Here is a 57,671-nt window from a genome sequence, read left to right on the forward strand (position 1 = left end):
GCCAATCCAGATATTGAAAAACTTGATGTTTACTTAAACTTAAGTCGTTATATGGATTTAGAAACCGCTAAAAGTTTAGGTTACAAAGTAGCACATAAAAGTATATTAGGTTTCTCCGCAACAAAGCATCAGAAAATCGCTAAAAATTAATTGTAAAAACTAATATCATCATGGTTACTAAAATAGACAAATTCATTTTTCAAGGCTTCAAAAGCAGCAATAGGGAACTTGTAATTAAAGCAATCGTAATATTTGCATTAATTAATATACTAACAGTATTACCAGATTTATTTCATATTTATAGCGAACAAGGTATTATAAAAAGTGAAGTTAACCAGCGATACAACTTTTGGTATCAACCAGTATTAGCATGGTTTTTTAAAAGCTTTTCTTATATCGGTTTAAGTGCTAACACAACATTAATTGTATTTGTTTTTGCTTATATAAGTAGTTTAATAGCAATGCTGTTGAATGTTAATAAAGCTGTATTTGCATTTACTGCCTGGTTTATACATTTTATGTTGATTAATTCTGCATATTTATTTTCCTACGGAGCAGATTATTTTATGTCGTTCACTCTGATTCTTAATTTAGCTATATGTACAAGTTGTTTATTCAATAAAAACACACAAAACATATTGTATTCATTTACGATCCGATTTTTACAAATTCATTTATGCTTAGTATATTTCTTTGCTGGGTTAGGTAAAGCTTTAGGAACTGATTGGTTAGACGGAAATGCTATATGGTTAGTTATTAACACGTATTCATCAAGTACTGTTATTGAAAATTCATTACCATTGGTTGAACATCCGATACTGTTTAAGATTTTAGCTTTAGGGACTGTAATTATAGAATTGTTTTATGTAGCACTAATGTTTACCAAGTATACACGAAAAATAACATTATCGCTAGTAATTCTAATGCATTTAGGAATAGCAATATTTATGGATTTCTATACATTCGGAGCTATAATGATACTATTAAACTTAATAGCATTCGGTCAACACATTAACTTAAAACCTATTATAAAAATTAGGAATAAAAGCAATTTAAATTCCTTGGAAACACAAACGATCTAATATTTTTAACACAATACATAGTATTACAATGTATTTTTAGTATATTTGAATCATGAATTCAGAATTTGTTCTAAAGTGGCAATCACAAGTAAAGAAAGGTACATTAGCCTTTATCCTCTTAAACGTACTAAGAGACAACGAGTTTTACGGCTACGAGTTAATTGAACAAGTAAAGAAATATACAACCATAGAAATCGCAGAGGGAACGTTGTATCCTTTAATGAATCGATTAAAAAAAGAAGGACTAGTAACTTCTAAATGGGTTGAACAAGAATCAGGAATACCAAGAAAATACTATCAGCTTACTACTATTGGAACTGAAACATTAGACGAAATGATTAGCTATTGGCAATCACTTGAAACATCAATTAAAAAGCTAGCAAAATGAAAAGCATAGAGTTTAACGACAAATCAGCTCAACAGATTTACGATAACTACATTCGAAGAATTCGTAGAACAGCTGCTGTATTATCTGACGACGACAAGAAAGATGTTTTAATGGAGTTTAATAGCCATATTTATGAAGGTATACTTAACGATAGTAACACTAATGAAGTGGAAAAATTATTAAAAATAACACAAGACTTAGGAGATCCTGAAATAGTTTTAAAACCATTAGTTGCTGAGAAAAAATTAAAACAAGCAACAAGAACTTTTAATCCGAAACATATATTTCAAGCTATATTCTTAAATATTAAAAACGGATTTGTTTACAGCATTTTTGCTATTCTTTACATTCTTTTATTAGGTTTTGGATTTTTAATGTACTTAAAAATTAGATATCCAGACAATACTGGATTGTTTTTAAAAGATGGAGAATTTGTAGCCTTAGGGATGTTAAAAACAAATGAAAATGTTACTGAAGTTTTAGGTAACTGGTTTATTCCATCTGTATTTTTTAGTGCTTTAGTATTATACATCTTACTGACTATATTATTAAGAGTTACACGAAAAAAGAAATAAAAATTTTTGACCTAATACATAGCTTAACAATGTATATGGTTTTATAAACAACATTGTATAACTGATTTCAACATGAACTTACATCGCAAACATATATTATTACTAATTTTCTCTTTACAAGTGCTGTTTTGTTTTGCTCAGAAAAAAGTAATCTCAGGTAAAATAACAGATCTTACTGAGACTCCTATCGAAGGTGCAGCTGTAATTCTTTATGATACAAGTAAAAAAATAATAGAATATACAGTTACAAACGATAAAGGTTACTATGAAATAAATTCGACAATAAGTTCTGGTTACACAATGGAAGTTTCTCACATTGCTTTCTTAAAAAAGCAATATAGCTTCACTAACGAAGATTTAAATAAGAGTTCACTTACAATTAATTTTACTTTAGAAGAAAATCTTACTTCTTTAGACGAAGTAATATTAGTGTCAAGTAAAAAAGCTAAAGACACCGTAAAATTAGATCTAGACAAATTAAATCTTTATGATAACGATAATCTTAAAGACATCTTAAATAAGATTCCAAATTTTAGATTATCAGATGACGGTACAATTATCTACAAAGGAAAAAATATCGATAAGATATTAGTAAACAAAAAGCCATCTTTCGAAAATCAAAATAGTATTGCTTTAGAGAACATTGAAAATAAAATTATTGAAGGAATAAGTGTTATCAACAATTATAACGATGATTTTTCTCTAGACTTCGACGAAGAAGAAGAAAGTGTTTTAAACATCGATACTAAAAACGAAAATCAAACCATAGTAAACGGTTCTTTAGAAGCTAAATATGGATATGATAATAAATATGAGATTAGAGCAAAAGGATTTCTATTTTCTTCATCATTAAATGCTTTCTTAACTCAGAACACAAATAACATTGGAAAAGCAACAATAAAATCTAATGAAATAAAGAAATTATTTAGCGAAGGACAACCTTTTTCACCGTATCAAGCACAAAGCTTAGGAATGTTATTCGCTACAAATGAAAATTTACAGAAAGATTTTTTCTCAAGTACAAACTTAACTTTAAGAAACCAAACACAACGTTTTAAAACTTCTGGAATCTTTTATCACTTTGCTCCAGATAGAATAAACAGCGTATTACAAAACACTAGTACTTTAGAAAATGAAAATCTACTGAACACAACCGATAATACAAGAACAAAAACACAATCTTTTTTAGCTGCTTTAGGTTTAGCTTATAAAGTTTCAGACAAAACAATTCTTAGTTATAACTTAAATGCAAACTATATAGATGATACTAATAAAAGTACTGTAGAAAATGAACTTTTCAATAATGGTACTCCTAGTGGAAACAACACTACTTTTTCTAACAATTTAAATGAAGTTTTCTCTGGGTTTCATCAATTAAATTTAAAAAGTAAAATCAGACAGAATTTAATCTTAGAAGCTAAGGCTGGATTATATCACGAAGGAACAAATTTCTTTAACGATTACACAGCTACTAGCAATACAAATTCAATTAGTGAAATTCAAGATTATAAATTTGATAAAAACGAATTTTCAGGTGGATTAGGATTACGTTTAAAAGTTTCTGAAGCTTTTATTCCTTTACTAACTGTAGATTATTACAACACTCAAGAAAAGATTTTTGACAAAGATGTTAGTCAGAATATTATTGATAGAGATCGTAACAATTATGTTTTCAATTTAAAAATTAGAGGTAACGATGTTATTAAAAAAGGATTAGGTTACCAGGCATCATTTGGTGTAGATAGTTTTACGAATATTTTAAATAATAACAGTGAACTGAATGATACATTTATTCCAATGTCGCTTTGGATCGATTATGATCGTAAAATGCACAGATACTTTATTGGATACGATAGAGAACGTAGATTCAATGAACTAGAATCAGGTATCAACACATTACAACCTTTTAATAGTATTTGGAATGGAAACCTTGCTTTTCCTTTAGGATTCAATTTTTCAGATGAATTGTATGCAAGTTACAACTACGATAATCTTTTCGATGCAGAAATCTTTTCATTATCTGTTTCTTATAAAACACAAAATAATTCGTTACAAAGAGCTTTTGTACAACAACAAAACGGAATTACAGAATATGAATTATTTATAGCAGACAAGTCTCGCGATTATTCTGTGGAAACATTTTACTCTAAAACGGTAGCTCAGATAAAATTTCCTACGAAAGTAGATCTATCATTATCGTATACACAATCTAAGTTTCCATCAAAAATAGCGCAGCAAGATGTTACTATTCAAGCTCAGAATATTGCTCCAAGAATTAATATTGAAACGATTACAGATAACTTTATCAACTTTAGTTTATCTACAAGATTATCATTCATTACTGATGAAGTAGAAAATCTTTCATACGATTCTAGATATTCTAGTAGTGCTTTTTCTCTACTATTTAAAGATAAATCTTACAAAGGAAACATCAGTTTTTTATACGATAACAACTTAATAAACAACACTACATTTTCAAGAAAAAACATCAACCTAGGTTTTGAATATACTCGTGGAAAAATAACCTACAGTATTGAAGGAAGACATATTGGAGAGTTACTTGGCTTCTTTGAAAACGATGCTTACAATTCGCAATTCATTATTAGAAACGGTATTACCACTACCCTAGTTAACAATCAATCATTAAACTATATCATCGCAGGAATTAAATTCAATTTTTAAAAAATAAAAAACTTATAACCTATTAAAACTTAATATCATGAAAACAATTAAAATCTTAGCCTTAATCATTTGTGTAAACTTATCATTAAACATCAACGCTCAATCAAATAAAAAAGAAGTATTAAAAGTAAAATATACTAGTGGATGTGTATCTGAATTTATGGTAGGAATGATGAAAAAACAAATTCAAGATCCTCAAAAATTATCTAGTTTTTTAAAGATGATGGGAGATTACAAAGTGCACAGTACATACTACATTAACACTAAAACTAAAGAATCTTTATTTGTGTTAGACTCTGTTTCTGAAGTAAAAAACTTAAGCACAACAGGATATACTTTTTACGTACTTAAAAACAAAAACGGAGAAATTAAAGGAAAAGAAAACTTTATGGGTAAAGACATCTTTTTCGAAGAAAAGAGTAATAACATTAAATGGGAATTTACTGCTGATCAAAAAGAAATTAACGGATACCAATGTAAAAAAGCACACTTAAAAGGAAATCCTGAAATCTACGCTTGGTTTACTCCACAAATTCCAGTAAACGGTGGACCATATACATTCTTCGGATTACCAGGATTAGTATTAGAAACTAACAGTCCGTTTGAATCAATCAACACAAATACAATCTCTTACTGTACAGCTGATGAATTTAACAACAAGTATAAAGAAGTAGATGCAAGAGATAAAAAAGCTAAATCTATTCCTTTATCTAAAGTACATGTAAAGAAAGAAAACTTTCAAAGAATGATCAGCAAAGGATAATAATCAACCTCAACTATATCAATAGAATATTCACCCCTTAAAAAATTAAAAGCAATGCAGTTAACGATAAAAAATTTAACCAAGAAATATAATTCAAAAAAAATAGGATTAAGTGATTATTCTATTGATATATCATCAGGAATATTAGGTGTTTTAGGTCCGAATGGCGCAGGAAAATCAACTTTAATGAAAATGATTTCTACCATTACAAAGCCAACACAAGGAACAATTTTCTTAAACGAAAACGACATTGTAAAACACCCGAACTACATGCGTCAAACATTAGGATATTTACCTCAAGATTTTGGAGTGTATCCAAATTTAAACGCATATGAATTTTTAGCCTACATGGCTGCAATGAAAGGTGTAGGTGGAAAAAACTTACACCACAGAATTGAAACTTTATTAGAAGAAGTAAACTTAACAGACGCTGCTAGAAATCAACTTAAAACATATTCTGGTGGAATGATTCAAAGAATTGGAATAGCGCAAGCTTTATTAAACGATCCTAAAGTTTTAATTTTTGATGAGCCAACAGTTGGGTTAGACCCTGAAGAACGTTTACGTTTTCGCGATTTAATCTCAGATTTAGCAACCAACAGGATTGTAATTCTTTCTTCTCATATCGTTTCTGATATCGAATCTATTGCAGATGAAGTTGCAATAATGAAAAAAGGAAATCTTATTGTAAAAGATAAACAAGATGCAATCGTAAAACTCGCTGAAGGAAAGGTTTACGAAACAATGATTAGTAAATCGAACATTATCAACTTTAAAAGTAATTTTAATGTAGTGAGTTCGTACCGTGTAAACGATCAATTTAAAGTTCGTTATACTTCAAATGCAGTAAATCAAATAGGAGAAATGGTTACTCCTACTCTAGAAGATGCTTATATCTATTTAACTAAAAACTAAATCCATTATGTTACCATATTTCAATATTATTAAAGGAAACTTTTTACAATACATAAGAAGCTATTCTTTCTTATTAACTATAGCATTTAGTTTATTTATAGCTTTTAACTTTGTACCATCTCCAGATGCTAATTATGTAACTGTTAGTTTTAGCGGATATACTGGAGCTTACAATTCAGAATGGATTGGTTTTGTCACAGCAATAATGGCTAGTACTTTTTTATCTCTTTGTGGTTTTTTCTTAGTAAACGGAAGTATCAGAAAAGATATAGAAACTAGAATTGGTCATATCATAGGAACAACAAGAATTTCTAATATTAATTATTTATTTGCTAAAATATTGAGTAATTTCTTGGTTCTACTTAGCATTTTAGCGATTATATTTTTAACCGGAATTTTCTTATTCTTCCTATACGGAAACGAATATGCTTTCAATTTACTAAGTTTTATAAAACCTTATTTATTTATTGCAATACCTTCTTTATTTGTTGTGGCTAGTCTTTCTGTAATCTTAGAAGTTATTTTTCCTAAAAAAAGAATGTTGCAATATGGAGTATTTTTATTCTTATTCTTTGCTATTTTATTTTCTTCATCAATAGAAAATAATGCGATTTTGTCTACCGATGTTTTCGGAATTCAACATACAACAAGCAGTGTATCAAATCAAGTTCAAGAAACCTTCAATAGAGAAAATGTAAGTTTATCTATTGGTTTTGTATCTGGTAATAGAAATCCACAAAAAATATTCGAGATGAATGCTTTATCTTTTCCTAATTGGTATATCATAAGTCGATTACTTTGGGTATTATTAGGAGTTTTAGGTGCTTTGATAATTTCGTTTTTCTTTCAACGATTTAATTTTAAAGAATCTCCAAAGAAGACAATTAGTTTTCATGAAGAATCTAAATACAAAAGTGCAGACTTTAAATTAGGTAATTTAGATGACGCTAATGTTGAGTTTTCATATAGTTTAGCTCCTTTAATTAATGCGGAAATATTGATGCTAATTAGGAAAAATCCGTCGTATTTATGGATACTGACTTTATGTGGTTTTATTAGCATGATTTTTATTCCTTTACATATAGCACATTTATATGTACTACCAATATTATGGTTTTTACAAGTAGCTGTTTGGTCTGATTTAGTTACGAAAGACAAAACATTTAGAACTCATTTCTTTACAAACTCATCTTATCACCCACTTAAGAGATTAACAATATCTAGAATCATAGCTGGTTTATCATTATCTATATGTATTGCGATACCTGTTTTAATTCGATATGTATTACAATTAGATATTACAAGTTTTATCAATATAATTTTAGGTGCAACTTTTATCGTAGTAACTGCAGTCTTTTTAGGTGCTTTCACCAAATCAAAAAAGACTTTCGAAATCGCCTTCTTCTTTCTAGTATACTGTAACATCAATCAAATAGAAGCATTAGATTACTTCGGAGGTTTGCATAACTCTTATAGTTACATTTTAGTAATGGTATTATTAACTACCTTATTATTTACAGCTTCTTATTTATTACTATACAAAAACAAGAATTATGGAAATTAAAACACTACTGAATAAATACGTATTAGTATTATATGATGGTGATTGTGGTTTTTGTAATCAATCAATTTTATTTCTATTACAAAAAAACCCTTCAGACAAACTTAGATTCATCGCACAGCAATCGGATACAGGAAAAGAACTACGAACTCTTTTCAATATAAATGCAAGCTTAGATTCTATTCTTTTAATAGAAGAAAACATTGTGTATACAAAATCGAATGGATTCTTAAGAATTTTAAACCATTTGAATTCTAAATGGAAGTATCTTTCTTACCTAAAATACACTCCTTCATTCATTAGTAATACGATTTACGATCTTATTGCCAAGTATCGTCATCAATTTTTACGAAAAAAGTGTAAAATGCTCACTCCTAAAGAACGTGAATATTTTATTTAAAATATTTTTTAACGTACAATAACTCAAGAACTTTTCGAAGTTCTTAAATATTAAACAGTTTTTTTTATCAAAATCACAAAAATTCAACTTTCGTAAATCATTTATTTGTTTTTATCATTTTAATATATAGATTTGTTTCAGACATTTAAGTTAAGAGTTATGTTACAAAATGTATGGCAAGGTTTCTATTTTTACTTTTACTATTTTAGTAAGAGGAGAGGCTTTGTATCATGTATTTAAGATAACATTAAATTATATAAATTATAAAGCCTCGATATATCGAGGCTTTTTTTATGGATTAAAATGAAAAAAATAGCCATCCAAGGAATAGAAGGAAGCAACCATCATATTGTTGCCGACAAGTTTTATCAAGAAGATATAAGCTTAGAAAAATGCTTGTCTTTTGATGCTCTTGTAGAAAGTTTAACTAGCAAAAAATCTGAGCAAGCTGTAATGGCGATCGAGAATACTATTGCTGGTTCAATTATACCTAACTACGCATTAATAGATAAATACAACTTACATATTTCAGGTGAATATTACTTACCTATTCATCACCATTTAATGGCATTACCGAATCAATCTATTGAAGAAATCAAAGAGGTTTGTTCACATCCGATGGCATTATTACAGTGTAAAGAATTCTTTAAACAACACCGTCATATAAAATTAGTTGAAGATGTAGATACTTCTGCAATTGCTCAACGAATTGCAGATAAACAATTAAAAGGCGTGGCTGCAATTGCTCCAAAAATGGCTGCAGATATTTTTAACCTAGAAGTTTTAGAAGATGAAATTCAAACGATTAAAAACAATGCTACTCGCTTTGTAATTCTTCAAACTTCTAATCCAGAAAACGGAAAAGAAGACATTAACAAAGCGTCTTTAAAGTTTGAACTCGATCATAAACGAGGAAGTTTAGCTGCGATATTAAATGTAATGAGCGATTGTAAACTGAATTTAACTAAAATTCAGTCGTTACCAAAAATCGAAACACCTTGGAAATATGCTTTTTTCGTTGATGTTACTTTCGATACGTATGAAGATTACGCTAAAGCCAAAGCAATTATAGAGATAATGGCTACAGATTTTAAAATATTAGGAGAATATAAAAACGGAAGATCATGATACAATTTGCAGATCGTTTAAATACCGTACAAGAATACTACTTCTCAAGAAAACTTAGAGAAGTTAGAGAATTAATCGCTGAAGGAAAACCAATTATTAATATTGGAATTGGAAGTCCAGATTTACAACCACCTTCAGAAGTTATTAAAGCTATTACCAATGGAATTAACGAAAACGGTGCTCATAAATACCAGAGTTACCAAGGAATCCCTGAATTAAGAGAAGCTATTTCATTATTTTACAAAACACACTACAACACAACTGTAAACCCTTCAAATGAAGTGCTTCCCTTAATGGGGAGTAAAGAAGGAATTATGCACATCTCTTTGGCTTTATTAAACGAAGGTGATCAAGTTTTAATTCCGAATCCAGGATATCCTACGTATACTTCTGTTACAAATCTTATTGGTGCAGAAGCTGTATACTATAATCTTTCTGAAGACAATGGATACCAACCTAATTTTGATGAATTAGAAAGTTTAGAGCTGTCAAAAGTAAAATTAATGTGGATTAACTATCCGCATATGCCAACTGGTGAAAATGCAAAAAAAGACACTTACGAAAAACTAATTCAGTTTGCTAAAAAACACAGTATTCTTATTGTAAATGATAATCCGTACAGTTTCATTTTAAATGAAAAACCAACTAGTATTCTAGAATTAGAAGGAGCTAAAGATGTGGCTTTAGAACTAAATTCTTTAAGTAAAACATTTAATATGGCGGGTTGGCGTGTAGGAATGTTGTTAGGAAATGCTAATTTTCTCAACCAAGTACTTAAAGTAAAAACACAAATGGACTCAGGAATGTTTTATGGAGTACAAAAAGGAGCTATAGAAGCTTTAAAAACTTCTAAAAGCTGGATTCAGCAACAAAACGAATTGTATAAAGAACGAAAAGCACTTGTTTTTCAGTTAGCAGAAAAAATAGGCTGCACTTTTAATAAAAACACAAGCGGACTTTTTGTTTGGGCAAAACTTCCTTCAGGAAAAACATCAGAAGAATTTATTGATGAATTGTTATATAAGTATCACATTTTCGCTGCGCCAGGAACTATTTTTGGTTCGCAAGGAGAAGGATACATTCGTTTCTCTTTATGCGTAAATAAAGATCAAATCAAAGAAGCTATTAACCGATTGGAAAATCATAACAATTAAGAGAATTATGAATGTTTTTGTAATAGGAATTGGATTAATTGGTGGTAGTTTAGCTAAAGATATTCGAGAGAAATATGCTGAAGCAGTACTATTTGGTGTAGACAATAATAAAGCTCATATCGATGAAGCTATTGAAAAAGGTATTGTTGATAAAGGCGCTTCTTTTGAAGATTTAAAGAATGCAGATATTGTTATTGTTTCTGTTCCTGTAGATGTTTCTTTGACTTTAATCCCTAAAGTTTTAGATATCGTTTCTGAAAACTGTTTGGTTTTTGATGTAGGATCTACCAAAGAACAAGTTTGCGAGGTAATTAAAGAACATCCTAAAAGAAGAAATTTCTTAGCAACCCATCCGATTGCTGGAACTGAATTTTCTGGTCCTTCTGCTGCTTTAAACGATTTATATAGAGGCAAAACAAATATTATTTGTGAAGTTGAAAAAACAGCTTTTAAGCTTCAAGAAAAAGCCTTAGAAATCTTTTCAAACCTTGGAATGAGAATCCGATATATGGATCCTGTTTCTCATGATAAACATATTGCTTACGTATCACATTTGTCTCACATAAGTTCGTTTATGTTGGGTAAAACGGTAATCGAAAAAGAAAAAAACGAACGAGATATTTTTGATATGGCTGGAAGTGGATTTGCTTCTACAGTTCGTTTAGCAAAAAGTTCGCCTGCAATGTGGACTCCAATTTTCGAACAAAACAAAGACAATGTCATAGAAACCTTAACAGAATACATTCAAAATTTAGAACATTTTAAAACATTATTAGAAGAAAATAATTTCTCAGCTATTTACACTGAGATGCAAAACACAAATTATATAAAACAAATTTTAAACGGAATACAAGAAGTAAAACTTCATTAAACGAAACTAAAAATGGAAAACAAACAAGAATTAAGAACATGGTTAGATGATTTCAAATTAAATCATCCCTTAGTAATAGCAGGACCTTGTAGTGCTGAAACTGAAGATCAAGTATTAAAGATCGCTCACGAATTAAAAGATAGTGATGCTACAGTTTTAAGAGCTGGGATTTGGAAACCAAGAACTAGACCTGGAAATTTTGAAGGTGTTGGTGCTTTAGGTTTAAAATGGTTAGAAACTGCTAAAAAGGAAACTGGAATGTTAACAACTACTGAGGTTGCGAACAAAAACCATGTTGAGTTAGCTTTAAAACATGATATTGATATTCTTTGGATTGGAGCAAGAACTACTGTGAGTCCTTTTATCGTTCAAGAAATTGCAGATGCTTTAGAAGGAACTGATAAAATTGTTTTAATTAAAAACCCAGTAAATCCAGATTTACCATTATGGTTAGGAGCTTTTGAACGTTTCTACACTGCTGGAATTACTAAATTAGGAGCTATCCATAGAGGTTTCTCTACTTATGAGAAAACGAGATACAGAAATAATCCAAACTGGCAAATTCCTATCGAATTACAAAATCGTTACCCAGATTTACCATTAATTTGCGATCCTTCTCATATTGCAGGTAGAAGAGATATCATTTTTGATATTTGTCAGACTGCTTTAGACTTAAACTTTGATGGATTAATGGTAGAAACACACTACGATCCAGATAATGCTTGGAGTGATGCTAAACAGCAAATCACACCAACGACACTTATCCAAATGATGGAAGATTTAAAAATCAGAAAAGAAACGGATACTGAAGTTGACTTTAAAAATGCTTTAAATACTTTAAGAACTCAAATCGATGTGGTAGATCACCAATTAATCGAAATGATGGGGAAGAGAATGAAGATTTCTGATAAAATCGGTTCATTAAAGAAAGAAAAGAACGTTGCGATTTTACAAACTAAACGTTGGAATGAAATCTTAGGTAAAATGATTTTAGAAGGTGAGGAAAATAACTTAAGTGAAGAATTTGTTTTAAAAATATTCAAGGCTATTCACCAAGAAAGTATTAATCATCAGAAAAAGATTATTAACGGATAAAAAAAAGCGCAGATTTGCGCTTTTTTTATTTTCTTTAGTATTCTAAACTAACCTACTATGAGAACCATCAACACTATAGATGATGTAATAAATACGCTAGAAGATATCATTAAAACATCTGAACAAAAACCTTCTACTCTAGGATATTTTGCTGCTTTATACTTAAAAGTAACTCGAAAAGTTAAAGAAGGTATCGCTGAAGGTTTTTTCGAAAATGGACCTAGAATGGAAAGACTAGATGTGATTTTTGCAACTCGATATATTGATGCTTATTTTAAATTTCAGGAAAATAAAACAATAACAGAATCATGGCAAAAAGCATTTGATCTTTCAGATAAATTTTGGCCAATTGTTTTACAACATTTATTAATTGGTATGAACGCTCATATTAATTTAGATTTAGGAATTGCTGCTTATGAGGTAACGAAAAATAGCGATATTCAAGATTTAAAAACCGATTTCAATAAAATAAACACCATACTTTCCTCTTTAGTAACAGATGTTGAAAACGATTTATCAACTATTTATCCTTTTCTCAAAAAAATCCTTAAACTAACAAGTAAATTTGACAACTTCTTAGTTGATTTTAGTATGGAAATAGCCAGAGATGGTGCTTGGGATTTTGCTGTAAAACTTGCAAATTCTTCAGAAGATAATATCCAAAACTTAATCAATAAGAGAGATAAGAGTGTTTCTGAAATTGCTTCGTTAATTACAAATCCTGGAATTATTGCAAATATTATCTTTGGTGTTATAAGACTTAGTGAAAGAGGAAGCATTAGTCAAAAAATTAACGATTTAACAAAATAAAGTCATTATTAAGATTCTCTAATTTATTCTCATCTTTGCAATATGATAGGAACTGTTTATAAATCTACAGGAAGTTGGTACTGGGTGAAACATGAAGAAACTTTTTATAAATGTAGGATAAAAGGAAAATTTAGAATAAAAGGTATCAAAAGTACAAACCCAATTGCTGTTGGAGATAAAGTTGAATTTACTGTAGAAACAAAGAACAACGAAGAAACAGGAATTATTACTACTATTTTAGATCGACAAAATTATATCGTTCGTAAATCTGTAAATCTATCTAAACAAACTCATATTATAGCATCGAATATCGATCAGGTATTTTTGATCGTTACCATAGATAATCCGCCTACTTTTACAACATTTATTGATCGTTTTTTAGTTACTGCGGAAGCTTATTCTATTGATACTATTTTAATTTTTAATAAGATTGACACCTACAGCATTGAACAAAAGGCTGAGATTCTGTATTTAAAAGACATTTACGAACCTATTGGATATAAATGCATAGAAACTTCTGCTAAAACGGGGAAGAATGTAGATCAAATTAAAGAAATGATGACTGGTAAAGTAAGCATGTTCTCAGGTCATTCTGGTGTTGGAAAAACTACTTTAGTAAACTGCATAGAACCAACATTAAACTTAAGAACAAAAGAAATTTCTGATCAACACAAACAAGGGCAACATACAACAACTTTTGCAGAAATGTTCGATTTAAGCTTTGATGCTTCTATTATTGATACTCCTGGAATTAAAGGTTTTGGAGTTGTAGATATGGAAAAAGATGAATTAGGAGATTATTTTCCAGAGTTTTTTGCACTTAAACAAGATTGTAAATTCAATAATTGTATACATTTAAATGAACCTAATTGTGCTGTAAAAGATGCTCTAGAAACAGGAGAAATTTCTTGGTCGAGATATAAAAGTTACTTACAAATCTTAGAAGGTGAAGAAGAAAATTATAGAACCGATATTTTATCTGGAAGACAATAAAACTAATTCATGAGAGCTGTAATTCAAAGAGTATCTAGAGCAAGTGTTACTGTTGATCAAAAAATCGTAGCTAATATTGCTGATGGACTATTAATTCTTCTTGGAATTGAAGATGAAGATAATGATGATGACATTACTTGGTTATCCAAGAAAATAGTGAATCTAAGAATATTTAACGACGAAAATAATGTAATGAACTCTTCGTTATTACAAACAAATGGAGAAGCCATAATTGTAAGTCAGTTTACATTACATGCATCAACAAAAAAAGGAAATCGACCTAGTTATATAAAAGCTTCTAAGCCAGATTTTGCAATTCCTATGTACGAAAAGTTTATTAAAGAATTTGAAAATCAATTAGGAAAAAAAGTTCAAACAGGAATATTTGGTGCAGATATGAAAGTTGATTTACTAAATGATGGTCCTGTAACTATAATTATAGATACAAAAGATAAAAAATAATTCCGCAGGCAATAAATATTAAATATATTTGCCATGGAATATAAATTTCATTATTCATATAAAACAATCTAAAAATGAAAAAATTAGTCTTATCATTAGCAGTAGTAGCTATCGCTTTAACTTCTTGTAAAGGTGAAAAGAAAGTAGAAGCTAAAGAAGAAGTAAAAATAGAAAAGAAGGTAACTAACCCTATCAACTCATACAACGTAAATGTTGCTGAATCTACAGTAACTTGGAAAGGAGCTCACCCAGTTGGTGAAGGACACAATGGTACTATTACTATTGAAAAAGGTTTATTTGATGTTGAAGGTGGAGTTGTAAAGGCTGGAGAATTCACTTTAGACATGAACTCTATTTCTTGTTCTGATTTAGAAGGAAAGAAAAAAGCTGGTTTAGAAGGTCACTTAAAGAATGAGGATTTCTTTAACGTTGGAAAATTCCCAAGTTCTAAATTTGAAGTAGCTAGTTCAGAAGTTAAAGATGGTAAATTACACATCACTGGTAACTTAACAATTAAAGATGTTACTAAGAGTATTACAATTCCTGCTACTTTAACTGAAAACGGGAACGACGTTACTTTAAAAAGTGAAACTTTCGGTGTAGATAGAACTGACTTTGGAGTTAAATATGGTTCTGGTAAATTCTTTGATAATTTAAAAGATAAAGCTATCAATGATATCATTGAATTTTCTTTTGAAATTAAAGCAAGAAAATAAGACAATCTTATTTATATAAAATAAAAAGCGAGCTTATAAGCTCGCTTTTTTTATGATTTCATCTACTTCAAATAACTCTTTAAAGTGGTAAACTATTTTTTCTTTTACCTCTTCTACATCTAGCTTCTTTCCTAATTCAGCTTCCATAGAAGCTACAGATTTATCATTAATTCCGCAAGGTACAATATGATCAAAATAACCTAGATTAGTATTCACATTAAGGGCAAAACCATGCATTGTAACCCACCTGCTTGTACGAATTCCCATAGCACAAATCTTTCTTGCAAATGGAGTACCGACATCTAACCAAACTCCAGTTTCTCCCTCACTTCGTTCACCTTTTAATCCATATTCACCAATAACTTTTATAATTACTTCTTCAAGTAGTCGCAAGTATTTATGAATATCTGTAAAGAAATTCTCAAGATCTAAAATAGGATAACCAACAATTTGTCCAGGTCCATGATACGTTATATCTCCACCCCTATTGATTTTATAAAAAGAAATTTCTTTCTCTTTTAATTGTTGTTCATTTAAAAGTAAGTGCTGCATATCTCCACTCTTCCCAAGTGTATACACATGTGGATGCTCAACAAATAAAAAATAATTTGTTGTTGGCTTATTTAATTGCTCTCTTCGATTTTTGATCTTTAAATCTACTATACTTTGCAGTGTTTCAGTTTGTAATTCCCAAGTATCTTTAAAATCTTTTTGAGATAAATCTATTAAACAGACGTTTTTATTCATAATAAAGATTAAACCTTTAGAGAACAAATTTCGTCTAAAAATTTAAATTAATAAAACAAATAGTAATCACTAATCTCAATATATATCTATATTCTTTTCAAGAATATTTTCATCATCAGTGCGTTTTTATTTATACATTTGTTAGAATCTCTTTTATTCGTTTTACTAAACGAGTAGTTAAAATCATTAAAATTATTTATTTATGAGAAAAACATTAATCCTGCTATTTATTAGTATTTATGTCGGTCATTCTCAATCTACTTGGAAAAAAATAACTCCTAAAAATATTTCAGCAAAAAGCAAACAAATTAAACCTAATGAAGATCTTCCTAACAAATATGGTTTATTCTCATTAGATTTATCTGTCTTTAAGAATAAATTAAAGATTAAAGCTAGAGGAATTAATCAAAGTATTTTTCTTCCTGATAACAATGGAAATATTTCTGAATTTACAATCAAAGAGACATCAAATTTCAATGAAGAATTGTCTCCTGAGTTTGGATTTATAAAATCATATTCAGTTACCAAAAAATCGGATAATAAAACCACTGGAAAATTAAGTGTTGGATCAGATGGAGTTCATTTAACATTATATTCTTTAGATAAACCAACTGTTTATCTAGATCCTCATACTAAAGATAACGAAACTTATATTTTATATAGTAGAAATGACTTAGATCATAACAATCGTTCTTCTCACTCGTGTAATGTTTTAGGTAATAATAGAAATGGTAAAAATTATTTTGGAAAAATTAAACATCGCATACTTAACGATGGTGTTTTAAGAACATACAGATTAGCACTTGCTTGTACAGGTGAATACGCGCAGTTTCACATCAACAATCAAGGTGTAAGATCTGGTACAGAAGCAGAACAAAGAGCTGCTGTTTTATCGGCTATGAACACTACCATGACAAGAGTTAATGGTATTTATGAAAGAGATATTGCTGTCCACATGAATATAGTTTTAGTTGGAGGAACCAACCCTTTAATAAACTTAGATCCTGTTAGCGATAATTTAGATAATAATGACTCTTTTGCTCTTATCAATCAAAATCAAACATTATGTGACAATGTAATAGGCTCTGCTAATTATGATGTTGGACATATTTTTGCTACTGGAAATGGAGGTATCGCGTATTTTAGATCGGTATGTGACAATGACGTAAAAGCTGGTGCAATGACTGGTTGGGATTCTCCTTTAGATGATCCTTTTGATATTGATTTTGTAGCTCATGAATTGGGTCATCAATTTGGAGGAAACCACACTTTTAATGGAGATACTGGTAGTTGCGTTGGAGGAAATAGAAATGACGAAACTGCCGTAGAACCTGGTAGTGGTTCAACAATTATGGCATATGCAGGTATTTGTTCTCCTAATAATGTTCAAAATAATAGTGATGATTATTTCCACACGATAAGTGTTCAGCAAATGTTAAGTTTTGTTCAAAATAGCACACCTTGTAGTGTCAACTCTAATACTGGAAATAATGCTCCTACAGCTGATGCTGGTTTAGATTATTCTGTTCCGAGAAGAACACCGTTAATTTTAAGAGGTTCTGGATCTGATAATGATGCTTCTGCTAACTTAACTTACTGTTGGGAACAAGTTGATAACGAAATTGTAATTTCTCCTCCTGCTTCAACAAGTACTGGTGGGGCTTCTTTCAGATCTTTATCGCCAACAACTTCTCCAAACCGTTATTTACCTGAGCTTGAAACCATAGTTTCTGGAGCGTTTTTTGATTTTTGGGAAGTGCTTCCTGAAGTAGCAAGAGAAATGAATTTTACGTTAACTGTAAGAGATAATCAGTCTGGTGGTGGATCTGTTGCTTTTGATAATATGAAGATTTCTGTAATTGATGTAAAACCTTTTGAAGTAACAACTCCAAGCACAGAAGTTAGTTGGGACGGAGCTACAACTCAAACTATTATCTGGGATAAATCTACTACAGATCAAGCTCCTATTAATTGTAGAAATGTTCGCATAAAATTATCTACCGATGGTGGTGTTACGTTCCCTACAACTATAGTTAATAGTACACCAAATGACGGAATTGAGAATGTTATTATTCCTAATCTTCCAACCACACAAGCTAGAATTATGATAGAAGCTGTTGATAATATTTTCTATAACGTAAACTCTACAAACTTTACTATTATTGATAATCCTGATGCTGGAACTGGAGATGTGGTTGATTTCGATAATTTCAATTTATTCCCAAATCCTACTTCAGATAAAAGCTTTAATTTAATTTTCGATATTGAAGCTCAGAGTAATGTCAAAATTCAATTATTTGATTTAAGAGGTAGATTGGTTGAAAACAAAGAATTTAATAGCCCTACTAATAAATTTGCGGAACAATTAGAATATAGAAGTGTAAATCCTGGTTTATATCTTTTACAAGTTCTAAAAGATGGTAAAAAAGAGGTTCGAAAAGTTATTATAAAATAAAAAAAGCCGAGGCATTGTCCTCGGCTTTTTTTTGATTAATTCTAAAAGTTCTATAAATTATACTTCACTGAAAAAGTAATGTATCGTGGCTGAATAATATAAGCTGATGAACTGTTGAAAATCGTATTAGATCCATCTTGATTTAAAGATTGTGTATCTAAAATATTAGTCACCATCATTTTATATTCCCATTGACTATCTTTCTTTTGGTATGTTAAATCTGCATCCCAAAAACTAAAATCATTTAATGTTTGAGACTGATTTCTATAGTTGTTGTATGTATACTTCGTATTAAAAACTAAATCTCTTGTAATAAAAGCATCAAAATTTACAAACGGACTATGAGTTGTGAATGTATTTACATTTCCTCCTTGATCATATTTATTGATACTTACATTATATCCGATATCAAAATTTGGAAACTCTCTAAAATTAGTACTAAATCTAGTTCTGTATGATTGTGTAAAAGAGTTTGATTCTCTGTTTTCATTTTCCGAAGTAAAGCGATTAAAGAACAAGTTGTTTGAAACTGAATATGCTAGATTTCCTCCTAAAGTAACTTTAAACTTTCTATAACTTTTTTGGAAGTTTGCATTCGCTGAAATGGTCTCATCTGGAAAAATTGAATTGATTGATGTAGACTCTTGATCTACTCCATTAAATGTTGTCAATCCTTTCACAGCATCTATCAACTTACTATAATTTACACTAGCAAATATGTTCGTATAATTAAACATATTAAAACTGAAGTAACTTAAGTTTACATTGTGTGACAACGAGCTTTCTAATTCACGATTTCCTGAATATAATCTGTTATAATTATTAAACACAAAACCTTCTGCTACTCTATTAATATCCGTAAAACTTACTTGCTGACTGTAATTTAATCGTAATGACTCTGACTTTTTCAGCGCCACTTTTATTGAAACATCTGGTAATAATTTTGTGAAACGATTATCAAAAACACTCCCTAACTGTGTGTTTTTTGCTGAATATTGATGCGCCGTAAATCCTTGATTAAATGTAAAAATCCCTGTGATGAATTTGTAATGTAACCCAGCATAGTAATCATCGAAAGTATAATTTACATCGTTTCTTGTATCTGTAGCTGTAATAGGATTTGTAGTTCCGTTGGCTAAAACTTGAAAGATATCTGAATCGAACTGCTGATCGCTTATTGTTGTTCCTAAAGTTACATTCAAGTTACTCTTCGCATTAATTACATAATAATAATCTAATTTTGCATCTATCTTATTTGTTTTTACTCTTTTATTCTGAGAAACATCAAACGGTTGAGAAGCTTCATCTACCAATCCTAAGACATTGAAAAATGATAAATTTTCTAGCTCTGCATTATAAAACGGATCTTCATTTTGCCATAAATGCTGTGCTTCTAAGGCAAAAATATTCTTATCATTTAATGTATAGTAATAGTTTAGATTTTGATTAATTGAATACGGATTTTGACTTGAGATTTGATTAATCGGTAACGATTCATCTACATCATTTAAATAAGTTCTTAAAGAATTTAAATTCTGAATTTCTTCTTGATTAGAAATTTTCGCAAACACATCATAATCAAACTGATTATCGGTATTGGGTTTATAACTAGAACTTAGTTTTAATAATCCTAAATCACTTCTTTGTTTAGAAACACTATTAATTCTTTCTGTGTCTATCAATCGAATCGAATTCGGATTACTAGGATCAAATGGAGGTAAAGTACTGGCATCTACATTTTCATTAATATAATTTCTTGTTGTAACCTCTTCAAGATCTACTTCTGATCCCGAATAAATTCCAAAACCACTTAAATCCCAATTTTTCTTTGGTGAATAACTAAAGTTAACTGCTCCAAATCTTGTTTCTATTTCTTTAGCTCTATTATTTCTTAGCGTTAAAAATCCGATATCAGAAGAAGCTACATTAAATCCAGTTCCTCTTCCTCCTGCCCCTCTAAATCCACCAGAAAACTTAAAATAATCTCTACGTGTAAATGGCACTTCTCCAATATTATTAAAATCTGTAATTAAGTTTAAACTGTATTTCGGGCTATAATAAAACAACTTAGGATGAACAATATAACGTGAATCTTCTGTTGCCATTCCTATACCTGCAGAAACTTCTCCAAACCAAAAATTCTTTTTCCCTTCTTTTAATTTTAGGTTGATTACTATGTTATCTTCATTATCGGTAACACTGCTCATTTGTCGAACTTCACTGTGATTTTTTAAAACCTCAACTTTATCAATAGCATTTGCAGGAATATTTTTTGTTGCCAATTTAGAATCACCATCAAAGAAATCTTTTCCTTCTACCATTACCTTTTTCACGGTCTTTCCTTCTACCTGAATTTCTCCTTCATCATTTACTTCTACTCCTGGCAATTTCTTAAGCACATCTCCTAATTTTTTCTCTGTTCCACTTTTAAAAGAATCTGCATTGTAAACAATTGTATCTCCTTTTACCGTTACTGGCATTTTTGAGATAATTTCAACTTCATCTAAAGTATTATCGAAAACCAGTGTGATATCTTTTTTAATATTAACATCTTTTGTAGTTACGGTAAACTCTCCTGTTTTCATTCCTACATAACTAGCTTTAATTGTATAACTGGCATTTTTCTTTAAATTCAGTTTATAATTACCAAACGCATCAGTAAAACCGTAAGAATCTACTTTATTATCTTGTTTATTAATGGCTAACATATTAGCCATTTCTAGTGGATTTCCTATGCTATCTTTAACGACCCCAGTTAGTTTAATTTGGGCACTAGTATACCAGGCGACCATTACAATCGCCAGAAAAAATATTTTTTTCATTATTAAAGTTTGATTATTTCATATTACGGATTAGTAAAATCTATCTTCTTCCACCTCTTCTTCGTCCTCGCCACATTTCTCTCATTTCTTCCATTTTCTTTTTAACAATAGCATTGTATTCATCTCGAGTTACTTCGTCTCCTTTTGTTAAAGGTTCTATTTCTTTCTTTTCTTTAGGATTTAAAGTAACTTCTGTACATAAAATTGTTGTTCTTCCAGAGTTAATTTCTAAAATTAAACCTGGTAATCCCCAGTATTCTCCTGGTCCGTTGCTCACTGGAATTTGAGGTGTATACCATGCCGTTACTAATACTTCTTTTGGCATTTCTATATCTTCAGTTACCTTTCTAACTTTAGTACTGTCTTGTTTTTTATTGTCTTTATCTTGATTTCTTCTACCTCTACCTCTGCCTCTTCTTCTCATATTTTGCCAATCGAACTCATCCGTTTTTTTAAGCATTGTTGCTTTATAGCATAAATAATTTCCGATTTGTTTCTGCTCACCAGTCATTTCCCATTTTGGCATTTCAGAAGCATCTTTAATCAAAAACTTTTTCCCAAAGAATTCTCGCTCTTCTAAAAACTGTTTGTCTTGTGTGTTCTTATATTGAATTCCGCTAGAAAATCCACCAAAACGAAAACCTCCTCTTCCTCCACCAGGAGCTTCTAACTTCTCTTCTTCCTCATATAAAGAAGATGTTCTATTGAAATGAAGCGTATATGTTTTTTCTAACATATTCTTCATCCGATCCATTATTCTTTTCTTCTGCTGTTCAGAAAGCTCTCTGTTTCCCCATTGATTCATATCTACTGAGGTTTTCGATTGATAAACTGCCTTTCCGTGGAAATTCTTTTGTGAATAACCAATTGTTATTGTTAGAAAAAGGAGATAGGTAAAAAGCGATTTCATAAGTACTTAATTAATTTTGTTAAAGATAACTTTAGTTATCTTGATTTTAGACTAATAAAGAAGCTTAAGGTTTAATCGCTTTTTAAAAATTAACCTCCAATCTCTATAGAAATTGATTCTCCATTTCCTTTTCTATTATTTTTAAAACGTTCGTTCATCTCTTTCACCTTCTCTTTTACTATTTTTTCATATTCTTTTGAAGTAACTTTTTTACCTCCTCTAGGTTCTTTTATTTTTACTTTTTCTGAAGGATTAATTATAATTTCTGAACAAACTATTGTTCTTTTCCCTTCATGTACTTCCAAGATTAAACCTGGCAATCCCCAAAACATTCCTGGCCCGTTACTTACTGGAATTTCAGGCGTATACCAAGCTGTAGTTTTTACAGTTACCATTTCTTTTTTCTCTTCAGTTTCACCATCAGTCATCATATGACTAATACGTTCTTCTTCTTTTGTTTTTGTAGCCTTATAACAAGTGTATTTTCCTATTTTTTTAGTTTCTCCACTCATTTCCCATTCCTGATCAGCTAGTTTATCTTTCACTAAGAATTCTTTACTGAATACTTCTGTTTTATTGATATATTTTTTCTCAGCAACGTTTTTATATAAGATATCGTTTCCTCCTCCATTTCCGAACATCATAATTTGAACTCCTCCAGATTGTGCTGCTGGTTCTAACTCTTTATTTTGAGTATAAGTTGATGTTGATTTTGTGAAGTTTAAAGTATATGTTTTTTGAAACATTTTCTTCATTTTTTCTTGAATCTGTTTCTGTAAATCTGAATTCGGTGCCTTATCTCCAGTACTTATTTTAAGATCTACATTGTTATGAGTTTTATACGTTGCTTTTCCTTGAAAATTCTGTGCAAACAACGATGTAGAAATTAATAATGCCGTAACTAATATCTTAATTTTCATTTCTATATAATTTAGATGTTATGTTTTATTGAATCTATTCTTTTTGTGATTTCGTGTACTTAGACATGATTTTAATTAACTTGTCTAGATCTTTAAACTTCCCACTAACTTGATAGCTTTGCTTGATTGTTAATTTTGATTTTTCTTCTTTAGATCTTCTCACTTTACAACCTAATATAACTTCATCATCATCGTCATTTCCTTCAAAAAATTCTTGAGCTTCTTTCCAATCAATCTCTTTTAGTTCTTTTATAGAATCAACAGTAAAAACTAGAGCAGATTTTTTCACTTCATTGGTATTCTTTGGCTTGTAACCCGATAGTATTTTTATAAACTTATCGATGTGAGCAACCTTTCCATTTAACACCATACTTTCTTTAATATTAAGTTTTGTGTTTCTACTGTCTCCTTTTTTAACCTTAAAGCCAATTGAAATTTCTTCATCTTCGTCACTATCTTTAAAAAAGTCTTTTGCTTCATCCCAATTGATAGTTTTTAATTCATCAGAGGAATCTACACTAAACACTAGCGACGTAGTTTTAAACTTTACTTCTTTAGTTTTCTTAGCTTGTGTAAAAGCACTCATAGTTGTGATTAATAATACTACGGTAATTATGTTTTTCATTTCGAGTTGATTTTTTTGTTTTACACTACAAAGATGTTTTCAAAATTTATGTTTCTACGTTAACTAGTGTTAACTAGTGTTAACCGACTTATTTTTATTGAATTAGAAATGTACCTTTGAAACATGAAAACCGTAAAACATAATTGGATTCTTTATTTTATTGTAGTTACTATACTAACTACTATAGCTGTACAGTTTTATTGGAATTATAAAAACTACCAACAGAACAAGCTAAGAGTAATGAATGAAATTCAGATTAGCTTAGATAATGCTGTTAGTAAATACTTTACTGATTTATCGAGTGAAAATCACTTTTCTATTATAACATCTAAAAATGATTCTACAGGTAGAAGAAAAGCCGGACAAGTTTGGAAAAACATTTTCTCTACAATAACAAATAAAAAAGTCCCGAAAAACAACGATTCTATTAACGATGAATCTAAAGACTCTTTAAAGTTTACCATAGAATCTTTAGTGATTACCACAGATAACACTAAAGAATATGATAATACTGCTTTTGCGCTAGATAGTATTTTCTCTAAAAAAAGAGACACAACAAAACATAATCACATATTTGATGATTCTAGCAATTGTATTTGTCCTGATCAAAACAATAATAATACTTTAAAAATTTTCAAAGGAAAAAAAGCTGCTGACAGTTTAAAACTCCTGAAAGGCTTAAAAACATTCTACATTGCTATCCAGAACGACACAATGAATCATAGTAAAATTGATACTTTTTTAAGAAAAGAATTAAGTCAGAAAAAGATTAATGTAAACTATAGTTTCGAATATTATAAACAAGATACTATTCATACGATTTTTACACCAACTGCTTTTGATGAATTTGATATTATTGAATCAAAATCGACATTTCTTGGTCCGAATAAAAAATTCAAAATGAAATATAGTAATCCGTCTGCTGAAGCTTTGAAAAGAAGTTCGACAGGAATACTATTATCACTTCTTTTATCGCTGGCTGTAATTTTTAGTTTATTCTATTTGTTAAGAATTATAAATCAACAAAAAGAGTTAGCTGAAATTAAGAATGACTTAATCAGTAATATTACTCATGAATTTAAAACTCCTATAACTACAGTTTCTACAGCATTAGAAGCGATAAATAATTTTAATGCAATTGAAGATAAAGAGAAAACTAAAAAATATGTAGCTATCTCTGAAAGTCAGATTAAGAAACTACATGTTATGGTTGAAAAATTACTGGAAACAGCAACACTTGACAGTGAAAAATTATTACTTAAAGAAGAACGTGTAGAAATTATCAATCTCCTTGAAAAATTATCTAAAAAACATCAACTATTTACCACAGAAAAGGAAATTATTTTCTCTTCTAATATTGAAGAGTTAATTATTCAAATTGATGAATTCCATCTTGAAAATGCTATTTCCAACTTACTAGACAATGCTGTGAAATACGGTGGTGATAAAATTGAATTACAATTTCATACTAATAAAAACGAATTAGAAATTAGCGTTTCAGATAATGGTTCGGGAATAGAAAAAAGTCAACAAGACAAAATTTTCGACAAGTTTTATAGGGTTCCAAAAGGAAATACACACGATGTAAAAGGATTTGGTATTGGTTTATACTATACCAAAAAGATTGTAGAAAAACACAACGGAACCATTCATTTAAGTTCTTCCCCAGGAAAAACAACATTTAAAATCACTATGCCATATGAGTAAAAAGATAAAATTATTACTAGCTGAAGACGAACCAAGTTTAGGACAAATCGTTAAAGAAAGTTTAGAAACTAGAAATTTCGAAGTTTTTCACGCATTAAATGGTGAAGAGGCATATAATGTTTACACAAAAGAAAACCCTGAAATTTTAGTGTTAGATGTAATGATGCCAAAGAAAGACGGATTTACACTGGCCAAAGAAATACGAGAAGAGAATCAACACATTCCTATTATTTTTCTTACTGCAAAATCTCAAACCAAAGATGTTATAGATGGTTTTCAGCATGGTGGAAACGATTATCTAAAAAAGCCGTTTTCTATGGAAGAGTTAATCGTTAGAGTACACAGTTTGTTAGATCGTATTAACTTGAAGAAAGATCTAGAAAAAATAAACATCGGTAATTTTGTATTTAATTACGAAAAACAAAAACTTTACTTTAATGATCAAGCTGAACTTTTAACACATAGAGAAAGTGAACTTTTGTATTATTTAACGGAGAAAAAAAATGAAATTCTCGATCGTTCTTTTATCTTGAAAAAATTGTGGGGAGACGATGACTTCTTCAATGCCAGAAGTATGGATGTTTTTATCTCTAAACTCAGAAAAAAATTAAAAAAAGATCCAACAGTTGAAATTATTAATGTTCGTGGTTACGGATATAAATTAACTTGTTAATTCTAAAATAATCGAAGAATAATATTTATTTTTGCCCCTTCAAAACTATGATAGTATGCATGTAGCTATAGCGGGTAATATTGGGGCAGGAAAAACTACGCTAACGAAATTATTAGCAAAACATTACAACTGGGAACCACACTTCGAATCGGTTGATGAAAATCCTTATTTAGATGATTTTTATGGAGAAATGGAACGTTGGTCTTTCAATTTACAGGTATACTTTTTAAATAGTAGATTCAGACAAATACTTGATCTTAGACAATCTGGAAAGAATGTAATTCAGGATAGAACCATTTATGAAGATGCGCATATTTTTGCACCAAACCTTCATGCAATGGGATTAATGACAAATAGAGATTTTAGTAATTATTCTTCTCTTTTTGAATTAATGGAAAACTTAGTTAATCCACCAGATTTATTAATTTATTTGAGAGCAGATATTTCTACACTTGTTGGTCAAATTCATAAAAGAGGACGCGATTACGAAAGTTCAATCAGCATCGATTATTTAAGCAGACTTAATGAGCGTTACGAAGCTTGGATTAGCAAATACAACAAAGGTAAATTATTAGTAATTGAAGTTGATAAATTAGACTTTGTTGATAATCCTGAAGATTTAGGCTACATTATCGATAGAATAGACGCGCAAATCAACGGTTTATTTTAAATTCCTTTTAAATTCACTAATTAAAATAGATGTAGCCATAGCTACATTTAAGCTTTCTGTTTGCTGACTTTCGCCAAAACGAGGTATAGTTAATTTATTAGTTATAAGAGATCTGACATGTTCAGAAACTCCATTAGCTTCATTACCCATAACTAATACGGCTTCTTTTGGTAATTCTTTGGTATATACATTTTCACCATCCATATCGGCAATGAAAGTTGGAAAACTTGTGCTCTCTAAATAGTTGATAATATCTACATAACTAATATTAACTCTAGTTATAGACCCCATGGTCGATTGAATCACTTTTTGATTGTAACAATCTACGGTATCTGAAGAACAAATTAATTTCTCAACTCCAAACCAATCGCACAAACGAATAATTGTTCCTAAGTTTCCAGGATCGTTAATTGCATCTAAAGCGATAACTAAACCAGTGTCTTCCTTTTGAGTTTCTTCAGGAATATGAAAAATACCTAAAACTTTATTTGGCGTTTTTAAAGTGGTAATTTTTTTTAGTTCTTCATCAGAAATATAAGTCGTTATTTCTTCGTTTTTTGTGTTAAAGTTAGAAGACTCAACTACAAATAAAGAATGTACTTTAAGACTAGAATCTAGTAATTCATTAACTACTTTTATGCCTTCAGCAATAAAAAGTCCATTAATTTTCCTATATTTCTTTAATCTTAAACTATTGATTAGCTTAATTTGTTTTTTAGATAGACTCATTGGCAGTTTTTTAACAGCTATTAATTGTAAAAATGATATTTTTGACAATTCAATTCGACGTGTAAAGTTAATGAAAAAACACATCTTTTATTTTTTATTGCTTCTAATTCTTGGTTCTTGTAGTACTATAAAACACGTTCCTGAAAATGAATTGTTACTTACAAAAAACACAATTATTGTTGATAGTGTAAAACAAAAAAACGAAACACTAAATAGCTTATTACAACAACAAAAAAATGCAAGAGCTATTGGTTTACCTTTATCACTTTATTTTTACAACTTAGGAAATCCGAGAGGATCTAAAGATGTTGAAGAATGGCAAAAAAATCATCCTAAATGGTATAAACTGTTTAAAGATGTTTTTTCTGAAAAACAAAGTATCGCAGTTGCAAACACATTTATAGGCCTTAACAATTGGTATTTAAATAACGGACAAGCTCCTATTATCATCAATGATAAAAAAACAAAAGGTACTGCTAAAAGCTTACTTTCATATTATATTACTCAAGGTTATTTTAGAACAAAAGTTCGGTATAAAAAAGATACCGTAGGAAGAAAAAAAGGAGCAATTACATACTTTGTTGAAAAAGGGAAACCAACATTTTTAGACTCTATTTATACAGAGATTCAATCGCCCATACTAGATTCTATTTATCAAAAACATGCGCATAAAAGCTTTCTTAAAAAAGGAGATCAATATAAAGATGATAACTTTATAAAAGAAGCAAACAGAGTTGTTAACCTATTTAGAAACAAGGGAATTTACCATTTCAACGAAAACTACCTCCTTTTTGAACCTGATACTTTAAAAAACTATGAAAAAGCCAATGTTCGTGTTAAAATTAGAGATCAATTAATTCAAAAAGATGGTGAATATATTTCTAAACCTTTTAAGGTTCAGAAAATAAAAAACATCAATATCATTACAGATTACACCTACGCTACACGTAATGAACCTTATTTTAATTCAACTACTTATAAAGGGATTAATTTTTTCTCAAGAGATAAATTAAAATACAATCCAAAACATTTATCGCAATCAATTTTTATTAAGCCAAATCAAGTTTATACAGATTCTTTAAGGGCTTTAACTCAACTTCATTTAAGAGGTTTAAAAAATTTCAAAACAACATCAATACGTTACAATCCTATAAGCGATGATGAGTTAGAAGCAAATATTTTTTTAACACCTATTGAAAAATACTCTATTGGTGTTGATGCAGAATTATCTCGCTCGAACATTAGAAATTTTGATATTTCTGGTAAGTTTTCAATTACCAATAGAAACACATTTAAAGGAGCAGAAATTTTTCAACTTGCAGTTCAAGGAGGTTTCTTTAATTCTGCTAACGGTCCGGGTTGGGAATTTGGAGGAAACTTATCTCTTGAAGTACCAAGATTTATGGCTCCATTTGGTTTTCATAAGCTGGTTCCGAAACGTATGCAACCTAGAACGATTTTTAGTACAGGTTTAAGTATTCAAAAAAACATTGCATTAGATCGACAAAATATTGCTGTTGGAGTCGATTACAGATGGCAGTTCAATAAAAAGAAATCTATTCAATTAGAATTATTAAACGCTCAATATATTAGAAATCTAAACGTTGGAAATTACTTTAATATCTATGGTTCTGAATATGCGAAGCTTGTGGAAGTTGTTGATATTTTCGATGCTAGTTTCGACTTACCTGATCCAGCTCCTGCGAACAATGAAGCTATTGTAAATAAAATGACAGAGATTTCATTAGATGAAAACTTTAGAACTAATAATCCAGAAGCGTACAGAGATAATTTGAATATTTTAAATCGATACAATATTATCACATCCGATTTCTTAATTCCTGAAATTGCATATACATTCACATACAATAATCAAGAAAGCATAAAAGATTCTAACTTTTCTTATTTCCGATTTAGACTAGCAAACTCAGGAAACGTTATGGGATTATTATCTAATCAAACCAATGGCAACGGACAAACAACTGTTTTTAAAATTCCTATTGCTGAGTATTTTAAAACAGATATTGAATATAAAAAATACTGGGATTTAGGTGATAACAACGTATTAGCACACCGAACTTTTTTAGGAGCCATTCTTACCTACAATGATTCTAGTATTCCGTTTTCAGTTAGTTATTTTGCTGGTGGTTCGAATGATATTAGAGCTTGGCAAACTTATGATTTAGGTCCGGGTCGAAGAGCTCCAGGATTAGAATATAACATTGGAAGTTTAAAATTCCTTTCTTCTTTTGAATATCGTTTTGATATTGCTGGGAGTTTAAAAAGTGCCATTTTTCTTGATATGGGTAATATCTGGGATATTACAAATTCTTCTTTAACAGACTCTGAATCTAGATTTCAAGGTATCGAATCGCTTACAGATATGGCAGTAGGAACTGGTTTTGGATTACGTTATGATTTTAAATTTTTAGTTGCTCGTTTAGATCTTGGGTTTAAAGTAAGAGAACCTTATTTAAATGGTAAAAGATGGTTTCAAAACACCAATTTTGCTAATTCTGTATTTAACATCGGGATTAATTATCCTTTCTAAAAATCAATCACTAAAACGTAATCGTAATCTAATTTTAGTTTTTCATCTTTTAATACAAAAATTATGTAGTTTTGTTTCAATCGAAAAACAACACTAACTTAAAATAAAAGAAATGATAAAACCAGGAGTTGCCACTGGACGCGAAGTTCAAGAGATTTTTAAATTAGCAAAAGAAAAAGCATTTGCATTACCTGCAGTAAACGTAGTAGGTTCTAACTCTATAAACACTGTTTTAGAAACTGCAAAAGAAGTGAATTCTCCTGTTATTATACAATTCTCTAACGGAGGAGCTCAATTTAATGCTGGTAAAGGTTTATCTAACGAAGATCAAAAAGCTGCAATCGCTGGAGCTGTAGCTGGTGCTAAACATATTCACCTAATGGCTGAAGCTTACGGAGTACCTGTAATTTTACATACAGATCATGCTGCTAAAAAGTTATTACCTTGGATTGATGGTTTATTAGATGCTAGTGAAAAGCATTTTGAAGAAACTGGAAAATCTTTATTCAGTTCTCACATGATCGATTTATCTGAAGAGCCTTTAGAAGAAAATATCGAAATTTGTAAAGAATACTTAGCTCGTATGAGTAAAATGGGTATGACTTTAGAAATTGAATTAGGAATTACTGGTGGTGAAGAAGATGGTGTAGATAACACAGATGTTGATAGCTCTAAATTATATACTCAACCAGAAGAAGTAGCATATGCTTACGAAGAGTTATTAAAGGTAAGTGATCAATTTACAATTGCTGCTGCATTTGGTAACGTTCATGGTGTATACAAACCAGGAAACGTAAAATTAACTCCAAAAATCTTAAAGAATTCTCAAGAATATATTTCAGAAAAATATAACGTTCCTGCTAATACAATTGACTTTGTATTCCACGGAGGATCAGGTTCTACATTAGAAGAAATTCGTGAAGCTATCGGTTACGGTGTAATTAAAATGAATATTGATACAGATTTACAATATGCATTTAATGAAGGAATTCGTGATTACATGAAGAAAAATGCTGATTATTTAGCTACTCAAATCGGAAATCCTGATGGAGATGATATTCCTAACAAAAAATATTACGATCCTCGTAAATGGCTTAGAGAAGGAGAATTAACTTTCAAAACTCGTTTAAAACAAGCTTTCGAAGATTTAAATAGCATAAACACTTTATAGTAGCTTTAAAAAAGTTATAACCAACTTTATAAATTAAAAGTCTCTTAAATTTTAAGAGACTTTTTTATTGATTAAAAAACTAAAAAACAGACTCTTATTAATTTTAATTTAAAAAGAAGAGTCAGTAATTAAAAAACTTTTACATTTGTAAACTAACCTACCCCATAAATAAGGGTTAAATTATTTAAACTGACACTAAACAAACAAAACTAGATTATGGCTTGGTTTAAACGAAAAGACAAAGGGATTCATACCCCGACTGAAGAAAAGAAAGACACACCAAAAGGCTTATGGTATAAAACTCCTAGCGGAAAAATAATAGATACTGAAGAGCTTAAAAGAAACTTATATGTAAGTCCAGAAGACGGATATCACGTAAGAGTTGGAAGTAAAGAATATTTCGAGCTATTTTTCGACAATAACGAATTTACAGAACTTAACGAAAAGTTAGTAGCTAAAGATCCTTTAAAATTCGAGGATACTAAAAAATACCCAGACAGATTAAAAAGCGCACAGGAAAAAACAGGTTTAAACGACGCTGTTAGAACTGCTGTAGGAAAATCTCAAGGAAAAGATTTAGTAATCGCTTGTATGGATTTTGCTTTTATTGGAGGTTCTATGGGAAGTGTTGTAGGAGAAAAAATAGCACGTGCTATCGATTATGCTATCCAAAACAACATTCCATTCTTAATGGTTTCTAAATCAGGTGGAGCACGTATGATGGAAGCATCATTATCTTTAATGCAATTGGTGAAAACTTCTGCAAAATTAGCACAATTAGCAGACGCTAAAATTCCTTATGTATCTTTATGTACAGATCCAACAACTGGAGGAACAACAGCTTCTTTTGCTATGTTAGGTGATATTAATATCGCTGAACCAAATGCTTTAATCGCATTTGCAGGACCAAGAGTTGTAAAAGATACAACTGGTAAAGAATTACCTGAAGGTTTCCAACGTTCTGAATTTGTATTAGAACATGGTTTCTTGGATGCTATTTACGAACGTAAAGACTTAAAGAAACAAGTAAACCTATACTTAGATTTAATCCAAAATCAACCAGTAAGAGCTTAATTAAAGTTTTTTACTGAACATTATAACAAAAAAAGACTAGCATTATCGCTAGTCTTTTTTAATCCCAAATAAATCCTAATTACCTTCTTCTAAGGGTAATTTCTCTTGACTCTCCAGCACTGTTCGTTACTGTTGCAGTATTATCACAAGAACCATCGCCAAAATCTAATGTGTAAGCATTACTATTTTTAGTAATTTCAGTAACACCACTTACAATATATTTACAAGCATATTCTCTCCTTAATTTTTCTACAATATTTCCTGTAAACTCATTACCTAATTTGTTTACAAATCTCCAATTTCCTGAAATTAAATACACATCATCTCCTCGATCTCTTGTCTCATCTCCTTCAATCTTTTCACGTGTTCTTGTTCCTTCTAAAACAATTGCTTCTCCTGTAGATAAAGTAATCGTTATATCTGCTGTATGCGTTGCTTCTTTATTTCCATTACTATTCTCTTTTACTTTCACAACAGATTTTGATCCTTCAATTGTATTTCCATCAACAGAAAAACCATCAAAACTTACTTCTTTAGTATAACCTAAATCTGTTTTTTGATATACAATAATTATTTTTCCTGAAAGCTCTCTTCCTCTAGGACCAACACAGTTTTCTCCAAAATCTAATGTAATTGTTAATGTTTCTGCTACATCATCTACAACTACAGACCGTGTAACACAATCGGCAACACTACTTCTACTTTCGTCACCTCCTCTAGCTAAAAGACCAAAATCTAAATCATCATCCTCTAGAATATCATCTATATCAGATGTAATATCATCGGCTACTACCATATCTTGAATTTCCTCAGCATTTAAATCATTCGTCTCATTAAGATTAACTCCATCTTCATCTGAGCATGAAATAAAGAACATTGTTCCTAATAACATCATCACTCCAAATTTTAAAACTCTCGCAGTCATAATTAATAGTATTTAAAAGTTAATATGATTCTTTGACTTAACATTTAGGAAAAGGTTTAATAAACATTAATTATTTTATTAGGAAAATTAATTGTACTTTTGCGACTTCAATGAAATTTGAAGTACATTAAAATCATTTAAACAATATTGGTATGTATTTAACTAAAGAAGTAAAAGAGCAAATTTTTGCAAAACATGGTAAAGGCGCTAACGATACTGGAACTGCTGAAGGACAGATCGCGTTATTTACTCACAGAATTAACCACTTAACTGAGCACTTAAAAAGAAATCGTAAAGATTTCAACACAGAGCGCTCTCTAGTGAAAATGGTAGGTAAGCGTAGAAGTTTACTTGACTATTTAAAGAAAAAAGATATCAACAGATATCGTGCAATCATCAAGGAATTAGGAATTAGAAAATAATACCTAAATATAAAGAGGCTGGAATTTTCAGCCTCTTTTTTTATTATCTTAGCCAAAGCTGTTTTATATTTTTAAAACTTCCATTGAAACAACAACACACACAACACAACTACAACTAACAACGTAATTTATTTGAAAAAAACACTTTATGATTCCAAAAGTATTTAGCCAAGTTATTGAACTTGGAGATGGAAGAACCATTACCTTAGAGACAGGAAAGTTAGCAAAACAAGCAGATGGTTCTGTTGTTGTAAGTATGGGAGATACCATGATTTTGGCAACTGTAGTTTCGGCTAGAGAAGCTAATCCTGGAATTGACTTTTTACCACTTACTGTAGACTATAGAGAAAAATTTGCCGCAGCTGGTAGATATCCAGGTGGTTTTATGAAACGTGAAGCTAGACCAAGTAATGAAGAAATTCTTACAATGCGTTTAGTAGACAGGGTATTACGCCCATTATTCCCAAAAGATTATCATGCTGAAACGCAGGTTATGATGCAATTAATGTCTCATGATCCTGAAGTTATGCCAGATGCTTTAGCTGGTTTAGCTGCTTCTACAGCAATTCAGTTATCTGATATTCCTTTTGAAGCTCCAATTTCGGAGGTAAGAGTAGTTAGAGTTAATGGAGAATTCATTATTAACCCTAGTCCTGCTCAATTAAAAGAAGCTGATATTGACTTAATGGTTGGTGCTTCTAAAGACTTCGTAGCAATGGTAGAAGGTGAAATGGACGAAGTTTCTGAAGAAGAAATGGCAGATGCAATTCGTGTAGCACATGAAGCTATTAAAGTACAATGTGAAGCGCAAGAAGCATTAGTAAACCAAGTAGGTAAAAAAGAAACTCGTGAATACGAAGTTGCAGTTACAGATGAAGAGTTAGAAGAAAAGATTAAAGCTGCTGCTTACGATAAATGTTACGAGATCGCTAAAAAAGGTACTTCTAAGAAAGAAAGAGGTCAAGCTTTTTCTGAAGTAAAAGACGAAGTTTTAGCTTTATTCACTGAAGAAGAATTAGAAGAAAAAGGAGATTTAATCTCTAAATATTTCGGAAAAGCACACAAAGCTGCTGTTCGTGATTTAACATTAAATGAAGGTTTACGTTTAGATGGACGTACAACTACAGATATAAGACCAATTTGGTGTGAAGTAGATTACTTACCAAGAACTCATGGTTCATCTATCTTTACACGTGGAGAAACTCAAGCATTAGCAACAGTTACCTTAGGTACTTCTAGAGATGCTAACATGATTGACTCTCCAACTATTCAAGATGAAGAGCGTTTTTACTTACACTATAATTTCCCTCCATTTTCAACTGGAGAAGCTCGCCCAATTCGTGGAACTTCTCGTCGTGAAATAGGACACGGAAATTTAGCACAACGTGCTTTAAAAGGTATGGTTCCTGAAGATTGTCCATACACTGTACGTGTCGTTTCTGAAGTTTTAGAAAGTAATGGTTCATCGTCAATGGCAACAGTTTGTTCTGGAACTATGGCATTAATGGACGCTGGTGTTCAACTTAAAAAGCCTGTTTCTGGTATCGCTATGGGATTAATTTCTGATGGTGATCGTTATGCAGTTTTATCTGATATCTTAGGAGATGAAGATCACTTAGGAGATATGGACTTTAAAGTTACTGGTACTGCAGATGGTATTACTGCTTGTCAAATGGATATTAAGATCAAAGGATTATCTTATGAGATCTTAGTAAATGCATTAAAACAAGCTCGCGATGGTCGTTTACATATCTTAGGAAAGTTAACAGATACTATTTCTACTCCAAACGAAACTGTAAAAGCTCACGCTCCAAAAATGGTTACTGTTCGTATCGCTGGAGATTATATTGGTGCAATGATTGGACCTGGTGGTAAGCATATTCAAGAATTACAAAAAGAGACTGAAACTACAATTGTAATTAATGAAGATGAAGTTACTGAAGAAGGTATTGTTGAAATTTTAGGTACTAACCAAGAAGGTATAGATAAAGTTTTAGAGCGTATTAAGGCTATTACTTTTAAACCTGAAAAAGGAAGTATTTACGAAACTAAAGTTGTGAAAGTTTTAGATTTTGGTGCGGTAGTAGAATATACTGAAGCTCCAGGAAATGAAGTATTATTACACATTTCTGAGTTAGCTTGGGAACGCACAAACAATGTTACTGATGTTGTTAATATTGGTGATATTGTAGATGTAAAATACTTCGGTGTTGATCCTAAAACTCGTAAAGAGAAAGTTTCTAGAAAAGCTTTATTACCTAGACCACCTAGAGAAGATAAAAAGCCTAGAGATGACAAAAAACCAAGAGAAGATAGAAAGCCAAAAGGAGACAATAAAAAGTCTTAATTACTATCTTTTAAGATCATAAATAAAAAATCGTCAAGTAAACTTGACGATTTTTTTATTTTACACGCAACCATTCAAAGTTTCTTGCACTAGTAGATATAACTACTAATCTAAAACTTTGAAATTATGAGAAAAATATACTTCGTATTAAGCATCATATTCTTAGCTGCTTGTTCTAAGCAAACTGATGTTCCTTACATTAATACTAATATCGTAGAGAGCTTTTCCATTACTTACTTTAATATTACTGGAATCCCTTTAACAACAGAAAATTTTAGTTTAGAGAATAATAAAATTGCTAACGTTACTATTCTTAATCATTCTAATAATGAAATTAGTAACATCACATATAATTATTCTTCCGATAAATTGACCAAAATAGTTTCTACAAAAAACAACGTAGAAACCTCTGTTACTGAGTTACTGTACAACGACAATCAACTATCAGAAATTTCATTTATCAAAAATGATAATCTTGATGGAACGAACATATTAAAAGTCAACTACACTAGTGATCTAAATTCTATACTTTTCTCTTCAAAAAACAACTCAAACAACGAAATTTCTAATGGTACAATAACATTAGATACTAATGATAATAGAATTTATTTTGAGGAAAATGATTTGATCAACAATCAAACAAAAGTCATTCAAACTGAATATGATGCTACCAATAATCCAAAAAAAGAAATGTTCTTTTCAAAAGATAATAATATTCTTCATCTGAATTTTTCTAATATCATTACTCATAATTCTGAACGAAATACATTATACAATATTTACGAAAACACTTATTCTAAAAGAACATTAATGCTTATCTATCATCTACAAAGCAAGGCGATAAACAATATTAATACAAAAAATATTTCCCCGAATATAGTTTCTGAATTTCATAGTTCTTTTGCTGACAACTTTCAATTTAAAATTGACAATACTATTACTAACGATGGCTTTTTAGAAAAAGGAATTTACAAATACTACGATAACAATTCAAACTTAATTAGTCATTTTGAGATTGAGTTTTCTTTTAAAAATTAAAAACTGACATTATGAAAAACATCAAAAAAACATTTTTATTCACTCTGATTTTATGCGTTTTATCTTGCTCAAAAAATGATGCTAACGAGTTAACTTTAAAGGATCATCATAGAACTTTTAGTTTTGAATGTGATTTTTTAGATGACAACAATCTTTTAAATACTACGGTAGGAATATGTATGGATGGTATTGATGTTGTAGCACCAAATCAAACTTTTATCTATGCTTGTCTTTTCTCTAAACAAAACGGAAACTTTGAATGGGATGCAACAGAAGGAATGCAAATTGAAAACATAAGTACTTACAACATTAATGATAATACCATTTCAGAAATTACAATTAAATTCACTTCTGATTTTTCTGGCGGATTTATTACTGTTAAAGCAAGTAATTCCTATGGTTCTGCCAAAATGCGTTACCCAGTTGTATTAGAAAGCAAATAAATGAATTGATCTCATCAAATTCGTATAAACTTGAATCAAGAAGAATTAATAAAATATTGTAAACAAAAAGACAGAAATGCGCAAAGCCTTTTGTATGAAAGATACAAAGGACTTCTATACAATATTTCATTAAAATATTGTACTTCAAAAGAAGAAGCACAAGACAACTTACAAGATGCTTTTTTAGATATTTATAAAAACATTCGCAAATACAAAAATCAAGGTTCTTTTGAAGGTTGGATGAAAAGGATAACTATTTACAAAGCCATAAAGAAGTACAAGAAAAGTATTAAAACAAACACAAACATTGATGACATTAACTTACACAATGAAATTAAAGTTGATGAGGATTATTTTAGTAAAATACCTTTAGAGATTATTTTAAAATGTATTCAAGAATTACCTGGTCGATATCGATTGGTTTTTAGCTTATATCAATTAGATGATTATAATCATAATGAGATTTCGAAACTACTATCCATCTCTGTTGGAACATCGAAATCAAATCTATTTAGAGCCAAAAAACTTTTAAAAGATAAAATAACCCAATACCAAAATTTTGACGCATGAAGAATAGTAAAGATATAGGATTGGTTTTTAAAGAGAGTATTGAAACGCTAAATAATATTCCTGATGATATTGTTTGGACTAATATTGAACGTGAGCTTGATAAAGAAAAAAAACGACGAAGATTTATACTTCTTTTATTATTTCTCGCATTAAGTATAGGTGGAATTATTCTGGTATCTAAAATAAAAAACAACGATAAGAAGCAACATATTCAAAAAGAAATTATACCTCAACAGCAAAAAAACATCGTCATTTTAAATGTAGATAACAAACCTAATTCTGAGAATAACACTTTAGTTTTAAAACCTGAAAAAACTGTTACAGTTAAAAAAATAAGTGTCAAAAAAAATAAAAAAAGTATTTTCAAAAAAAGGACTTTTTCAATTCCTTTAGCTCAACAATATTTTCAGTTTCCTGAAGATAATTCATTAAATGATTTACAATTATCTGTAAAACCTGTAGACACAACTTCTATCAAAGAAGGAAAAAAGACTGTTCCTAAAAAAAGTAAATGGAGTATAACTGCAACTAGTGGTTTAAACACATTTTACTTCTATTCGAAAGGAAATTCTATTGATCAAAACTTAACTGAAAATGATCGTGAAGAAAACACTTCAGAAACGATTGGCTTCTATTTGAATTATGAATTAAGTAAAAGAACAACAATTCGATTAGGTGTACAAAAATTAAGTTTAACCTATAGAACTAAAAATATTGCGACAAACAATATTCAAAACCTGACAAATCCTTTTCAAAATGTGAATGCATTTGATACTGAAATTTCAAGAAACTTTTTAACTACTAATCAATCTATAAACATCAGAGAAGAGTTAAGTTATTTAGAAATTCCTTTAGAGTTCAAATACGCTTTACTCAATAAGAGAATCAGAATGAATCTAATTTCAGGGTATAGCTTACTATATTTAAGTGATAATAAAATATATGGAGATTCAAATACATTTAAAGAATTTCAGCTTGGAACTTCTAGAACAGCTAGCAGAACTAATCTTTCTTTAAATTTAGGTTTCGACACTTATGTTCCATTAACATCATCGTTATCTTTAGGCCTAGAATTAACCTACAAACAATATTTCAACACATATAATGCTTCAAATGTAAGTCCGTTTAGTATTCATTTACAAACAGGATTAACATATAAATTTTAAGTAGAAAAAAATCGTCAAGTAAACTTGACGATTTTTTTTATTTTACACGCAACCTTTTTTATTATTTAAGACTATGAAATAGAATGAGGTGTTTTTTGTCTAAATCTATTAACAAAAGCAAACCTATATTTTAAATTGTAATGAAACATTAAGTTAAAAATTGAAATTAGAAAAACTTATTAAATCTTGTGTTAAAGGAGACATTAACGCACAAAGTATCATATACAATAGATACAAAGATTCCTTGTTTTCTATTTCTTTAAAATATTGCACTAACAAAGAAGAAGCTAAAGATAATTTACAGGATACTTTTTTAGATATTTTCTTAAACATTAAGAAATACAAACATCAAGGTTCTTTTGAAGGATGGATTAAAAGAATCGCCATTAATAAAGCTATAGATCGTTATAAAAACAATTTTAAAACCAATCCTATAGACAATTACTCTTTAGAAGCAGAAGAAGTTTTAATTGATAATATAGACGAAGTACCGCTATCTGTTATTCTATCTTTTGTACAAAACCTACCAAATCAATACCGATTAGTATTCAACTTATATGAATTAGACAATTATTCTCACAAAGAGATTGCTGAATTATTATCGATATCTACAGGAACTTCAAAGTCTAATTTATTTAGAGCGAAGAAGATTTTAAAAAATAACATTGAACAATACCAAAGGACGAAATAATTATGAGTACAAAACAGGACATAGGTAAGGTATTGAAAGGTAAATTAGGAGAATTAAACACGTCTCCTGATCTTGATGTTTGGGATACTTTACAAACAGAATTAAAGAAACAGAAAAAGAAAAAACAATATAGAAAAGGAGCTATAATTCTATTAATTCTAGCTAGCTTGTTTTGTCTTTATAAATTCACATATGAAAAGAAAGAAACTTCTTTAACTCATAATGTAGAAAATAAAAACAGTCTTTTATCAAAAAAGATATGCGATATATCTAAAACTGAAAATAGTAGTATTATAGGTGATACTTTACTTACTGAAACCACTTCTGAATATAAAACACAAAATGAAATTTCATCTATAAAGACACAGAAAAAAAATACAGAAGAAAGATTTGTAAATCGTTTTAATACACAAAGAAAGCAGGCCAACTTTATTTACTTAGAAAGTAAGAAACGTTATCTTTTTAATATTCCACCAGCTCTTAATGACACTTTAGCTATTAAAAATAATCTAGAAGAAGAGGAAGTTAAAGATTCTCTTAGCCGCTGGAGTGTTTCTGTTACTGGCGGAATAAACTTTTTAAATACTAGTTTAAAAGAAAATATAGTTAATGATACAATTAAAAAGGAAAAAAGCAATTCTGTAACTGAATCCTATGGAGTTCGAGTAAATTATCGTCTTAACAAGAATACTACTTTACGTTTTGGCATACAAAAACTATCCATGAGGTTTAACACCAAAAATATTGGTAACTCAAACCCTAACTTACGTATTGATTCTATCTCGAATATTACTAATATTTCACCTTTAATATCAAATGAAGATCTAAAAAACAGACTTAACAATTCATCTACTTTTAACATCAAAGAAGAAACTAGTTACTTAGAAATGCCTTTTGAAATACAGTATAAACTCCCTAAGGTTAAAAATCTAAGTTTAATTGGTGGCGCTAGTTATTTACATCTATTAAATAGTAACATTTATGTTGGATCAGATAATATTAAAAAATTCAAAATAGGAAAATCTTTAGATGCAAAAACTAATGCTTTCTCTTTAAATCTTGGGTTAAGTTATGATATTAAACTAAGTAAAAGAATCTATTTAAATTTTGAAGGATATTATAAACAGTATTTCGGTCTTTATCAATCTAATGGTATAAATCTCAATTCACAAAACTTTAATTTCCAAACAGGTTTTACTTATAAATTTTAAATCTCATACATCTCGCTCGATATACCTAAGTCATAAAGCTAGTTTTCATGACTTTTTTATTTTTTTTAACGCAACCATTTAGCTTTATCTAAGACTTGAATATAGAGACAAGAACACACATCTTTTCTTGTTAATATAGTTCATCATTAAAAAAATCTAAAATGAAAAACACGACATTAATTTCTGTTATTGCTATTTTATTATTGCTTTATAATTGTCAAGATTCTGAAAGCTTAAACATTTCATCAGAATCTGAAAGACTTATAATTAATGATAGTATTATTGATATTGATACTATTATTCAAATCGACACAATTATAAACATAGACACCATTAGAGTAGATACAATTAAAATTGATACTATAATACCTGATACATTAACTACCAATGTATCTAAAAATGCAAGTCAGATAATTCAAATTGCTGGTAATGCCGATTATTTAAATAAATCTTATGATGAATTAATGGCTATTATGGAAAACCCAAATACGCTAGCTAAAAAAAGTTAAGCAATAAAAAAGGTGCTTGAAGATTAACTTCAAACACCTTTTTTTATTTATAATGATAGAATTATTCTTTTATTAAAACCTTATTACTAATTCCTTTAGGCGTTATTATTTTCACTACATAATTCCCTGAAGATAAACTTGTAATTGGTACACTTACTTTTCTTCCTTCATTATTTTCATCTAAAGAATAAGAAGCAACTTTTGAACCTAACATAGAATAAATTTCAAGAGAACTATTATTTACATCTACTGAATTTTTAAAAGAAATATACAATTCATCTTTAACCGGATTAGGATAAAACACTCCAATATTTTCTGCAAGCACAATATCTGAATTACTTAGTGTACTTCCTGCATCTTCAATTGCATTAACTCCGGCTGTCCAAGGTGTTCCATTATGCTCATAAGCTCCTAAATCTGGTGCAGTTCCATTAAACGATTTTGCAAAACCAGAAATTACAACTCCTTTATCAACTAAATCTCCAGTTTCAATTGGAGCAAAATTTTTAGCTCCAGGATTCACTAATAATGAACTTGTACTAATTAAATTATCTTTTACATCGAAACCTGTTTCATCAAACCAAGCTGGTGTACTAGAATAATTGTTGTATACTCTATTGTTTTTTTGCTCGTAACCATTTACCCAAGAAGCCATTGCTTGTCCGCAATTCCATAATGTATTATGAAAAAAATCTAAATTCCAGTTTGCCCAGTTTACTTGATAACCAGACCAAGATACATTCCAAACAACATTATGATGCACGACATAACCTTTACTATTATTATCTAAATAAATTCCAGCAGCTTTAACTCCCGCATATAAAGGAGGTTTAGAGTCGTGAAACCAATTGTGATGAACTTCTGTATTTTTTAAATCATTATTTCCAACAGTATAAAACACACCAGAATCTGCATTAATTAATTGTGCTTTAGACACATCGTTATAAGCAACTTCACAAGTATTTCCACTAACATAAATTCCATCTCTTCCAGAGTTTACAACTGTATTCTTTAATACTTTAACATTGTTAGCTGTAACTCTAATCGGTGTAGCATGAATTCCTAAATAATTAATATTTGAAATCGTATTTTTTTCAATTAATGAATTGTGCGCACTTGCCCAATTTTGAACTGAAATTCCATTAGCAGAACTTTGATCTATCGTACAATTTCTTACAATCGCGTTTCCTCCTAAAACTTCTAAAGAAGACTCTCCTACTCCAGCTGTTGTACTAGCTAAATTATCAAAACCTTCACTACCATGAATAATTTGATTATTTTCAAAAACATTATAATCTCCACGGATTTTAACGCTTCCTCCAAAGAATTTAATTCCTTCTATTTTAACATAATCACCACGTACTTCAGCTACAAATTTATGTGTTGCATATTCTACTGTATTGTCGCTTGGTTTTGAACCATCTGCAGTTTGAAAGTATAATGTTTTTGTAGACTCATCATAATACCATTCTCTCGCATAATCTAAAGCCTCTAATTTGTTGAATAAATATAACTGACCTCTATGTCCGTTTCTTAAAATCGTTGGATTGTGAGGATTAAATGGCCATTTTGTAATATCTACTCCAACATGTTCTATTCTAGTTGTGCTGCTACTCGTAATTTTACGTGTCCAACTCGTTCCAGAGTGACCTCCAATGTAATACACTAAACCACCAGTCCAATCAAAATCTGGTACATCAGTTAATGTAAAAAAGTTATTTCCACCATTATCGATAAATTTACAATCTACAGTCCATCTGTTATTATCTATATTGTTTGGCCATCTTGCCAAATCCATGTGCTGTTGATTATGATATACATTTCTGAATCGCTCATCAATAGTCATATCTACTGAAGTTTTATAAATGTTTCCAGAATGCGATTGCCACCCATTAATATATTTGGTAGCTTTTATGGTTACATTTTCACCATCAGCAGCTTTAAAAGTGATATAATTTCCTGCTGATCCATTTTTGTTAATTAGTAATTCTTCGTCATAAACTCCTCCTTTAATAATACAAGTACTACCAGGAGACATTACCGAAACGGCTTTATTGAATGTTTTAAAAGGATTACTCGCTGTTCCTGCGTTACTATCGTTACCATTAGTGGCTACATAATACGTGTTTTGCGCTGTTAATGTGATCGTATTCAGCGCCAAAAACAGCATGAATAAAAAGTTAGTTTGGTTGATTTTCATGATTTTAGGGATTGATTTGTATAACAAACGTGACTGTACTTTTTTTAGTGTATTCAACTAAAAAAACAAGTCAAAAATTAACATTAATAGTATAAGGTTTTGTTTCTTTGTTGCTTCAAATATAAGCATTGAGAATACAAAGAATTACATACTTATCATTAGGTACAAACCAAGGAAATAAAACAGAAAATCTTCAAAGTGCAATTGATTTAATTGCTGATGAAATTGGTGCCGTTTTAAAAGTTGCTTCTATTTATGAAACAGCATCTTGGGGATTCGATAGTGATAATTTTTATAATACTTGTATTAAAGTTTCTACGTATTTACCACCTGAACAATTAATTCAAAAGTTACTAACTATTGAAAAAGATTTAGGAAGAGTACGTGTTGATAGTGATTCGTACGCTGACAGATTAATTGATTTAGATATTTTATTATTTGATGATGAAATTATCTTTAATAAAGATCTTATTGTACCTCACCCAAGAATGCTAGAACGAAAGTTTGCTTTGGCTCCACTTGCTGAAATTGCAACTGGTGTAATTCATCCGATAGCAAAAAAGAAAATCTCTTTGTGTTTACAAGAATGTGTTGATGATTCTGACATCAAACAGTTAAACATTCCTTTAAAAAGACCTATTCCTATCTCTGAACAATACAATTATATTGCGGTAGAAGGAAACATTGGTGCCGGTAAAACCACATTATCTACAATGATTTCTAACGATTTTAATGCTAAAATTGTATTAGAACGTTTTGCTGATAATCCGTTTTTACCAAAGTTTTACGAAGATCAAGAACGTTATGCATTTCCTTTAGAAATGAGTTTTTTAGCAGATCGTTACCAACAACTTTCTGATGATTTAGCCCAGTTTGATTTATTTAAAAACTTCGTGATTTCTGACTATTACATTTTTAAGTCGTTAATCTTTGCTCAGGTTACTTTACAAAATGATGAATACAAGCTCTATAGAAAAATGTTTGATTTGATGTATAAAGAGATTATAAAACCTGATTTATACGTATATCTGTATCAAAACACCGATCGTTTACTTAAAAATATAGAAAAACGCGGACGAGAATATGAGCAAAATATTGAGGCTTCTTATTTAGAGAAAATCCACGACGGTTACAGCAACTTTATAAAAACACAGCAAAACTTAAATATTTTAGTTATTGATGTTTCTGAATTAGACTTTGTTCAAAACAGAGATGATTATAAAACTATCATACAAAAAATCAAGGAACATCGCCCTTAATTTTTCTGAGTTATCTGACTTTGATTGTATCTTTTTTAATTGTTTTTAGTTTTCAACCTTCATCAACCTTGCCTTTATTTTATCCTTTTTCAATTCAATAACATCATTTCCAATCTTCTCTATCTTAAATATTTTAGTTTCATTTTTAATAGCCTTAAGATGGTTAAATCCGATAATCTCAGAACTACTCATAAACGCTTTTATCATATAATTTCTATCTAAACTTAAATATATTATTTGTCTATCTAAAAATTCACCTTCAATAAAAACCTCGGCTTTATCATTAAAACTTCCTTTCTTAAAAACTAAAGTAGCATCTCCTTTTTGATCTGTTTCAGTAGTTTGTGATTTTCCATTTAAGCTATAAATCATTACTTTATTTAATGGTTTATCTTCATGGTTAACTACATTAAAATCTACTCTGACAAGATTTTTCGAATTATAATAACTTTTAGATTTAAAATAACTATTCTCTTTGAGTTTAGTAGAATTAAATTTTAAATAAAGACTATCATTTTTAATTTCATAACTTCCTGTGCCTTTTGAATAAACACCTAAATCAGATCCCATACTGAAAGTAAAAGTTCTGTTTTTAAAGAATTCATAACTCTCATAATTATCTCCAATATAATCTGTCTTATATTTTCCTTTTATTACCGATTGAGCATTCACATTGTAAATACTCATTAAAAAAATCAAACAGAAAAATAGCTTAGTTTTCATCTTTAACAAATAATGACCAAGATAAAAATTCTATAAAAAATAAAAGTACGGGAAATCCACACTTTTAATGTGGTTCACCCGTACTTTAAAATTTACTGGTAAAAACTATTTAAGTTCTTACTTCTTTATTAGTTCTAATTTTTCTGCAAAATAATCACAGAAATCACGCATTGTTGCGCTCATTTTAGTATCGTCTGTAGCACGCTCGAAAGTATCTGCCATAGACACTAAAGTTTGATGAAAGAATTGTTTCATTTCATCAACAGGCATGTCTTTAGTCCATAAATCCATACGTAACGTATCTTTCTTTTTATGATCCCATACAGATAACATAATAGCTTTAGAATCTGCCTCTTTAATACCTCCGTCTTCAGCATTCCATGTAATTTCTTCAGGAACTCTGTTTTCGTCTAATGCTACATTAAATTTTATCTCAGAAGTGTGTACAATTGCCATTTATTTACGCTTAGGTTTATACTTAGATTGTTTAAAAATTTCGTCTCCTTTTTTTCTCAAAAGTTCCTGCAAAGATACGTCATTATTTCGCATATAAGAACGTACAATCTGCCAACCCACCCAAGCTCCAATTCTACCTGGAGATAAGTTATCTTCACCCAGATAAAACTTTGAAAAAGGCGCAACATCTAAAAAACGTTTATTTAATTTATTGTCGGTACTATATAGAAGATCTCTTTCTATAAAATATCTCCAAATTTCTTCTTCACTATTTACTGCCCAATCAAACTTCTCTGGAGAATATCCTATCTTTTCTCTGTCAGAAACATTAGGCAAATACATATCTAAAACATATAATTTCTTTCCTTCGTAAATCATTTTATTTACAAAACTACGCTCTTTGTTTGGTGGTAATTGTACACGAACAATAGCATTTGCAGCATCAACAATAATATGATTCGACGTATTGTTTTGTTTTACATACATCGGATAATCGTTATAAAACTCGTGCTCTTTTCCTAAATAACAATCTAAAGAAATCAACATAAAATCTCCATTATACACTACTCTATTATCATAATCGATATTGGTTAACATTGTAATTACTACTGGAGTTGTGAAGTTTTCGTTATAGTATTTCACATGCTGAAAAAGCAATTCTAACTCTTGTTCTTTTGTTGAAATATCTTCGTATTGTTTTTGAACCTCAGCAAAAAGTTCTTGCTCATCTTTATTATTGATTTTATTAACCCAAACAGAATCGTTGTTATGAGGAAAAAGCAATGGATATTTCTCTTTAACTTTAGGTAGTGTTTGTTCTGTAGCTGTGTAGAAATCTTTATCAAATCGAGCTACCTTTAAATCAACAGCAATATTAGAAACATCTACCTTCAATTTATCTTCCTTTTTACAAGAAAACAAGATCGTTCCTAACATTAAAATACATACAATTTTACGCATGAAATGGTTATCTTTACGTTTAGATATTAAACTTCGAATTTACTAAAATCGTATAACATGAATACACCTAAAGTTGCTGAACATATTATAACATGGTTAAAAGATTATGCTGAAAACGCTAAAGTTAAAGGATTTGTAGTTGGAGTTTCTGGAGGAATTGATTCTGCCGTAACTTCGACATTATGTGCAAGCACTGGTTTGCCAACTTTATGTGTAGAAATGCCAATACATCAAGCTCAGAGTCAAGTTACTCGAGCACAAGAACATATTGCACAGTTAAAAGAACGTTTCTCTAATGTTTCTGACACTCGTGTAAACTTAACTTCTACTTTTGAAGATTTTAAAACTGTAACTCCTGAAGTTGAAGCTTCTGCTCAATTAGACTTAGCTTTAGCAAATACCAGAGCGCGTTTACGTATGACAACTTTGTATTATTTTGCTGGTTTACATGGGCTTTTAGTTGCTGGAACAGGAAATAAGGTTGAAGATTTTGGTGTAGGTTTCTTTACAAAATATGGTGATGGAGGTGTAGATTTAAGTCCGATTGCAGACTTAGTAAAATCTGAAGTTTATGCATTAGCTGCACATTTACAAGTACCTGAGTCTATTCAAAAGGCACAACCAACCGACGGTTTATTTGGAGATAGCAGAACAGATGAAGATCAAATTGGAGCTTCATACGATGAGTTAGAGTGGGCTATGAAAATGCAAGATGCTGGTAAAACTGCAGAAGATTTTTCTGGTAGAGAAAAAGAAGTATACAGCATTTATGTGCGATTAAATACGATTAATCAACACAAGATGGTTCCAATACCTGTATGTGAAATTCCAGCTAACTTAAAGTAAGTTAGCTGAGATCATTAATTGTTTTATTTTTTTGTAGGCTTTTTTCTTATGACCATTCGAGATTTGGAATGGTAATTCAATGAATAGCACGATCAATTGACCAATCTGGAGCAATTTTCTCATAGTTTAATAGATTTATTTCTGATTCTTTTCGATTACGAATATATAAAAAAATGTCAAACTTTAAAATTTTTATATCACTCGACTCAATTTTTCGTACAATAACTTCTTGAGTTCTATATAGTTTACAACCTCTTCCTTAAGCTCGTTGTACGTTTTTATTTTTTCAGATTCTTCTATTGTTTCTTCAGTTTCTGTAGAAAGTTCCTGACCTTTTTTAACAATATCGGTAAGTTTTCTTTCTACTAAAACTCTTCTTAAATTTAAAATTGCATCAGTAACCAATTTTGGTAAAATCTTTTCAACTCCAGTAACTTCAATGTCTTTTCGACTCCAATCACTTAATTGATATCTTTCTTCATCCATTAAAATATTAGTAACTACTTCTGCAATAGTCGTGTTCTCGTTTGCTATAAGCTTATCTATGGAGATTTTCTCATCTTGGTTAAGTTGATGTATAATTTCATAATAAACTACTCTAAAAATCTCGTTAGAGAACTCTATTTCATCTTCTTGAAGATTTAAATACAACTCGTTACAAACTGTATTTATATATTCTTCTTTTTCTAAAATAGGTCTACCATATTTATCGTGAGCATTTACCCAGTTTATAAACCCAACTTCTTCATTTCCGTAGAGTAATAAAATTCGAATAATCTCTTTTTCGAGTAATAAAAGACTATCTACTTTAGGTTTCTTTTTATCCTCTCGAACTGGCTGAAGTTTAGGTTTTACAGATTCTTGAGATCTATTTCTGTCAACACTTCTATCAGATTTATTCATTAACTGTGCTAACTCACTAAAAAGCACACGTTCTGAAATATCCATGATTCGCGCACATTCTTGCACATATACTTCTCGCTGAATTCCATCTGGAATTTTAGAAATACTCGTTACAATATCTCTAATTAATCCTGCTTTTTTAACCGGATCGTTTTGAGCATCTTTAATTAATAAAGAAACTTTAAAGCCAATAAAATCTTGAGCTGTTTCCTCTAAATATCTTTTAAGCTCGGCATCGGAATTTGATTTTGCAAAACTATCTGGATCTTCTCCTTCAGGAAAAGTGACCACTTTTACATTCATTCCTTGCTCTAAAATAAGATCGATACCACGTAAAGAAGCTCGAATACCTGCCGCGTCTCCATCAAAAAGTACCGTAATATTATTAGTCAAACGGTTTATCAATCGAATTTGATCTGGAGTTAAAGCTGTACCTGAAGAAGCCACAACATTCTCAATACCTGATTGATGAAAAGAAATTACATCGGTATATCCTTCTACTAGAAAACAATTGTCTTGCTTAGCTATTTCTTTCTTTGCTTGATACAAACCATAAAGTATTTTACTCTTATGGTAAATATCACTTTCTGGTGAGTTTAAATATTTGGCAGCTTTTTTATCGTTCGTTAAAATTCTACCTCCAAAACCAAGTATTCTTCCAGACATACTGTGAATTGGAAACATAACTCTTCCTTTAAACCTATCGAAAGTTCTAACTTTTTCTCCACCTTCTTTTACAATGGTTAACCCGGTAGATTTTAAATATTTTAAATCGTATCCTTTAGTTAAAGCAGCTTTTGTGAAGTTATCCCACTCATCTTTACAATATCCTAAATCGAACTTTTCGATGGTATCTTCTCTAAAACCACGTTCTTTGAAATATGAAAGTCCGATTGCTCGTCCTTTCTGAGTATTCATTAAAACATCATGAAAATAATCTTTTGCAAATTTTGAAACCAGATACATGCTTTCTCGTTCATTCATTTGCTCTTTTTGCTCATCACTCTGCTCAGTTTCCTCTATCTCAATATTGTATTTTTTAGCTAGCCAACGTATAGCTTCAGGATAGGTAAAATGCTCGTGTTCCATAAGAAATGAAATCGAATTCCCTCCTTTTCCCGTACTAAAATCTTTCCAAATTTGTTTTACTGGAGATACCATAAAGGAAGGAGTTCTTTCATCTGTAAAAGGACTTAATCCTTTGAAACTACTTCCTGATTTTTTTAATTGTACAAACTCACCTATCACCTCCTCTACACGGGCAGCTTCAAAAACTCTTTCTATGGTTTGTTGGGTAATCATTCACTAAAAAATTGAGGCGCAAATATAGCTTTGTTCTACAATGAAAACTAATATTTAGCTATATCAAATTTAATAAAACCTTATTTAACCTCTAATTTCTTATTATTTTTTAGAAAACAGTTCCTACTTTACCTATTTGAGTTGTAATTGTTTCTGTTTTTCCTGCTACAGTAATGGTTGCTTTTGTAACCACTCCACTAATTGGTAAATTAACTAAACCAGAAGGAATTGATGGTGAAATATTTCCTCCTTTTAGTTTTACTCCAATACCTACTGCAAAATGTTTAACTTTTGTATATTTTTTCTTTGAAGTCGTTTTTGTCATAGGACCTCCAATCATTATCGGATCTTGTGGATGTGGATGCGGATTTACTCCAAAATAAAAATTAGTAATTGTTACTTTAACATTCTTCTTTTTAATTCTTCTGAGTGTAGTTTTAATTACCACTCGACCAGCTATTTCTTTATAAGCTAATAGATTAATCTTATACGAAGACACTTTCACTTTTACCCCGTTTATTTTTTTCGTTACTTTTTTTGCCATGATTTAGATTTTTTGATGATACGACAAAATTAAATCAGGTACTTAATGAATAGTCTAGGTAAATTATCCTGTTTCCTAAAGGAAAAAAATGCATTGTTTATAAGGTATTTAAACAAAAAAGCACTGAATTTACATTCAGTGCTTTTTAATATTTTAAAACAAGTTCTGTTACGAAGCTGCTTTTAATTTTTGTAATGCTTTCTTTGTCAACTTTTCTTCTGCGTAGTCTTTAGTTACTTCGAATTCTGTAACATCAGAACCTGGTAACTCAAACATTGCATCTGTCAAAATTGCTTCACATAACGATCTTAAACCTCTTGCTCCTAACTTGTACTCAACAGCCATCTCAACAATATACTGTAAAGCATCTTCAGTTACTGTAAACTCAACATCATCCATTGAGAATAACTTCGTGTATTGCTTTATAATTGAGTTTTTAGGCTCCGTTAAGATTGCTCTTAATGTTTTAGCATCAAGCGGATTCATATAACTTAATACTGGTAGACGTCCAATAATTTCTGGAATTAAACCAAAAGACTTTAAATCAGCTGGAATGATATATTGAAGTAAGTTATCTTCATCGATCTTATCTTCATCAATAGAAGCGCTATATCCAACTGCTTGCATATTTAATCGCTTACTAATAACTCTATCTATTCCTGAGAAAGCTCCACCTGCAACAAATAAAATATCTTTGGTATTTACCTGAATAAATTTTTGTTCTGGATGTTTTCTTCCTCCCTTTGGAGCTACATTTACTACAGCACCTTCAAGAAGTTTTAACAATGCTTGTTGCACTCCTTCTCCAGATACATCTCTAGTAATTGATGGATTATCACCTTTACGAGCAATCTTATCAATTTCATCGATAAATACGATTCCTCGCTCAGCTTTTTCTACATCATAATCTGCAGCTTGTAAAAGTCTACTTAAAATACTTTCTACATCTTCACCTACATAACCTGCTTGTGTTAATACTGTTGCATCTACAATAGCAAATGGTACATTTAACATTTTAGCAATTGTTCTTGCAACTAACGTTTTACCTGTACCTGTTTCTCCTACTAAAACGATATTAGATTTTTCAATTTCTACACCATCTTTTGGAGATTTAGACTGTAATAATCTCTTATAGTGATTATATACTGCTACAGACATTGCTTTTTTAGTTTGCTCTTGTCCTACGATATATTCATCTAAGAAAGATTTAATTTCAATCGGTTTTTTTAAGATTAGATCATTAGTGAGAGTTGTTGTTTTTGCTTCAGCTATTTCCTCCTGAACTATTCCATACGCCTGCTCTATACATCTATCACAAATATGGGCATCCATACCTGCGATAAGTAAATTTGTTTCTGCCTTCTTGCGTCCACAAAACGAACATTCTAAATTTTGATCTTGTGACATTTAATATTTATCTTTTGTACTATAAATTAGCTTCTTTGAAGAATTTCATCAACCATTCCATATTCTTTCGCTTCTTCAGCTTTCATCCAGTAATCACGATCTGAATCGTTGTGTACTTTATCGAATGGCTGACCAGAATGCTTAGAAATGATGTTGTATAATTCTGTTTTAAGCTTACCTATTTCTTTAACTGTAATTTCCATATCAGAAGCTTGACCTTGCGCTCCTCCTAATGGTTGGTGAATCATAATTCTAGAGTGTGGTAAAGCAGAACGTTTTCCTTTTTCACCTGCACACATTAAAACAGCTCCCATAGAAGCAGCCATTCCTGTACAGATAGTAGCTACGTCTGGCTTTACAAATTGCATTGTATCGTAAATACCTAAACCTGCATAAACTCCACCTCCTGGTGAGTTGATGTAGATAGAAATATCTTTGTTAGCATCTACACTTTCTAAAAAAAGTAATTGTGCTTGAACGATATTTGCAACTTGATCGTTAATTCCTGTTCCTAAAAATATGATGCGATCCATCATTAAACGAGAGAAAACGTCCATATGTGCAACATTTAATTGACGTTCTTCGATAATATATGGAGTTAAACTACTTGTTATCTTATTATAGTAAGTGCTACTGATTCCGTGGTGTTTAGTAGCGTACTTTTCAAATTCTTTTCCGTAATCCATTATAAAGATTTGTTTTAAAGTTACAAACGTTAAAGATACAAAGATTTTACTTTTTATGAAAACAGTTGTTCATGTACGAACTACTGCTTTTAAACTTAGAATTGTAGCTATGTAATTGCGATGTTTCTATACTACATCACTAATTAAATACATATCCTTATCTACTTCCATTCTGAATAACGTTCCTCTTTTAGGATGCGAATCTATAATACAAGTTCCTGATAATTGCGCCACTCTATCTTTCATATTTGCCAAACCAATTCCTGAATGAAGCTTAGAAGTATCGAAACCAACTCCATCATCTTCGTATGATAAGTAGATTGTTTCTTCAATTACTTCTAATTGAATATCTATAGTTTTAGCATTTGCGTGTTTTAATGTATTAGAAATTAACTCTTGAAGTATGGAGAAAATTTCACTTTGTAAATACTTATCAGTTTGATTAATAATCTCTTTTTCAGTAACAGAAAAATTGATTTTCAAATCTGATATTTCATCAATATTTTTAATGTATTCATGCAAAACTTCTGCATAATCGTTTTGTCTTATTTTTCTAGGTAATAAATTATGAGACAGCTCTCTAACCTGCTCATAAGTATCACTTAAATCATTTTTAATTTTATTTAGTTTTTCAGATCCTTCAGGTAAAGTTTCAAACTGTAATTTTATCGCAGCCATGTTATTCCCTATTGAATCATGTAAGCCTCTTGCCAATCGTTTTCGCTCATTATCTTGACCTTCAATAGACGCCTTAACTAACTCTAATTCTTGCTTTTTCATTAAAGCTTTAATTTTTTGATAGTTAAATTCTTCTTGAGCTTTATTTAACTTTTGTTGAGTTTTTAATTTCTGGAAGTAAAATCTTACCAATAATAGTATGGCTATAATTATTAAGATCGAAGCAATTAAAATGATATTACGAACCATAGCTTGCTGTTCTATTTCTTGATCTTTTAATTCTTCATTTTTTTTAAGCACCACGATTTCTTTTTCTTTCTGTAAAGTTTCGAATTTCACTTCTAACTCATTGATTTCTTTCTCGTGTTGTAATTTATTAATCGAATCGTTTAGTTTGATATATTTTTCTGAATACGAAAATGCATCTTGATATGCTTTTTTCTCTTCCTTTATTTTTCTTAAAAACGCATAAGCATCTAACTCATCTTTTAAATTACCTTTCTTTTTATAATCCTTCAGAAGAGGCATTAATAAATTCTCCGCTTTCTGATATTTTCCACTTTCAATATAAACTTCGATTAAATACTCTTTAGCTTGTCTGCCTTGATTGTAATATCCTAACTTTTCACTTTCTTTAATAATATTTTTAAACTCCTTTACAGCTTCTTCCCTTTTTCCAATTTTCAGTAAATTATGTGCTATATTGAGTTTTAAGCTCAGTTCAAAATATAAATTTCCATTTAATTGTAATAATGCTTTACTATAATATTCATTAGACTTTTCATAGTTTTTAAAAGCAGATGCATAAACATTACCCATTGATGAATTACACATCATTTTCACCCTATCTTCAGGGCTTTTTGAACCTTTTTTATATAACTCTAAAGCTTTCTCATATTCATTATTTAAATAATATAGATTCCCTAAGTTTACGATAAAACCATAATAATTCTTAGTATCACCCCACTCTTCTGCTTTTTGAATTCCCTCTATATATATTTTTTTGGCTTTATCTATTATTCCTTTAGCAAAATACCCTGTAGCTAAATTCATACTACCCATAATGTATCGTTTACGTCGAATCGAATCAGTAGAAAAATTCTTGTATGCTAATGTTTTTTCCGCATAATAAACTGCCGAATCTAAACTATGCATTCTAGAGAAATAAGAAGAAATTAAACTTGTGGCTAAAGATTTTCCTGAATCAGAATTTCCTTTTTTCATCAATTTTAAGGCCTTTTCATAGGCTTCGTTTTCTTTACTTTGCTTAAAAAAAAGACTACTTATCTCATTCATAGATTGTCTGTCTTTTTCTTCTAGAATTTTTAATTCTGTGTTTTGAGAGAAACCAATCCAAAAACTTAATAAAAACAGTATTGGGGATATTTTATTCATAATCATTCTTTAACAACTTCGTAAAGGTAAAAAACGTAAAAAAACTCTATTTAACATATACTATTATGTTATTAAAAGGTATTTTTTCTACAAAAATTCAGTTTAATTAATTGTCATAGCTATTTAAAGTTCAGTTTCACGGTTTTCAGGGGTGTATGTCTTTTTATTCCTATCTAGATTTGTTTCAATATTAAACCTAAAATAATTGAAAAATGGGACTTACAGAAAGAAGAGTAATTAAAGCGTATCAAGAAGGAGAATATCAAAACTTTTTATCAGAAGTTAAAAATTTAATTGAAGGAGAAATCGAATTTGACGTAGATTGGAACAGTTTACCAAATGAAAAATATTCTAAATGGTTAGAACAAGGATTAACAGACATCTATTTTAAACCTATTTTAAATTCTTTTAAAAATATAGCAGTAGATGATATGGGGAAAGAAGCAATTAAGGAAACACTTAAAAAAGTGGTTATTAAAGATGAGAATGATAACGCATTTGCAAGTCAAACTTATCAGTTTAACGAAGGTGTTTTAACTGTAAATCACTGTAGTTATGCTAATATTGATAAAGTGGATGAAAGAACTGAGGCTTTAACTGAACTTTTAGAATCTAATTTATAATGCTACTTAACACTTTAAAAAAAGTTCCTACTTATAACAAGAAGGAACTTTTATTTTATATCGCAGAAAATAATATTGAAACTGTATTACAAATTACTACCAATTCTGGAAATTTATTTACAGGATATTTAATCAATATTGCTGAAGTTCTTAATGAAGGAATCACATTGTTACTGCAATTAGATGGAAGTGATAAGATATTACACATTAACTTGAGAAACATTGAGAGTATTATTTTTCAAGGAAGTAATGATGTAGATATTATCAACCTTCTTTCTAAAGGGACAGTAGAAAAACCTAAGACATATCAAAACTCTAGTAGATTAGATGTAAAACGCAAATTTAAAAACTTTTCTGACGTAATTCTTGAAAAATCTGGTGTTACAACATCTTTATTACCTATGGATTTACCTGAAGATGGCAAACAACTTAACAGGATTCATGTAATTACAGAGCAAATTCAAAAACTTATTGTTGATTTATTATCTGAAGAAGATGCTAAAGAAAGCTGGGTAACAAAATTTAATGAAGTTCAATTTACAGAAGCACAATCTTTAAAAATAACTTCGTCAGCATCGCAGTTAAATATTCATTTCCCTTTTGCTGATGTGTTGTCTCCTGAAATTAATGAAAGTAATTTTAATGATCTTTTATTACAGAACCTGTAATTACCTAAGACGCTTTGTAAATAGTATATAGAATATTTTTTTAGTGAAAAACATTAAAATGATTTTTTACAATTCATTTTCACTGTTTTCAGGGATGTACAATTTTCTATCACTTTCTAATTTTGACCTAACTTAAAATTTATTAAGTGAGAACACCTTTTACATGCAAAAGCTAAATGATACAGATCATAATGTAATGAGGGAAAAATGGGAACAAGGGGAGTTGTTGTCGTAAATAGAGGAAGTTAAGAATTATATGAAAATCACCTAAAGTTGCATGGGCAACATTAAATGTCCATGCAAAAGATGGTGAAAATCACATCAGCTACACAAGTTCGTCGGAAATCTAAATATGAAATTGCGAACGCAGCAATTATTTCATTTGATAACGGTAAACATTGAATTATCTAAAAAGATTAAAGTTTTTTCAAAAGAACCCTTCAATATGCTACTACAAACAGTATTAATTTAATAGTAGATAATTTAGTACCCAACCTACTGGAGATTTCTTGTACGATATCGTACCAAATAATCCCAAAATATTAGACGAAACAACTCCAGTAGGTAATTTATAATATAAAAATTCCACTTGAGTTAATACAAATTTAGAAAGTAGTCGCTGAGAGTATTTTACTTTACTCTATATATTTCTTTTTAATAGCATATCTGGTTAAACCGGCTAAATTTCTTACACCTAGTTTAGATATCAGTGTTTTTCTATAACTTTCAATAGTATGTTTACTTAAAAACAACTTGTCTGCAATTTCTTGTGTAGTATGCTCTTTTGCAATTAATGTAATTACATCAATTTCTCTTTTGGTAAGTTTAATTTTATCTTTCTCTTCTTCTTGCTTTTTCTGAAAATAAACATCTTTAATTTTTCTTGAAAAAAACTTCTTTCCAGATAAAATTGTAGTCAAAGCTTCAATTAATTCTCGTTTCGTAGCACTTTTACATAAATAACCATCAACATTATATTGTATTAACTCTTCAATCATGTCTGCATTTGTATGCATACTTACAATCAATACTTTTATTTTAGGAAATCTA

Annotated in this window: 54 protein-coding genes (2 of these 54 running past the window's edge); 37 read left to right on the top strand and 17 right to left on the bottom strand. The window is 29.9% G+C overall.

Features of this window, described 5'->3' with window-relative positions:
* The 17 genes from Q1A15_RS01270 to Q1A15_RS01350 form a co-directional block, all read left to right on the top strand.
* Positions 1-150: the final stretch of a hypothetical protein gene (locus tag Q1A15_RS01270; protein WP_299617571.1), read on the top strand. Its footprint begins 429 nt before the window's first position; 150 of the gene's 579 nt are visible here — the last part of the coding sequence; its start codon lies beyond the left edge, outside the window; it ends in the stop codon at positions 148-150.
* A gap of 20 nt (positions 151-170) precedes the next feature.
* A complete protein-coding gene (locus Q1A15_RS01275; RefSeq protein ID WP_299617573.1) occupies positions 171-1,082 on the top strand; it encodes an HTTM domain-containing protein in 912 nt (303 codons plus the stop codon).
* Between the two features lie 52 nt (positions 1,083-1,134).
* Positions 1,135-1,470 (top strand): PadR family transcriptional regulator, encoded by a 336-nt coding sequence (locus tag Q1A15_RS01280; protein ID WP_299617575.1) that lies wholly within the window; start codon positions 1,135-1,137, stop codon positions 1,468-1,470.
* Positions 1,467-2,045, top strand: coding sequence for a DUF1700 domain-containing protein (locus tag Q1A15_RS01285; protein WP_299617577.1), 579 nt, complete (start codon positions 1,467-1,469; stop codon positions 2,043-2,045). Before Q1A15_RS01280 ends, Q1A15_RS01285 begins: the two co-directional genes overlap by 4 nt.
* Positions 2,046-2,117: 72 nt before the next feature.
* The gene (locus Q1A15_RS01290; protein WP_299617579.1) at positions 2,118-4,727 is read left to right on the top strand and encodes a carboxypeptidase-like regulatory domain-containing protein; all 2,610 of its coding nucleotides are present in this window, start codon (positions 2,118-2,120) and stop codon (positions 4,725-4,727) included.
* 37 nt (positions 4,728-4,764) lie between these two features.
* On the top strand, positions 4,765-5,490 hold the full coding sequence (locus Q1A15_RS01295; RefSeq protein ID WP_299617581.1) for a GLPGLI family protein: 726 nt from the start codon (positions 4,765-4,767) through the stop codon (positions 5,488-5,490).
* A 54-nt stretch (positions 5,491-5,544) separates the two neighbouring features.
* Positions 5,545-6,405: an ABC transporter ATP-binding protein gene (locus Q1A15_RS01300; RefSeq protein ID WP_299617583.1), complete on the top strand. Its 861-nt coding sequence runs from the start codon at positions 5,545-5,547 to the stop codon at positions 6,403-6,405.
* A 7-nt stretch (positions 6,406-6,412) separates the two neighbouring features.
* Positions 6,413-7,969 (top strand): hypothetical protein, encoded by a 1,557-nt coding sequence (locus tag Q1A15_RS01305; protein WP_299617585.1) that lies wholly within the window; start codon positions 6,413-6,415, stop codon positions 7,967-7,969.
* Positions 7,959-8,366, top strand: coding sequence for a DUF393 domain-containing protein (locus Q1A15_RS01310; RefSeq protein ID WP_299617587.1), 408 nt, complete (start codon positions 7,959-7,961; stop codon positions 8,364-8,366). Before Q1A15_RS01305 ends, Q1A15_RS01310 begins: the two co-directional genes overlap by 11 nt.
* Positions 8,367-8,669: 303 nt before the next feature.
* Positions 8,670-9,494, top strand: coding sequence for a prephenate dehydratase (locus Q1A15_RS01315; RefSeq protein WP_299617589.1), 825 nt, complete (start codon positions 8,670-8,672; stop codon positions 9,492-9,494).
* The gene (locus tag Q1A15_RS01320) at positions 9,491-10,648 is read left to right on the top strand and encodes an aminotransferase class I/II-fold pyridoxal phosphate-dependent enzyme (RefSeq protein WP_299617591.1); all 1,158 of its coding nucleotides are present in this window, start codon (positions 9,491-9,493) and stop codon (positions 10,646-10,648) included. The genes Q1A15_RS01315 and Q1A15_RS01320 overlap by 4 nt, the downstream gene beginning before the upstream one ends.
* A gap of 7 nt (positions 10,649-10,655) precedes the next feature.
* Positions 10,656-11,519, top strand: coding sequence for a prephenate dehydrogenase (locus Q1A15_RS01325; protein WP_299617593.1), 864 nt, complete (start codon positions 10,656-10,658; stop codon positions 11,517-11,519).
* 12 nt (positions 11,520-11,531) lie between these two features.
* A complete protein-coding gene (locus tag Q1A15_RS01330; RefSeq protein ID WP_299617595.1) occupies positions 11,532-12,614 on the top strand; it encodes a bifunctional 3-deoxy-7-phosphoheptulonate synthase/chorismate mutase type II in 1,083 nt (360 codons plus the stop codon).
* 57 nt (positions 12,615-12,671) lie between these two features.
* Positions 12,672-13,424: a DUF5995 family protein gene (locus Q1A15_RS01335; protein ID WP_299617597.1), complete on the top strand. Its 753-nt coding sequence runs from the start codon at positions 12,672-12,674 to the stop codon at positions 13,422-13,424.
* 42 nt (positions 13,425-13,466) lie between these two features.
* Complete coding sequence (gene rsgA, locus Q1A15_RS01340; RefSeq protein WP_299617599.1) at positions 13,467-14,417, top strand: ribosome small subunit-dependent GTPase A; 951 nt, start codon at positions 13,467-13,469, stop codon at positions 14,415-14,417.
* Positions 14,418-14,426: 9 nt separating this feature from the next.
* Positions 14,427-14,879: a D-aminoacyl-tRNA deacylase gene (dtd, locus tag Q1A15_RS01345; protein ID WP_299617601.1), complete on the top strand. Its 453-nt coding sequence runs from the start codon at positions 14,427-14,429 to the stop codon at positions 14,877-14,879.
* Positions 14,880-14,953: 74 nt separating this feature from the next.
* Positions 14,954-15,595, top strand: a complete 642-nt coding sequence (locus Q1A15_RS01350; RefSeq protein WP_299617603.1) for a YceI family protein — start codon at positions 14,954-14,956, stop codon at positions 15,593-15,595.
* Positions 15,596-15,628: 33 nt separating this feature from the next.
* Here Q1A15_RS01350 and lipB read toward each other — a convergent pair whose 3' ends face one another.
* Positions 15,629-16,342, bottom strand: a complete 714-nt coding sequence (gene lipB / locus Q1A15_RS01355) for a lipoyl(octanoyl) transferase LipB (RefSeq protein ID WP_299617605.1) — start codon at positions 16,340-16,342, stop codon at positions 15,629-15,631.
* 202 nt (positions 16,343-16,544) lie between these two features.
* Here lipB and Q1A15_RS01360 point away from each other — a divergent pair, with 202 nt between their 5' ends.
* Complete coding sequence (locus Q1A15_RS01360; RefSeq protein ID WP_299617607.1) at positions 16,545-18,797, top strand: reprolysin-like metallopeptidase; 2,253 nt, start codon at positions 16,545-16,547, stop codon at positions 18,795-18,797.
* Between the two features lie 50 nt (positions 18,798-18,847).
* On the opposite strand, the gene Q1A15_RS01365 is transcribed toward Q1A15_RS01360, so the two are convergent.
* The 4 genes from Q1A15_RS01365 to Q1A15_RS01380 all read right to left on the bottom strand — a co-directional run bounded on the left by Q1A15_RS01365 (position 18,848) and on the right by Q1A15_RS01380 (position 24,074).
* Complete coding sequence (locus tag Q1A15_RS01365) at positions 18,848-21,619, bottom strand: TonB-dependent receptor (protein WP_299617609.1); 2,772 nt, start codon at positions 21,617-21,619, stop codon at positions 18,848-18,850.
* Positions 21,620-21,659: 40 nt separating this feature from the next.
* Positions 21,660-22,529, bottom strand: a complete 870-nt coding sequence (locus tag Q1A15_RS01370; protein WP_299617611.1) for a GLPGLI family protein — start codon at positions 22,527-22,529, stop codon at positions 21,660-21,662.
* 89 nt (positions 22,530-22,618) lie between these two features.
* Entirely contained in the window at positions 22,619-23,449 is an 831-nt protein-coding gene (locus tag Q1A15_RS01375) for a GLPGLI family protein (protein ID WP_299617613.1), read from the bottom strand.
* 34 nt (positions 23,450-23,483) lie between these two features.
* Complete coding sequence (locus Q1A15_RS01380; protein WP_299617615.1) at positions 23,484-24,074, bottom strand: hypothetical protein; 591 nt, start codon at positions 24,072-24,074, stop codon at positions 23,484-23,486.
* A 123-nt stretch (positions 24,075-24,197) separates the two neighbouring features.
* Here Q1A15_RS01380 and Q1A15_RS01385 point away from each other — a divergent pair, with 123 nt between their 5' ends.
* Genes Q1A15_RS01385 through Q1A15_RS01395 form a run of 3 tightly spaced genes read left to right on the top strand, consistent with a single transcriptional unit; the run spans position 24,198 to position 27,124 of the window.
* Positions 24,198-25,781: a HAMP domain-containing sensor histidine kinase gene (locus tag Q1A15_RS01385; RefSeq protein ID WP_299617617.1), complete on the top strand. Its 1,584-nt coding sequence runs from the start codon at positions 24,198-24,200 to the stop codon at positions 25,779-25,781.
* Positions 25,774-26,454 carry a response regulator transcription factor gene (locus tag Q1A15_RS01390; RefSeq protein WP_299617619.1) on the top strand — a complete coding sequence of 227 codons (681 nt, stop codon included), beginning with the start codon at positions 25,774-25,776 and terminating at the stop codon, positions 26,452-26,454. Before Q1A15_RS01385 ends, Q1A15_RS01390 begins: the two co-directional genes overlap by 8 nt.
* A 55-nt stretch (positions 26,455-26,509) precedes the next feature.
* Positions 26,510-27,124: a deoxynucleoside kinase gene (locus Q1A15_RS01395; protein WP_299617621.1), complete on the top strand. Its 615-nt coding sequence runs from the start codon at positions 26,510-26,512 to the stop codon at positions 27,122-27,124.
* Here the strand turns inward: Q1A15_RS01395 and Q1A15_RS01400 are convergent.
* A complete protein-coding gene (locus Q1A15_RS01400) occupies positions 27,116-27,853 on the bottom strand; it encodes an RNA methyltransferase (RefSeq protein WP_299617623.1) in 738 nt (245 codons plus the stop codon). The two genes, Q1A15_RS01395 and Q1A15_RS01400, sit on opposite strands and share 9 nt — an antisense overlap.
* A gap of 70 nt (positions 27,854-27,923) precedes the next feature.
* On the opposite strand from Q1A15_RS01400, the gene Q1A15_RS01405 reads away from it, so the two are divergent.
* From Q1A15_RS01405 to accD, 3 genes are all read left to right on the top strand, one after another.
* Positions 27,924-30,404 (top strand): BamA/TamA family outer membrane protein, encoded by a 2,481-nt coding sequence (locus Q1A15_RS01405; RefSeq protein WP_299617625.1) that lies wholly within the window; start codon positions 27,924-27,926, stop codon positions 30,402-30,404.
* A gap of 103 nt (positions 30,405-30,507) precedes the next feature.
* On the top strand, positions 30,508-31,575 hold the full coding sequence (gene fbaA, locus Q1A15_RS01410) for a class II fructose-bisphosphate aldolase (RefSeq protein WP_299619760.1): 1,068 nt from the start codon (positions 30,508-30,510) through the stop codon (positions 31,573-31,575).
* 216 nt (positions 31,576-31,791) lie between these two features.
* Positions 31,792-32,649 (top strand): acetyl-CoA carboxylase, carboxyltransferase subunit beta, encoded by an 858-nt coding sequence (gene accD, locus Q1A15_RS01415; protein ID WP_299617627.1) that lies wholly within the window; start codon positions 31,792-31,794, stop codon positions 32,647-32,649.
* A gap of 79 nt (positions 32,650-32,728) precedes the next feature.
* On the opposite strand, the gene Q1A15_RS01420 is transcribed toward accD, so the two are convergent.
* Positions 32,729-33,574 carry a hypothetical protein gene (locus Q1A15_RS01420; protein WP_299617629.1) on the bottom strand — a complete coding sequence of 282 codons (846 nt, stop codon included), beginning with the start codon at positions 33,572-33,574 and terminating at the stop codon, positions 32,729-32,731.
* Between the two features lie 152 nt (positions 33,575-33,726).
* On the opposite strand from Q1A15_RS01420, the gene rpsO reads away from it, so the two are divergent.
* The 9 genes from rpsO (at position 33,727) to Q1A15_RS01465 (ending at position 41,971) form a co-directional block, all read left to right on the top strand.
* On the top strand, positions 33,727-33,996 hold the full coding sequence (gene rpsO, locus Q1A15_RS01425) for a 30S ribosomal protein S15 (protein ID WP_274635235.1): 270 nt from the start codon (positions 33,727-33,729) through the stop codon (positions 33,994-33,996).
* A gap of 148 nt (positions 33,997-34,144) precedes the next feature.
* Complete coding sequence (locus Q1A15_RS01430) at positions 34,145-36,343, top strand: polyribonucleotide nucleotidyltransferase (RefSeq protein WP_299617631.1); 2,199 nt, start codon at positions 34,145-34,147, stop codon at positions 36,341-36,343.
* A gap of 126 nt (positions 36,344-36,469) precedes the next feature.
* Positions 36,470-37,381, top strand: coding sequence for a hypothetical protein (locus Q1A15_RS01435; RefSeq protein ID WP_299617633.1), 912 nt, complete (start codon positions 36,470-36,472; stop codon positions 37,379-37,381).
* A gap of 11 nt (positions 37,382-37,392) precedes the next feature.
* Positions 37,393-37,824 (top strand): hypothetical protein, encoded by a 432-nt coding sequence (locus Q1A15_RS01440; protein ID WP_299617635.1) that lies wholly within the window; start codon positions 37,393-37,395, stop codon positions 37,822-37,824.
* 30 nt (positions 37,825-37,854) lie between these two features.
* The gene (locus tag Q1A15_RS01445) at positions 37,855-38,394 is read left to right on the top strand and encodes a sigma-70 family RNA polymerase sigma factor (protein ID WP_299617637.1); all 540 of its coding nucleotides are present in this window, start codon (positions 37,855-37,857) and stop codon (positions 38,392-38,394) included.
* Positions 38,391-39,560 (top strand): hypothetical protein, encoded by a 1,170-nt coding sequence (locus Q1A15_RS01450; protein WP_299617639.1) that lies wholly within the window; start codon positions 38,391-38,393, stop codon positions 39,558-39,560. Before Q1A15_RS01445 ends, Q1A15_RS01450 begins: the two co-directional genes overlap by 4 nt.
* Before the next feature lie 160 nt (positions 39,561-39,720).
* Positions 39,721-40,251, top strand: a complete 531-nt coding sequence (locus Q1A15_RS01455; RefSeq protein ID WP_299617641.1) for a sigma-70 family RNA polymerase sigma factor — start codon at positions 39,721-39,723, stop codon at positions 40,249-40,251.
* A 2-nt stretch (positions 40,252-40,253) separates the two neighbouring features.
* Positions 40,254-41,462: an outer membrane beta-barrel protein gene (locus Q1A15_RS01460; protein WP_299617643.1), complete on the top strand. Its 1,209-nt coding sequence runs from the start codon at positions 40,254-40,256 to the stop codon at positions 41,460-41,462.
* A gap of 161 nt (positions 41,463-41,623) precedes the next feature.
* On the top strand, positions 41,624-41,971 hold the full coding sequence (locus Q1A15_RS01465) for a hypothetical protein (RefSeq protein WP_299617645.1): 348 nt from the start codon (positions 41,624-41,626) through the stop codon (positions 41,969-41,971).
* A 61-nt stretch (positions 41,972-42,032) separates the two neighbouring features.
* Here the strand turns inward: Q1A15_RS01465 and Q1A15_RS01470 are convergent, their stop codons facing one another.
* Positions 42,033-44,171 (bottom strand): T9SS type A sorting domain-containing protein, encoded by a 2,139-nt coding sequence (locus Q1A15_RS01470; protein WP_299617647.1) that lies wholly within the window; start codon positions 44,169-44,171, stop codon positions 42,033-42,035.
* 128 nt (positions 44,172-44,299) lie between these two features.
* Here Q1A15_RS01470 and folK point away from each other — a divergent pair, with 128 nt between their 5' ends.
* Positions 44,300-45,430 (top strand): 2-amino-4-hydroxy-6-hydroxymethyldihydropteridine diphosphokinase, encoded by a 1,131-nt coding sequence (gene folK, locus Q1A15_RS01475; RefSeq protein ID WP_299617649.1) that lies wholly within the window; start codon positions 44,300-44,302, stop codon positions 45,428-45,430.
* A gap of 45 nt (positions 45,431-45,475) precedes the next feature.
* Here the strand turns inward: folK and Q1A15_RS01480 are convergent, their stop codons facing one another.
* The 3 genes from Q1A15_RS01480 to gldB form a co-directional block, all read right to left on the bottom strand.
* Positions 45,476-46,153: a hypothetical protein gene (locus Q1A15_RS01480; RefSeq protein ID WP_299617651.1), complete on the bottom strand. Its 678-nt coding sequence runs from the start codon at positions 46,151-46,153 to the stop codon at positions 45,476-45,478.
* Positions 46,154-46,270: 117 nt separating this feature from the next.
* Positions 46,271-46,609 carry a gliding motility protein GldC gene (gldC, locus tag Q1A15_RS01485; protein ID WP_299617653.1) on the bottom strand — a complete coding sequence of 113 codons (339 nt, stop codon included), beginning with the start codon at positions 46,607-46,609 and terminating at the stop codon, positions 46,271-46,273.
* On the bottom strand, positions 46,610-47,569 hold the full coding sequence (gene gldB, locus Q1A15_RS01490; RefSeq protein ID WP_299617655.1) for a gliding motility lipoprotein GldB: 960 nt from the start codon (positions 47,567-47,569) through the stop codon (positions 46,610-46,612).
* Positions 47,570-47,626: 57 nt separating this feature from the next.
* Here gldB and nadE point away from each other — a divergent pair, with 57 nt between their 5' ends.
* Complete coding sequence (gene nadE, locus Q1A15_RS01495) at positions 47,627-48,415, top strand: NAD(+) synthase (RefSeq protein ID WP_299617656.1); 789 nt, start codon at positions 47,627-47,629, stop codon at positions 48,413-48,415.
* A gap of 192 nt (positions 48,416-48,607) precedes the next feature.
* Here nadE and dnaG read toward each other — a convergent pair whose 3' ends face one another.
* The 5 genes from dnaG to Q1A15_RS01520 all read right to left on the bottom strand — a co-directional run bounded on the left by dnaG (position 48,608) and on the right by Q1A15_RS01520 (position 55,330).
* Positions 48,608-50,620, bottom strand: a complete 2,013-nt coding sequence (gene dnaG, locus Q1A15_RS01500) for a DNA primase (protein WP_299617658.1) — start codon at positions 50,618-50,620, stop codon at positions 48,608-48,610.
* Between the two features lie 109 nt (positions 50,621-50,729).
* Complete coding sequence (locus Q1A15_RS01505; RefSeq protein WP_299617660.1) at positions 50,730-51,164, bottom strand: hypothetical protein; 435 nt, start codon at positions 51,162-51,164, stop codon at positions 50,730-50,732.
* A gap of 168 nt (positions 51,165-51,332) precedes the next feature.
* The gene (gene clpX / locus Q1A15_RS01510) at positions 51,333-52,571 is read right to left on the bottom strand and encodes an ATP-dependent Clp protease ATP-binding subunit ClpX (RefSeq protein WP_299617662.1); all 1,239 of its coding nucleotides are present in this window, start codon (positions 52,569-52,571) and stop codon (positions 51,333-51,335) included.
* Between the two features lie 26 nt (positions 52,572-52,597).
* Positions 52,598-53,257, bottom strand: coding sequence for an ATP-dependent Clp endopeptidase proteolytic subunit ClpP (gene clpP, locus Q1A15_RS01515; protein WP_299617664.1), 660 nt, complete (start codon positions 53,255-53,257; stop codon positions 52,598-52,600).
* A 126-nt stretch (positions 53,258-53,383) separates the two neighbouring features.
* Entirely contained in the window at positions 53,384-55,330 is a 1,947-nt protein-coding gene (locus Q1A15_RS01520; protein ID WP_299617666.1) for an ATP-binding protein, read from the bottom strand.
* 212 nt (positions 55,331-55,542) lie between these two features.
* Between Q1A15_RS01520 and Q1A15_RS01525 the strand changes: the two genes are divergently transcribed.
* Both Q1A15_RS01525 and Q1A15_RS01530 read left to right on the top strand, forming a co-directional pair.
* Positions 55,543-55,953 (top strand): hypothetical protein, encoded by a 411-nt coding sequence (locus tag Q1A15_RS01525; protein WP_299617668.1) that lies wholly within the window; start codon positions 55,543-55,545, stop codon positions 55,951-55,953.
* Positions 55,953-56,621, top strand: coding sequence for a hypothetical protein (locus tag Q1A15_RS01530; RefSeq protein ID WP_299617670.1), 669 nt, complete (start codon positions 55,953-55,955; stop codon positions 56,619-56,621). The genes Q1A15_RS01525 and Q1A15_RS01530 overlap by 1 nt, the downstream gene beginning before the upstream one ends.
* Positions 56,622-57,256: 635 nt before the next feature.
* On the opposite strand, the gene Q1A15_RS01535 is transcribed toward Q1A15_RS01530, so the two are convergent.
* Positions 57,257-57,671, bottom strand: partial view of a response regulator transcription factor gene (locus Q1A15_RS01535; RefSeq protein WP_299617672.1) — the 3' portion only. It continues 227 nt past the right edge of the window; the window shows 415 of its 642 coding nt (coding positions 228-642); its start codon lies off the right edge, out of view; the stop codon is at positions 57,257-57,259.

Origin of the sequence: uncultured Tenacibaculum sp., from assembly GCF_947495995.1 — a bacterium.
In the GTDB taxonomy this organism is placed as follows: domain Bacteria; phylum Bacteroidota; class Bacteroidia; order Flavobacteriales; family Flavobacteriaceae; genus Polaribacter.

Bases quoted from the DNA above. Each gene is read 5' to 3' on its own strand.
- Q1A15_RS01460 (WP_299617643.1), top strand. From the start codon at position 40,254: ATGAGTACAAAACAGGACATAGGTAAGGTATTGAAAGGTAAATTAGGA.
- Q1A15_RS01300 (WP_299617583.1), top strand. From the start codon at position 5,545: ATGCAGTTAACGATAAAAAATTTAACCAAGAAATATAATTCAAAAAAA.
- rpsO (WP_274635235.1), top strand. From the start codon at position 33,727: ATGTATTTAACTAAAGAAGTAAAAGAGCAAATTTTTGCAAAACATGGT.
- Q1A15_RS01360 (WP_299617607.1), top strand. From the start codon at position 16,545: ATGAGAAAAACATTAATCCTGCTATTTATTAGTATTTATGTCGGTCAT.
- Q1A15_RS01330 (WP_299617595.1), top strand. From the start codon at position 11,532: ATGGAAAACAAACAAGAATTAAGAACATGGTTAGATGATTTCAAATTA.
- Q1A15_RS01325 (WP_299617593.1), top strand. From the start codon at position 10,656: ATGAATGTTTTTGTAATAGGAATTGGATTAATTGGTGGTAGTTTAGCT.
- Q1A15_RS01480 (WP_299617651.1), bottom strand. From the start codon at position 46,153: ATGAAAACTAAGCTATTTTTCTGTTTGATTTTTTTAATGAGTATTTAC.
- lipB (WP_299617605.1), bottom strand. From the start codon at position 16,342: ATGAATAAAAACGTCTGTTTAATAGATTTATCTCAAAAAGATTTTAAA.
- Q1A15_RS01380 (WP_299617615.1), bottom strand. From the start codon at position 24,074: ATGAAAAACATAATTACCGTAGTATTATTAATCACAACTATGAGTGCT.
- Q1A15_RS01310 (WP_299617587.1), top strand. From the start codon at position 7,959: ATGGAAATTAAAACACTACTGAATAAATACGTATTAGTATTATATGAT.
- dtd (WP_299617601.1), top strand. From the start codon at position 14,427: ATGAGAGCTGTAATTCAAAGAGTATCTAGAGCAAGTGTTACTGTTGAT.
- gldB (WP_299617655.1), bottom strand. From the start codon at position 47,569: ATGCGTAAAATTGTATGTATTTTAATGTTAGGAACGATCTTGTTTTCT.
- Q1A15_RS01435 (WP_299617633.1), top strand. From the start codon at position 36,470: ATGAGAAAAATATACTTCGTATTAAGCATCATATTCTTAGCTGCTTGT.
- Q1A15_RS01385 (WP_299617617.1), top strand. From the start codon at position 24,198: ATGAAAACCGTAAAACATAATTGGATTCTTTATTTTATTGTAGTTACT.
- Q1A15_RS01375 (WP_299617613.1), bottom strand. From the start codon at position 23,449: ATGAAAATTAAGATATTAGTTACGGCATTATTAATTTCTACATCGTTG.
- gldC (WP_299617653.1), bottom strand. From the start codon at position 46,609: ATGGCAATTGTACACACTTCTGAGATAAAATTTAATGTAGCATTAGAC.
- Q1A15_RS01315 (WP_299617589.1), top strand. From the start codon at position 8,670: ATGAAAAAAATAGCCATCCAAGGAATAGAAGGAAGCAACCATCATATT.
- Q1A15_RS01430 (WP_299617631.1), top strand. From the start codon at position 34,145: ATGATTCCAAAAGTATTTAGCCAAGTTATTGAACTTGGAGATGGAAGA.
- Q1A15_RS01275 (WP_299617573.1), top strand. From the start codon at position 171: ATGGTTACTAAAATAGACAAATTCATTTTTCAAGGCTTCAAAAGCAGC.
- Q1A15_RS01525 (WP_299617668.1), top strand. From the start codon at position 55,543: ATGGGACTTACAGAAAGAAGAGTAATTAAAGCGTATCAAGAAGGAGAA.
- Q1A15_RS01420 (WP_299617629.1), bottom strand. From the start codon at position 33,574: ATGACTGCGAGAGTTTTAAAATTTGGAGTGATGATGTTATTAGGAACA.
- Q1A15_RS01405 (WP_299617625.1), top strand. From the start codon at position 27,924: ATGAAAAAACACATCTTTTATTTTTTATTGCTTCTAATTCTTGGTTCT.
- Q1A15_RS01470 (WP_299617647.1), bottom strand. From the start codon at position 44,171: ATGAAAATCAACCAAACTAACTTTTTATTCATGCTGTTTTTGGCGCTG.
- Q1A15_RS01280 (WP_299617575.1), top strand. From the start codon at position 1,135: ATGAATTCAGAATTTGTTCTAAAGTGGCAATCACAAGTAAAGAAAGGT.
- Q1A15_RS01335 (WP_299617597.1), top strand. From the start codon at position 12,672: ATGAGAACCATCAACACTATAGATGATGTAATAAATACGCTAGAAGAT.
- Q1A15_RS01465 (WP_299617645.1), top strand. From the start codon at position 41,624: ATGAAAAACACGACATTAATTTCTGTTATTGCTATTTTATTATTGCTT.
- Q1A15_RS01370 (WP_299617611.1), bottom strand. From the start codon at position 22,529: ATGAAATCGCTTTTTACCTATCTCCTTTTTCTAACAATAACAATTGGT.
- Q1A15_RS01400 (WP_299617623.1), bottom strand. From the start codon at position 27,853: ATGAGTCTATCTAAAAAACAAATTAAGCTAATCAATAGTTTAAGATTA.
- clpX (WP_299617662.1), bottom strand. From the start codon at position 52,571: ATGTCACAAGATCAAAATTTAGAATGTTCGTTTTGTGGACGCAAGAAG.
- Q1A15_RS01505 (WP_299617660.1), bottom strand. From the start codon at position 51,164: ATGGCAAAAAAAGTAACGAAAAAAATAAACGGGGTAAAAGTGAAAGTG.
- Q1A15_RS01290 (WP_299617579.1), top strand. From the start codon at position 2,118: ATGAACTTACATCGCAAACATATATTATTACTAATTTTCTCTTTACAA.
- rsgA (WP_299617599.1), top strand. From the start codon at position 13,467: ATGATAGGAACTGTTTATAAATCTACAGGAAGTTGGTACTGGGTGAAA.
- Q1A15_RS01450 (WP_299617639.1), top strand. From the start codon at position 38,391: ATGAAGAATAGTAAAGATATAGGATTGGTTTTTAAAGAGAGTATTGAA.
- Q1A15_RS01390 (WP_299617619.1), top strand. From the start codon at position 25,774: ATGAGTAAAAAGATAAAATTATTACTAGCTGAAGACGAACCAAGTTTA.
- Q1A15_RS01285 (WP_299617577.1), top strand. From the start codon at position 1,467: ATGAAAAGCATAGAGTTTAACGACAAATCAGCTCAACAGATTTACGAT.
- Q1A15_RS01530 (WP_299617670.1), top strand. From the start codon at position 55,953: ATGCTACTTAACACTTTAAAAAAAGTTCCTACTTATAACAAGAAGGAA.
- Q1A15_RS01305 (WP_299617585.1), top strand. From the start codon at position 6,413: ATGTTACCATATTTCAATATTATTAAAGGAAACTTTTTACAATACATA.
- clpP (WP_299617664.1), bottom strand. From the start codon at position 53,257: ATGGATTACGGAAAAGAATTTGAAAAGTACGCTACTAAACACCACGGA.
- Q1A15_RS01295 (WP_299617581.1), top strand. From the start codon at position 4,765: ATGAAAACAATTAAAATCTTAGCCTTAATCATTTGTGTAAACTTATCA.
- Q1A15_RS01320 (WP_299617591.1), top strand. From the start codon at position 9,491: ATGATACAATTTGCAGATCGTTTAAATACCGTACAAGAATACTACTTC.
- Q1A15_RS01440 (WP_299617635.1), top strand. From the start codon at position 37,393: ATGAAAAACATCAAAAAAACATTTTTATTCACTCTGATTTTATGCGTT.
- Q1A15_RS01395 (WP_299617621.1), top strand. From the start codon at position 26,510: ATGCATGTAGCTATAGCGGGTAATATTGGGGCAGGAAAAACTACGCTA.
- dnaG (WP_299617658.1), bottom strand. From the start codon at position 50,620: ATGATTACCCAACAAACCATAGAAAGAGTTTTTGAAGCTGCCCGTGTA.
- Q1A15_RS01365 (WP_299617609.1), bottom strand. From the start codon at position 21,619: ATGAAAAAAATATTTTTTCTGGCGATTGTAATGGTCGCCTGGTATACT.
- Q1A15_RS01520 (WP_299617666.1), bottom strand. From the start codon at position 55,330: ATGAATAAAATATCCCCAATACTGTTTTTATTAAGTTTTTGGATTGGT.
- accD (WP_299617627.1), top strand. From the start codon at position 31,792: ATGGCTTGGTTTAAACGAAAAGACAAAGGGATTCATACCCCGACTGAA.
- Q1A15_RS01350 (WP_299617603.1), top strand. From the start codon at position 14,954: ATGAAAAAATTAGTCTTATCATTAGCAGTAGTAGCTATCGCTTTAACT.
- nadE (WP_299617656.1), top strand. From the start codon at position 47,627: ATGAATACACCTAAAGTTGCTGAACATATTATAACATGGTTAAAAGAT.